At 37.8% G+C, this 57,671-nt stretch carries 52 protein-coding genes, 8 tRNA genes and 2 rRNA genes (2 of these 62 only partly in view); 13 read left to right on the top strand and 49 right to left on the bottom strand.

The window, feature by feature from the left end; genetic code table 11:
• Positions 1-1,105: the 5' portion of a GTP-binding protein gene (locus AUF14_RS13660; RefSeq protein WP_102866089.1), read on the bottom strand. The gene continues 497 nt to the left of window position 1, outside the view; only the first 1,105 of its 1,602 coding nucleotides appear in the window; it begins with the start codon at positions 1,103-1,105; its stop codon lies off the left edge, out of view.
• A gap of 117 nt (positions 1,106-1,222) precedes the next feature.
• Here AUF14_RS13660 and AUF14_RS13655 point away from each other — a divergent pair, with 117 nt between their 5' ends.
• Entirely contained in the window at positions 1,223-1,441 is a 219-nt protein-coding gene (locus tag AUF14_RS13655) for a helix-turn-helix domain-containing protein (protein ID WP_002317220.1), read from the top strand.
• A 92-nt stretch (positions 1,442-1,533) separates the two neighbouring features.
• Positions 1,534-2,097, top strand: coding sequence for an IS30 family transposase (locus AUF14_RS13650; RefSeq protein ID WP_002346920.1), 564 nt, complete (start codon positions 1,534-1,536; stop codon positions 2,095-2,097).
• A 193-nt stretch (positions 2,098-2,290) separates the two neighbouring features.
• Here AUF14_RS13650 and AUF14_RS13645 read toward each other — a convergent pair whose 3' ends face one another.
• From AUF14_RS13645 to AUF14_RS13565, 17 genes are all read right to left on the bottom strand, one after another.
• A complete protein-coding gene (locus AUF14_RS13645) occupies positions 2,291-2,530 on the bottom strand; it encodes a helix-turn-helix domain-containing protein (protein WP_002304820.1) in 240 nt (79 codons plus the stop codon).
• A gap of 23 nt (positions 2,531-2,553) precedes the next feature.
• Positions 2,554-4,077, bottom strand: a complete 1,524-nt coding sequence (locus tag AUF14_RS13640) for a zinc ABC transporter substrate-binding protein AdcA (protein WP_002303662.1) — start codon at positions 4,075-4,077, stop codon at positions 2,554-2,556.
• Positions 4,078-4,094: 17 nt separating this feature from the next.
• The gene (locus AUF14_RS13635; RefSeq protein ID WP_002322279.1) at positions 4,095-4,217 is read right to left on the bottom strand and encodes a putative metal homeostasis protein; all 123 of its coding nucleotides are present in this window, start codon (positions 4,215-4,217) and stop codon (positions 4,095-4,097) included.
• Positions 4,218-4,246: 29 nt separating this feature from the next.
• Positions 4,247-5,230 carry a CobW family GTP-binding protein gene (locus AUF14_RS13630; RefSeq protein WP_002360310.1) on the bottom strand — a complete coding sequence of 328 codons (984 nt, stop codon included), beginning with the start codon at positions 5,228-5,230 and terminating at the stop codon, positions 4,247-4,249.
• A 23-nt stretch (positions 5,231-5,253) separates the two neighbouring features.
• Positions 5,254-5,403: a 50S ribosomal protein L33 gene (gene rpmG, locus AUF14_RS13625; RefSeq protein WP_002297320.1), complete on the bottom strand. Its 150-nt coding sequence runs from the start codon at positions 5,401-5,403 to the stop codon at positions 5,254-5,256.
• Positions 5,404-5,423: 20 nt separating this feature from the next.
• Entirely contained in the window at positions 5,424-5,801 is a 378-nt protein-coding gene (locus tag AUF14_RS13620) for a hypothetical protein (protein WP_002297319.1), read from the bottom strand.
• Positions 5,802-5,832: 31 nt separating this feature from the next.
• Entirely contained in the window at positions 5,833-6,012 is a 180-nt protein-coding gene (gene rpmF, locus AUF14_RS13615; RefSeq protein WP_002297318.1) for a 50S ribosomal protein L32, read from the bottom strand.
• Between the two features lie 14 nt (positions 6,013-6,026).
• The gene (gene rpsN / locus AUF14_RS13610) at positions 6,027-6,296 is read right to left on the bottom strand and encodes a 30S ribosomal protein S14 (RefSeq protein ID WP_002297316.1); all 270 of its coding nucleotides are present in this window, start codon (positions 6,294-6,296) and stop codon (positions 6,027-6,029) included.
• 522 nt (positions 6,297-6,818) lie between these two features.
• Entirely contained in the window at positions 6,819-8,561 is a 1,743-nt protein-coding gene (locus tag AUF14_RS13605) for an ABC transporter ATP-binding protein (RefSeq protein WP_102866088.1), read from the bottom strand.
• Positions 8,545-10,299 carry an ABC transporter ATP-binding protein gene (locus AUF14_RS13600; protein WP_002297309.1) on the bottom strand — a complete coding sequence of 585 codons (1,755 nt, stop codon included), beginning with the start codon at positions 10,297-10,299 and terminating at the stop codon, positions 8,545-8,547. Before AUF14_RS13600 ends, AUF14_RS13605 begins: the two co-directional genes overlap by 17 nt.
• Before the next feature lie 109 nt (positions 10,300-10,408).
• Positions 10,409-10,978 (bottom strand): MptD family putative ECF transporter S component, encoded by a 570-nt coding sequence (locus AUF14_RS13595; protein ID WP_002302405.1) that lies wholly within the window; start codon positions 10,976-10,978, stop codon positions 10,409-10,411.
• Between the two features lie 17 nt (positions 10,979-10,995).
• Entirely contained in the window at positions 10,996-12,411 is a 1,416-nt protein-coding gene (locus AUF14_RS13590; RefSeq protein WP_010715021.1) for an ABC transporter ATP-binding protein, read from the bottom strand.
• Between the two features lie 10 nt (positions 12,412-12,421).
• Positions 12,422-13,090, bottom strand: coding sequence for an energy-coupling factor transporter transmembrane component T (locus AUF14_RS13585; protein ID WP_016180773.1), 669 nt, complete (start codon positions 13,088-13,090; stop codon positions 12,422-12,424).
• Positions 13,091-13,219: 129 nt separating this feature from the next.
• Entirely contained in the window at positions 13,220-13,804 is a 585-nt protein-coding gene (locus AUF14_RS13580; RefSeq protein ID WP_071621209.1) for a TetR/AcrR family transcriptional regulator, read from the bottom strand.
• A 330-nt stretch (positions 13,805-14,134) separates the two neighbouring features.
• Positions 14,135-14,368, bottom strand: a complete 234-nt coding sequence (locus AUF14_RS13575) for a metal-dependent transcriptional regulator (RefSeq protein ID WP_002297302.1) — start codon at positions 14,366-14,368, stop codon at positions 14,135-14,137.
• A 14-nt stretch (positions 14,369-14,382) separates the two neighbouring features.
• On the bottom strand, positions 14,383-15,333 hold the full coding sequence (locus AUF14_RS13570; protein WP_002297295.1) for a metal ABC transporter substrate-binding protein: 951 nt from the start codon (positions 15,331-15,333) through the stop codon (positions 14,383-14,385).
• Positions 15,330-16,172 carry a metal ABC transporter permease gene (locus AUF14_RS13565; protein WP_002297294.1) on the bottom strand — a complete coding sequence of 281 codons (843 nt, stop codon included), beginning with the start codon at positions 16,170-16,172 and terminating at the stop codon, positions 15,330-15,332. Before AUF14_RS13565 ends, AUF14_RS13570 begins: the two co-directional genes overlap by 4 nt.
• A 321-nt stretch (positions 16,173-16,493) precedes the next feature.
• Between AUF14_RS13565 and AUF14_RS13560 the strand changes: the two genes are divergently transcribed.
• A complete protein-coding gene (locus tag AUF14_RS13560; RefSeq protein ID WP_002297293.1) occupies positions 16,494-17,681 on the top strand; it encodes an IS110 family RNA-guided transposase in 1,188 nt (395 codons plus the stop codon).
• A 91-nt stretch (positions 17,682-17,772) separates the two neighbouring features.
• On the opposite strand, the gene AUF14_RS13555 is transcribed toward AUF14_RS13560, so the two are convergent.
• Positions 17,773-18,513, bottom strand: a complete 741-nt coding sequence (locus AUF14_RS13555) for a metal ABC transporter ATP-binding protein (protein ID WP_002297292.1) — start codon at positions 18,511-18,513, stop codon at positions 17,773-17,775.
• A 917-nt stretch (positions 18,514-19,430) separates the two neighbouring features.
• Between AUF14_RS13555 and AUF14_RS13545 the strand changes: the two genes are divergently transcribed.
• Positions 19,431-20,651 (top strand): tyrosine-type recombinase/integrase, encoded by a 1,221-nt coding sequence (locus AUF14_RS13545; protein ID WP_102866087.1) that lies wholly within the window; start codon positions 19,431-19,433, stop codon positions 20,649-20,651.
• Positions 20,652-20,738: 87 nt separating this feature from the next.
• Here AUF14_RS13545 and AUF14_RS13540 read toward each other — a convergent pair whose 3' ends face one another.
• The 6 genes from AUF14_RS13540 to rplM form a co-directional block, all read right to left on the bottom strand.
• Positions 20,739-20,939 carry a hypothetical protein gene (locus tag AUF14_RS13540; RefSeq protein WP_040005624.1) on the bottom strand — a complete coding sequence of 67 codons (201 nt, stop codon included), beginning with the start codon at positions 20,937-20,939 and terminating at the stop codon, positions 20,739-20,741.
• The gene (locus AUF14_RS13535; protein WP_071879978.1) at positions 20,917-22,221 is read right to left on the bottom strand and encodes an IS91 family transposase; all 1,305 of its coding nucleotides are present in this window, start codon (positions 22,219-22,221) and stop codon (positions 20,917-20,919) included. Before AUF14_RS13535 ends, AUF14_RS13540 begins: the two co-directional genes overlap by 23 nt.
• A gap of 153 nt (positions 22,222-22,374) precedes the next feature.
• The gene (locus tag AUF14_RS13530) at positions 22,375-22,527 is read right to left on the bottom strand and encodes a hypothetical protein (protein WP_225844263.1); all 153 of its coding nucleotides are present in this window, start codon (positions 22,525-22,527) and stop codon (positions 22,375-22,377) included.
• A 16-nt stretch (positions 22,528-22,543) separates the two neighbouring features.
• The gene (locus tag AUF14_RS13525) at positions 22,544-23,863 is read right to left on the bottom strand and encodes an IS91 family transposase (protein ID WP_102866031.1); all 1,320 of its coding nucleotides are present in this window, start codon (positions 23,861-23,863) and stop codon (positions 22,544-22,546) included.
• Between the two features lie 157 nt (positions 23,864-24,020).
• A complete protein-coding gene (gene rpsI / locus AUF14_RS13520; protein ID WP_010744355.1) occupies positions 24,021-24,413 on the bottom strand; it encodes a 30S ribosomal protein S9 in 393 nt (130 codons plus the stop codon).
• Positions 24,414-24,428: 15 nt separating this feature from the next.
• Positions 24,429-24,857, bottom strand: coding sequence for a 50S ribosomal protein L13 (gene rplM, locus AUF14_RS13515; protein WP_192935230.1), 429 nt, complete (start codon positions 24,855-24,857; stop codon positions 24,429-24,431).
• A gap of 351 nt (positions 24,858-25,208) precedes the next feature.
• Between rplM and AUF14_RS13510 the strand changes: the two genes are divergently transcribed.
• Together AUF14_RS13510 and argH are read left to right on the top strand one after the other, a co-directional pair.
• Entirely contained in the window at positions 25,209-26,420 is a 1,212-nt protein-coding gene (locus AUF14_RS13510; RefSeq protein ID WP_049222105.1) for an argininosuccinate synthase, read from the top strand.
• Between the two features lie 273 nt (positions 26,421-26,693).
• Complete coding sequence (gene argH, locus AUF14_RS13505) at positions 26,694-28,064, top strand: argininosuccinate lyase (protein ID WP_049222106.1); 1,371 nt, start codon at positions 26,694-26,696, stop codon at positions 28,062-28,064.
• 39 nt (positions 28,065-28,103) lie between these two features.
• Here argH and lacD read toward each other — a convergent pair whose 3' ends face one another.
• From lacD to pfkB, 4 genes are read right to left on the bottom strand one after another with little or no spacing between them, the layout of a single operon-like run.
• Positions 28,104-29,078 carry a tagatose-bisphosphate aldolase gene (lacD, locus tag AUF14_RS13500; RefSeq protein WP_049222108.1) on the bottom strand — a complete coding sequence of 325 codons (975 nt, stop codon included), beginning with the start codon at positions 29,076-29,078 and terminating at the stop codon, positions 28,104-28,106.
• Positions 29,075-29,533 (bottom strand): fructose PTS transporter subunit IIA, encoded by a 459-nt coding sequence (locus AUF14_RS13495; protein ID WP_049222110.1) that lies wholly within the window; start codon positions 29,531-29,533, stop codon positions 29,075-29,077. Before AUF14_RS13495 ends, lacD begins: the two co-directional genes overlap by 4 nt.
• An 11-nt stretch (positions 29,534-29,544) precedes the next feature.
• Entirely contained in the window at positions 29,545-30,984 is a 1,440-nt protein-coding gene (locus AUF14_RS13490; RefSeq protein ID WP_048717773.1) for a PTS fructose transporter subunit IIC, read from the bottom strand.
• Complete coding sequence (gene pfkB / locus AUF14_RS13485; protein WP_102866086.1) at positions 30,966-31,916, bottom strand: 1-phosphofructokinase; 951 nt, start codon at positions 31,914-31,916, stop codon at positions 30,966-30,968. Before pfkB ends, AUF14_RS13490 begins: the two co-directional genes overlap by 19 nt.
• 145 nt (positions 31,917-32,061) lie before the next feature.
• Between pfkB and AUF14_RS13480 the strand changes: the two genes are divergently transcribed.
• A complete protein-coding gene (locus AUF14_RS13480; protein ID WP_049222113.1) occupies positions 32,062-32,811 on the top strand; it encodes a MurR/RpiR family transcriptional regulator in 750 nt (249 codons plus the stop codon).
• 104 nt (positions 32,812-32,915) lie between these two features.
• Here the strand turns inward: AUF14_RS13480 and AUF14_RS13475 are convergent, their stop codons facing one another.
• Complete coding sequence (locus AUF14_RS13475; RefSeq protein WP_016181814.1) at positions 32,916-33,383, bottom strand: Dps family protein; 468 nt, start codon at positions 33,381-33,383, stop codon at positions 32,916-32,918.
• A gap of 198 nt (positions 33,384-33,581) precedes the next feature.
• Between AUF14_RS13475 and AUF14_RS23230 the strand changes: the two genes are divergently transcribed.
• Entirely contained in the window at positions 33,582-34,184 is a 603-nt protein-coding gene (locus AUF14_RS23230) for a prepilin peptidase (protein WP_071879955.1), read from the top strand.
• Here the strand turns inward: AUF14_RS23230 and msrA are convergent.
• Complete coding sequence (gene msrA, locus AUF14_RS13465; RefSeq protein WP_016181815.1) at positions 34,181-34,705, bottom strand: peptide-methionine (S)-S-oxide reductase MsrA; 525 nt, start codon at positions 34,703-34,705, stop codon at positions 34,181-34,183. The two genes, AUF14_RS23230 and msrA, sit on opposite strands and share 4 nt — an antisense overlap.
• 162 nt (positions 34,706-34,867) lie before the next feature.
• On the opposite strand from msrA, the gene AUF14_RS13460 reads away from it, so the two are divergent.
• Positions 34,868-36,288, top strand: a protein-coding gene (locus AUF14_RS13460) for an IS3 family transposase (RefSeq protein WP_225844249.1) whose coding sequence is annotated in 2 segments (ribosomal slippage) — positions 34,868-35,345 and positions 35,345-36,288 — 1,422 coding nt in all. Because the reading frame shifts where the segments join, the coding sequence is not laid out codon by codon here.
• 104 nt (positions 36,289-36,392) lie between these two features.
• On the opposite strand, the gene AUF14_RS13455 is transcribed toward AUF14_RS13460, so the two are convergent.
• From AUF14_RS13455 to rpoB, 3 genes are all read right to left on the bottom strand, one after another.
• Positions 36,393-37,493 carry an LCP family glycopolymer transferase gene (locus AUF14_RS13455; RefSeq protein WP_049219178.1) on the bottom strand — a complete coding sequence of 367 codons (1,101 nt, stop codon included), beginning with the start codon at positions 37,491-37,493 and terminating at the stop codon, positions 36,393-36,395.
• 214 nt (positions 37,494-37,707) lie between these two features.
• Positions 37,708-41,361, bottom strand: coding sequence for a DNA-directed RNA polymerase subunit beta' (gene rpoC / locus AUF14_RS13450; protein ID WP_016181817.1), 3,654 nt, complete (start codon positions 41,359-41,361; stop codon positions 37,708-37,710).
• A 159-nt stretch (positions 41,362-41,520) separates the two neighbouring features.
• Complete coding sequence (rpoB, locus tag AUF14_RS13445; RefSeq protein WP_016181818.1) at positions 41,521-45,135, bottom strand: DNA-directed RNA polymerase subunit beta; 3,615 nt, start codon at positions 45,133-45,135, stop codon at positions 41,521-41,523.
• A gap of 741 nt (positions 45,136-45,876) precedes the next feature.
• On the opposite strand from rpoB, the gene AUF14_RS13440 reads away from it, so the two are divergent.
• From AUF14_RS13440 to AUF14_RS13425, 4 genes are all read left to right on the top strand, one after another.
• On the top strand, positions 45,877-46,845 hold the full coding sequence (locus AUF14_RS13440; protein ID WP_049219589.1) for an ABC transporter substrate-binding protein: 969 nt from the start codon (positions 45,877-45,879) through the stop codon (positions 46,843-46,845).
• A gap of 44 nt (positions 46,846-46,889) precedes the next feature.
• Complete coding sequence (locus AUF14_RS13435; RefSeq protein WP_049219590.1) at positions 46,890-47,810, top strand: ABC transporter permease; 921 nt, start codon at positions 46,890-46,892, stop codon at positions 47,808-47,810.
• Positions 47,788-48,591, top strand: coding sequence for an ABC transporter ATP-binding protein (locus AUF14_RS13430; protein ID WP_049219602.1), 804 nt, complete (start codon positions 47,788-47,790; stop codon positions 48,589-48,591). Before AUF14_RS13435 ends, AUF14_RS13430 begins: the two co-directional genes overlap by 23 nt.
• 89 nt (positions 48,592-48,680) lie before the next feature.
• On the top strand, positions 48,681-49,634 hold the full coding sequence (locus AUF14_RS13425; RefSeq protein WP_049219592.1) for a biotin--[acetyl-CoA-carboxylase] ligase: 954 nt from the start codon (positions 48,681-48,683) through the stop codon (positions 49,632-49,634).
• Between the two features lie 50 nt (positions 49,635-49,684).
• Here AUF14_RS13425 and gor read toward each other — a convergent pair whose 3' ends face one another.
• The 15 genes from gor to AUF14_RS13350 form a co-directional block, all read right to left on the bottom strand.
• Positions 49,685-51,034 (bottom strand): glutathione-disulfide reductase, encoded by a 1,350-nt coding sequence (gor, locus tag AUF14_RS13420; RefSeq protein WP_049219594.1) that lies wholly within the window; start codon positions 51,032-51,034, stop codon positions 49,685-49,687.
• A gap of 139 nt (positions 51,035-51,173) precedes the next feature.
• Positions 51,174-52,415 carry a peptidase U32 family protein gene (locus tag AUF14_RS13415; protein WP_049219596.1) on the bottom strand — a complete coding sequence of 414 codons (1,242 nt, stop codon included), beginning with the start codon at positions 52,413-52,415 and terminating at the stop codon, positions 51,174-51,176.
• Positions 52,416-52,428: 13 nt separating this feature from the next.
• On the bottom strand, positions 52,429-53,343 hold the full coding sequence (locus AUF14_RS13410; protein ID WP_049219598.1) for a peptidase U32 family protein: 915 nt from the start codon (positions 53,341-53,343) through the stop codon (positions 52,429-52,431).
• A 103-nt stretch (positions 53,344-53,446) separates the two neighbouring features.
• Positions 53,447-55,945, bottom strand: coding sequence for an ATP-dependent Clp protease ATP-binding subunit (locus AUF14_RS13405; RefSeq protein WP_049219600.1), 2,499 nt, complete (start codon positions 55,943-55,945; stop codon positions 53,447-53,449).
• Positions 55,946-55,950: 5 nt separating this feature from the next.
• Entirely contained in the window at positions 55,951-56,418 is a 468-nt protein-coding gene (locus tag AUF14_RS13400; RefSeq protein ID WP_270268334.1) for a CtsR family transcriptional regulator, read from the bottom strand.
• A 118-nt stretch (positions 56,419-56,536) separates the two neighbouring features.
• Positions 56,537-56,610, bottom strand: a tRNA-Pro gene (locus tag AUF14_RS13395).
• A gap of 16 nt (positions 56,611-56,626) precedes the next feature.
• Positions 56,627-56,700 (bottom strand) — tRNA-Arg (locus AUF14_RS13390).
• 12 nt (positions 56,701-56,712) lie between these two features.
• Positions 56,713-56,798, bottom strand: a tRNA-Leu gene (locus tag AUF14_RS13385).
• 22 nt (positions 56,799-56,820) lie between these two features.
• Positions 56,821-56,892: transfer RNA gene (locus AUF14_RS13380), tRNA-Gly, on the bottom strand.
• Positions 56,893-56,896: 4 nt separating this feature from the next.
• Positions 56,897-56,969 (bottom strand) — tRNA-Thr (locus AUF14_RS13375).
• Positions 56,970-56,987: 18 nt separating this feature from the next.
• Positions 56,988-57,069 (bottom strand) — tRNA-Leu (locus AUF14_RS13370).
• 9 nt (positions 57,070-57,078) lie between these two features.
• Positions 57,079-57,151, bottom strand: a tRNA-Lys gene (locus AUF14_RS13365).
• Positions 57,152-57,154: 3 nt separating this feature from the next.
• Positions 57,155-57,227: transfer RNA gene (locus tag AUF14_RS13360), tRNA-Val, on the bottom strand.
• 8 nt (positions 57,228-57,235) lie between these two features.
• Positions 57,236-57,351 (bottom strand): 5S ribosomal RNA (rrf, locus tag AUF14_RS13355).
• A 73-nt stretch (positions 57,352-57,424) separates the two neighbouring features.
• Positions 57,425-57,671, bottom strand: a 23S ribosomal RNA gene (locus AUF14_RS13350); it runs 2,665 nt beyond the window's last position.

Below are 57,671 nucleotides of genomic sequence, written 5' to 3'. Positions count from 1 at the left end.
AACCCTCAAGTTGTTCCTTAATACATTGTTGATCCATCTTCATACCAATAAAAACTAGTTTATTAATGCGTTCACCAAACAACGGATGCCAGGCTTCCTTCAATTCGGGATTTTTTTGTATAATCATTTGACACTCAATTTTAGGTAAACTAGCTACCCAATAATTTAATGATTCAATACTTTTATGGCTACCCGATGTTTCAAAGATCGTCGAAAAATCACTATGTTGGTCAAACCAAAGAAACCCTTTTGCTCTTGTAATATTGCCAGGAAAATTTTTATCCGTAAGATGGGCAAATTTTTGTGCGTCAAGGAGTAACCGATTTCGATAGATAAAACTTGAGATACCATATTCTTCTGTTTCAGGAATATGATTTTGATAGCCAAGCTCTAACTCTTTGAACCAGCCCACTGAATAGGAAGTCTCATCTATATTAAAAAGATTTGTATTTAGAATTTTCGATAAGTCTACTTCACCTTTAATTGTCCTAATTATTTTGGCATTGGACTGTAACTTAGCAATTAGACCGTTAATTTTGTAAATCGTCTTGGTTGACACTAAGTCACTATTATTTAAAAGTAATATGTTACAACACTCGAATTGATCAATTAACAAACCACGAATATCCTGTTCTTCTTCAGCTTTTCTTTCCTGAATCTTTTCACCCGTTTCGAAATTATCCCAAAAACGTTTTACATCCACTACTATAATAATGGCACCAATCTCTAATCGTTGGGTCAAATCAATGTCTAAAGGGTTTTTAGCTAATATAATTGCTTGAATAATTGGAATTGGTTTGCTGATTCCTGAAGCTTCAATAACAATTTGATTCAAGTCAGAAAATTGCACTAATTGATCTAGTTCAACAATCAAATCTTCGCGTAATGTACAACAAATGCATCCATTCGGCATCGAAACAAGTTTTTCTCCAGTTCTTTTAAAACCTTTCTTGTCGACTAATACCCCATCAACATTTACTTCCCCTATGTCATTTACAATGACAGCAATTTCCTTTCCGTGATCACCGTACAGAATATGATTTAGAAGTATCGTTTTTCCTGAACCAAGATAGCCAGTTAAGATTGTAATAGGTATTTTTTTCATAGGGAACCTCTTTCTATACCTTGAATTTACACTTTAAGTGCAACACATAAAAATGAGTCATAATCGATATCCAACTAGTATAAGTTTGTCGAGAACACTCCTAGAAGGAAAATAATTATGAGCCAGTATCGTCATCTTACTATACTCGAACGAGAAAGAATCTTTCTGCTTCACGAAGAAGGATTTTCTATTAGTATAATTGGCAACGACATTCAGCATAGCCCGTTTACTATTTTACATGAACTGAGAAGAAACAAGAAAAAAACTATTCACCTTCCAAAGCGGAAAAAAATTATGCTTATCGAAGAAAAAAATGCGGACGTTATCACATTCTAAATGATCCGTGAGTTTGGTCAATTGTTCGTCATTTATTTGTCGATTTTCAGTGGTCGCCAGAGGAAATCTCGAATCGTTTGAAGCATGAACATATGGACTTTTCAATTAGTTTTATCACGATCTACCGTGCAATTTGCAATGATCTTTTCGATACAGAACCCCTCTCACACGGCAATAAAGGCCTGATCCGTTCATTGCACCATCGAGGAAAAACAAGACATACAAAAAATCATGTCGAGTCTCGTGGAAAGATTTGCCTTACTCATTCGATCCATGGCCGTCCAAAATCCGCAGATGATAGAAGTGATTTTGGTCATTGGAAAGCCGATATTGTAGCTGGCAAAACTGGTGGTACTTGTTTAGTGACTTTGACAGACAGAAAATCATGCTTCCTTTTAGCAGGAAAGAAGGTCCCCAGAAAGAAAGCCGCTTATGTGAGCGAGAAAATGATTGAACTTTTAAGCAGTATTCCAAATGAGGCGGTCAAAACGATCACTCCAGATAGAGGAAAAGAATTCTCCAATCATTTCGCAGTTACAGAAGCATTGAATAATATGCCCTTTTATTTTCCAGATCCTCATGCCCTTGGCAACAATGAACAAATTAAAATACGAATAGACTCATTCGAGAATACTTGCCAGAATCGAAAGAGATAGCTACGGTAGATAACTCAACGATAAATCAGATGATTGAAAAACTGAATAACAGACCTAGAAAGTGTTTAGATTGGAGAACACCTTATGAAGTCTTCTTTGATAAAGTGTTGCGCTTGATTTGACAATTCAAGACATAATAAAAAGCAGATCAAATCCAAATAAGGGAAAAAATGATCTACTCTGGTATTATCAATTAATTGGCCAAGCTATTATGCCGTTTTGCTAAACGTCTACTTCTTCCAGTATTGACCTTGATAAAACAACAATCAGGATCCCGTTTTAATACTCTATGAACTGTGTCAATACTAACATGTAAAGTTGCAGCAATATCAGCTAATGTACTCCCATTTAATCTCATTTGCTTTGCAAATCGATAACGCCGATAAGCATCAATATTCTTGGAATCCATAGACAATAATACTTTTCTTACCATGTATTTCCTCCAAAGATTGGATTTTAATGGGCCATCATTTCTTGAGCAATCTCATGCTCAGATAATGAAGCTGGATAGAAAGTAGGCCAATTATGCATTTCATTATAAAGTTTTTCTTGACTTTCTCCACCAAAGAAAATATGAAAATGCTCTGCCTTACTTGGTGCAATTCCATGATCGCTAAATTGAATATATTTAAAACGACCAGCACCTGCATCATCAGTTTCAAAATTAAAACGAACACCACGGTTTCCTTTTTCATAATTCAAAATTTTGTATCCAACATATTTGTATGTGTATTGATGATGTTCACCGTTGACTACAAAATCAATGGTGTTGTCTTTAATGTTGATAGTATCAATATCTGTCTTATAGCCAGTAGTATAATAATCTTTGTACTCGGCAGCTGTCATGTCTTTATTGAGTTTTGCTTTGTAATCGAAAACTTCATCCAAAATTCCATCTTTTAACAACGGATAAACAGATTGCCATTCACCTGTATAATCACTCAATTCGCGATCCTTCACATCGGCATCTTTAAAGTACCCATTAGCAACTGTCTTTTCATCCTTCGCTTCTTTTTCTGGAACTACCTCTTCACCAGCAACCATAGTTGTTTTCTCTAACGCTTTTAGATTGTCTTCCATTACTGAAACATAATCTTCACCATTATCCATTTGTTCTTTTGTAAGACTTTCAAGAGGATTCAATACTTCCAATTTTATCCCAGCTTCATTAGCCAAAGTTTTTGCGATTTTATCATTAGCATTCTTTTCAAAGTAAATATAATTGATCTTATTTTTTTTAACATACTCTTTTAATTCAGCTAATCGACCAGAAGATGGCTCTTCTTCAGGACTTAATCCAGCAATAGGAACTTGTATCAATCCATAATCCAAAGCTAAATATCCAAAGGCTGCATGTTGTGTCACAAAACTTTTTTGTTTCGCTTCTTTAAGACTAGTGGTATAGTCAGCATCCAACCGTTTCAGTTTAGTCAAATACTTTTCAGCATTTGTCTCAAATACTTTTGCTTTTTTCGGATACAATTTAACTAACTGATCCTTGATATTTGAAACTTCCTTAATTGCCATTTTGGGTGAAACCCACGTATGAGGATCTAGTTCATGATGGTGATCTTCTTCTCCGTGATCATGATCTTCTTCTTCACTACCTGGCAATAAAATCATGTCTTTTGTTCCTTCTACTACATTAGGCCCAGCTTTCTTCCAACTTTCTTTAGCTTTTGGTACCCATGATTCCATGTTTTCGTTATGATATACAAAAACATCAGCATCATGAGCTTTTGCCATATCCTTAGCTGAGGGCTCATAGTCATGAGGTTCTGATCCCGCTGGAACCATTAAATCCACGTTCGCTTCATCGCCGACGATGTTTTTGGTGAAATCATACATTGGATAGAATGTTGTTACAATTTCTAATTTTCCATCTTTATCATTCGATACTTTTGCATCATTAGTGCTGGAGCAAGCTCCCAATAATCCTAGAGCTGCTATCCCAATAAGTCCTACACTGATTTTCTTCATTCTTTTTCCTTCCTTAATTATGCTAATTTCTTCATTTTATTTCGTTTATGTTCTTTGATAATTTTTAATGCCCTTTTTCTAGTTTTAATATTCGGGCTTTTAAGTCGTCGATATGCACTAGATATATCCGTTTTCTCCATTAGAAATTACCCCCAATCACTACTTATCATTATTTGCTTTCCGCCAGTAATTTATCAAAACTCTGTTTGATCCTTTCTTCATCCAACATTTTTCCGATTAGAATAATAGTGGTTTGGTCTTTTTGTCGAGTGGTGTATTGAAAATTAACCTGTTCGTTTACCCCTTGCATGGCAACTATAAAATCCTGCTCTTGTAAAGCAATCAATCCTTTAAAACGATACAGGCTCCCTTGGTTGGTTAAAATCAGCCAGTCAATCCATTGGAGTAAAAAATCTTTTTTTATGTCTTGATCTGAAGTTAAGAGAATTGATTTAAACTCATGTACTTGATGGTGTTGATGATAGTATTTGCCATTATAGTGATTTTCTGATGAATCACTTTCAAAAACTAAGGGATGATTAAATTTTTTCAAATTATAAAAATCCTTTTTTTGAATCGTTTCACTATGTGTGAACATTCGAATATCGGATAAAGGGTTAATACTTTTGATTTCTCTCTGTAATTTTTTTAGTGCAGATAAATTCAAGTTTTGTTTTCTAGACACAAAAATGCGATCTGCCATGACAAGTTGCTTAAGGGCTTGTGGTTCTCTTTCAATAAGTTCAAAACTGTCACTATCAATAACAGTCAATAAACTATCGATATATACTCTTCCTCTTAGTTGAGGCGCTGTTAAAAGTGTTTGAATGATTGGTTGGGGATCTGCTATACCTGTAGTTTCAATGATGATTTGTGAAATTGGTTGTTGATGTTCTTCTATTGTTTCCAGTAAAGAAATCAATATTGCTAATAAATCACTGCGAAGACTGCAACACATACATCCATTATTTAGTTGTAACACCCGTTCCTCGCTATGAACTAATAATTTGTGATCAATCCCAACTTCACCAAACTCATTTTCAATTATAATAATTTCTTCCCTGGGGTAGGGTGAGACTTGCAAGGCTTGATTGATTAGCGTTGTTTTTCCAGCCCCTAAAAACCCAGAAACGATTGTAACTGGTATGCCCATTTTGTCACCTTTTTACCACTTAGCTATTTCACTTCTTTGAAAATTGCCCGTCTGCGCAATTTTGGCGAATACTTTTTTAATTCTAACCGTTCAGGGTTATTCCGTTTATTTTTGCTGGTGAGATACAGACGTTCTCCAGTTTCGACACATTCCAAAATAATATTTTGACGCATAAATCTTCCTCCTTCAATACTTATCGATCTTCAAGATATGCTTGAATTTGTTGTGCATCTTCAAAAGTTAACTCGCCAGATTCCAATTGTGAAACTAAATTTTCTTTCATATCAACAGGTATCTCCCAATAACCATCGATACATTGAAATAACTCCTCGTCATACTCTTCAAAAATTGGATAGATTCTTAAAAAATCATCAAATGATAAGCCTTGGTCCTCATAGTAATCTTTGACTAATCCATTTTCAATTGCCTGTTGGGTCGGTAAACCCGTTTCAGTAATAATTCCTCTCTCTACCATCGAACGATAAAAAGTGCATTTATCTAGCGATTGCTGGGTCGTTTCAAGATAATACTTTAATCCTTCTTCAACTAAAGGTGGGTAAATAATTTCCATTTTGATTCCCTCCTAAAAGTTATATATTAAACTATTTTGAAGCTCCTTTAATTACTTTCTTTCCATTATAGTACCCTTTTAAAGATACATGATGGCTACGTCTATAATCACCATTCGCTTCGTCAAATGAAATTTCTGGTTTTACTACAGTTTGATGAGTTCTTCTTAACCGTTTCTTCGCCTTAGATGTTTTTCTTGCTGGTACTGCCATGATATTTCCTCCTTTTACCAACTTGCTTTTTTTACTCCAGGAATCAACCCTTGATGGGCAAGTTCTCTAAACTTAATACGGGACATACCGAACTTTCGCATATACCCTCTTGGACGACCATCCGTCTGATCACGAAGCCTCAGACGATTCGGATTTGAATCTCTTGGCAATTTAGCGAGAGCGGTGCGATCTCCTGCGGCTTTTAATTCCTGACGTTTATCTGCATACTTTTCAATCATCGCCATTTGTTTCTTTGCTTTAGCAATTTTCGACTTTTTTGCCATATACCTTTATACTCCTTTTATTTTGATTTAGACATCTCAAATCGTAATCGTTACGTTTTGACACTGATACTTTACCAACAAGAGTTGCTCTTGTCAACAATAAATAACATGAAATAAAACTCATATGAATAGATAACTATTTGAAAACGAATTTATCGGTACATAGAGATAATCAAATCATTTAAAAGAATATGCAGTTTAAGCTCTGAAAAATAAGAATTCACTTTTATTAGTCCAATCAAACACAAATACCGTTTTAAGTAGCTTTTCCTCTACTTAAAACGGCAATATGAAAGAAACTATAACTTTTTATTCAATCTTTTATGTTTAACTGGTTTATCGCCAATTTTTTAAAACTTTGATTATTCCTTATATTATAAGAATATACATTAAGTGAACTAATTCAATCATACTGATTCTTTCGTGTATTCAAAATTAGATGCTGTTTAATAAAATTATTCTTTTTGAAAAAGAATTATAACTATATCCCAAAAATTGTAGGTTAATTTAAAGCCTATTTCATCATCGTGATTGAGCTTCTTTTTCATAGACGAATTTCTCAGATAGTTTAGTTTTCTTTATGAGATTTTTGTATATTTCTGACCTTCGATACAACTCACTATGAGTACCTTGATCAACTACTTTTCCTTGATCCATCACTACAATTTTATTTACCTTTTCAATAGACTTCAAGCGATGCGATATAATTAGTACTGTCTTATCATGTATTAAACGATTTAAACTTTCCTGAATACGTTTTTCATTTTCCGCATCTAAACTGGCAGTAATTTCATCTAAAATTAAAATTGGCGCATTTTTCAAAAAAGCCCGTGCTATGGATAGGCGTTGTCGCTCTCCTCCAGAAAGTGAACTTCCGTTTTCTCCGACCAATGTATGATAACCGTCAGGTAGTTTTTCAATAAAGTCTTCGCAGTTAGCTAAACGAGCTGCTTTTTTCACTTCCTCATCTGACGCTTGACTATTTCCAATACGTATATTTTCCAAAATACTTGTATTAAACAAAGTTACCTCTTGAAAAACAATAGCGATTTTGCTAAACAAAGAAGCTGGAGATACACGTTTAATATCATACCCATCAATTAAAATACAGCCTTCATCATAATCATACAGTCTAGACACTAATTTCAAGATACTAGTTTTCCCGGAACCACTAGCACCTACTAACGCAGTCACTTCTCCTTGTTTAGCCGTAAAAGAGATATGATCTAAAATTGGGGTATTGTTATCATATGAGAAAGAGACATCTCGCAACTCAATGTCAAAAGATTTCAGAGGACTATCTGATCCCTCTTGGATACTGGTTTCCTTCATAGCTCTAATTCGCTGTATTTTAGGAGCTAAATAAAATATTTCAAGCACTGCTTCTTTCATAGAATCGAAGGAATCCTTTATTTTTATTGCGGCTAGTAAGTAACCAACGACGTAGAGTATAGTCACTTCACCCGTTAACAGTAAGTGAACACCTACTAGAATGACTATTGCTAAACTAACATATGAGAAAATAGAGGATAAGGCCATGACTGAAAAAGTACTTAATTCTACCTTTAAATGAATCCTTTCACTCTCTTCCATTTTTTTGAAAAGTCTGTCTTGAACTTTTTTAGATAGATTAAAGCTATTAATCTCTTGCTGCAATTCAATAGTTTCTTGAAATTCTTCCGAGTTTTCTCTCAAAGTATCGTAATATTTAGTATTGGCTTTCGTTTGGGATTTCTTTGATAACAAGATTAAGACAAAACTAAATAACGTTGGCAAAATAACAGCTAATCCCATTTTGACATTACCAACCAAAAGCATCACTGAAATAAAAGGGAAAAACAGAGCCATACCGCCGGCTTTAGGTATTGCATGACTCATCGCATGCTCAATACCTTCAACGTCAGACATGATAGTTTGAGATAAATCTGATAAATTATGTTTTGAAAAATAGGATAATGGTAAATTTGACAAATCGTCTGCAATTTGCACTCTTAAATGCGCACTTTCTTTATAAGTACTATTATATAAGTTTTCATACTCCCTATCTAACAACCAATACATGAAAAGCAAAGTAACAAACGATACTGCAAAATAAAGCCAACGGGGCTTTGCATTTTCTAAAACTAATTCGTCTATCAGCATCATTATAATGAATGCTGGTACCATATTAATGCAGTATACAAAAAAACTAGAAATAGAAGCTTTAGTTAAAGCTTCTGCGCCCTGATCAGTTAAAGCAAATTTTTTTTTATAAAAATTTTTCATTGTCAAGCCTCCAATCATTTGCATTCTCATAATTAGTGACCAATTGTTTATACACTCGATGTTTAGCCATTAATTCATTATGATTTCCACGTTCTACTATTTTTCCTTCTGACAAGACAAGAATTTCATCTACAGATTTAATGCTGGATAATCGATGAGCTATCATAATAACTGTTTTTTCTTTCATCAAATATTGAAAAGCCTTTTGTAGTTCGTACTCATTATCTGGATCAATAGATGCACTGGCTTCATCCATAATAACAATCTTTGCATCTTTTAAAATTGCTCTGGCAATAGCTATACGTTGTTTTTCTCCTCCTGACAGATAAACTCCTTTACTACCAATTAAGGTATGCTCTCTTTCGGGAAATTTTTCTAAAATCGATTCGCAACCGGCTAATCTTAGCGCGTCAAATACTTTACTTGCTGGCGCTTGAGGATTTGCTATAGAAACGTTATCGTAAATACTCTGATTGAATAGTTTCGTATCTTGAAAGACAAAAGCAATTGTGTTAATAATTGTGTCTTTTGAATAGTGATTTAAAGGCTTACCACCAATTTTAATCTGTCCCTTATCCACATTGTAGAAACCTGAAATTAGTTTAGCTATCGTACTCTTTCCGCTTCCTGATTTTCCTACTAATGCATAAATTCTTTTTTGTTCTAAAACTAAGTTGAAATTTTCTAAAACACACTCTTCTTTGTATGAAAAGCTGACATTTTCAAATGCAATGTCACAATTTTTAATCTGTGTCTCGTTCCCATATTTTAGTTGGTCTTGCTTCATTTCTAAATAAAGGGAGTCTAGTGTTTCGACTGCATATCTTGCTTCAAACAAGTGCATACTTACATACATTATTCTCATGAAAGAAACAAAAATAATTCCACTTAAAAAAAACAACATCAACAAGTCAACAGCTAAGATCTTGGGAGTGGTAAGAGAAGTTATAAAAAAGGTTATAGGAACTATCAAAATGCAAACTATGCCAAAAAATAGCCATTGAAAAAGAACAAAAGGTGTTTTCCCACTCAAAGAATACTTATATGCAAACTTAGCATAATCGTTAATTGCTTTATTCAAGGCTTTAAATGATGTTACTTTAGCACCAAATATCTTTATAACTTGAATTCCGCGGATATATTCTACCGTTTCAGAGCTTAACACATCTAACGATTCTTGATATTTTTGAATAAAATTTGTATTCTCTGTCATTTTCTTTAACAAGAATACACCAATTACTAACATGGCGATTAGAACCAATCCAATTTTAAAGTTAATGAAAAAGCCTAAGGCAACTGATAAAACAGGTGTTACTATGGCTTGAGCACTATCTGGAATCAAGTGAGCAATTGCCATATGTGTTTTAGCCGCGTTGTCATCAATTGTCTTTCGAATATATCCCGAAGAATTTAAATCAAAAAAACGAAAACTTGCTTCTGTTAAACCGCTAATTCCCTTTTTTCTCAAATTAGTCTCTAAGCGAAACCCAAGGATATGAGAAAATAAGCCAGAAAAAATATAAAATAAAGCTCCTAAAGTTAACCAAGCAACAGTTTGAACCGCATAACTCTTAGCTAAATATTCATCTCCTACAATAATTAGAGACTGAAGAAATTTGTAAATACTGTAATATCCATAGACTGTTAATACGACAGAAAAATCAGAAAATAAAGTGGCTAACCATCCGTAGTATTTCATTTTAGGGACATAACTAAATAATTTTTTGTATACTTTCATTTTTTCCTCCCCCGCATTCAATTTCTTCTCTTATTCGTTTACAACTGTTAATGCTTTCCGTAATAGCGTAAATTAGAGATGTACAAACAGATAGAAGGTAAACTACGTTCTATTTTTTGTATTTTTTTAAGACTTTTCTTCCAATCAATACACCAATCATAGATAAACTTGCTACAACTAACACTGAAATAATTCCCCATATACCCACCGCGTAGTGGATCATTGCATCCATTGTTGCAGCAGATTGTCCTTTATCTATCCAATCTTGACGAAAACGATCTGTAAAGAACCATATAGGAATCCACTGTCCGGCAGCACTGCCTAATTGCATTAGAGCCCAAGACGCAACTTGAGGAATTGCTCGATCATATCCAAATACAGATAGAATAATATCAGCTAAGATCGCCATACTAATCGAACTGATAAACCAAGGTAAGTACGCCCCGCCCATTAACGTAAAAAATAACAATAAAACAATTGTGTAAATAGTAAAAATTCCTTTTCTAGGGTAGTTATAGCTAATATAAACAAATATGATTCCAGATAATAATCCAAAAATCCCTGGGGATATGCTGTGACCAAACGCCCCACCAATACTACTAACCATTATTGAAAAAAAGTAAATTACTAGGGAAATAACTGTAGCTAAACCAATAAAAATATAATCTTTTGTTTTCATATATATTCTCCTCAATTCTATTTCGTTATGTCATTAAAAATCTGTTCTATCAAAGTTGAATCTTCTACTCTAAGTTTTATATCTTTTTTTATTCCACCATTTTTTAAATAAATAATTCTATTGCATGTTTTATAAAGAAATTCCGGATCATGAGTGGCTATAACTACTGCACCCTTTTCTTTTAAGTCTTTAATAAGGTCAGCAATCCTTTCCATATTGATATAATCCAACCCACTTGTAGGTTCATCAAATAGAAATAAATTAGTTTTTGACAATGAAGCTATAGAAACCAATAATCTTTGTTTTTCTCCACCGGATAAATCAAACGGTAATTGATCTTTCATTTTATAAAGTTCCATTTTTTTTAAAATTTTTTCTTGCTGATCTTTACTAACTATTTCATTCCCCAGGGCTAGCTCGCTCCTCACTGATTCTGTGAAAAATTGGTAATCCATTTCTTGCATTACTAAAAACGGCGATGACAAATTTTTTTTATTTTCGATTATCTTTCCTTTGGTAGGGCGAATAATCTTCATGAGTATTCTTAGTAAGGTTGTTTTCCCCACACCGTTTTTCCCTACCAAACCAATAACATCTCCAACTTTGACATCAAAATTTATGTCTTTTAGAATATTTTCATAAGTAATTTCTTCAACTTTTAATACATCTGCACTTGCCTTTTCGATATAGGGAACTTCAATCGAACTATTAAAAATGTCAAATTTCCTTAATGCGTTATTGTTTTCAGTTTTTAACAACTGAATAGTTGTAGTTTTTACAGTTCTATTTTTAACAAATAGAACTTGATCAATTAATTCTTTCAAATAATAAAAACGATGTTCAGCTATAACAATAGTAAATCCTTTATTTTTTAAATCACAAAGTAAGTCAGCAAGTTTCTTAGTCGCTTTGAAGTCCAAATTTGAAGACGGTTCATCCAATATAATTAATTTAGAGTTTAGCGATAAACTACATCCAATAGAAATTTTCTGCCGTTCACCACTTGATAGCGAAAAAATGTTTTTATCTAATATATTTGAAAGATCTAATAATTCAGCTAATTCATTGATTCTTTTATCCATATGCTCTTTTGTAAATCCAAAGTTTTCCATCGAAAATACTAACTCACTCGTTGTATTTGTTGTAAAGAATTGTCCTCTAGGATCTTGACTTACGTAGCCAATATTTTTTGATATACTTTCTTGTGTTAAGGATTGTAGCGAGTTATTTTCAAATAAAATTTCCCCAACCAATTTTCCGTCATAAAGTCTTGGAATAAGTCCATTCATTAACTTTAATAGTGTGGATTTCCCACTCCCAGAAGAACCAGTAATCAATGTAAGACTACCTTTTTTTATTGAAAAATTAAGGTCAACAAGCGCTTGTTCCTTAACATCCTTATATGAAAAAGAAACATTGTTAAATTCAAACAATTCTTTCACCTCAAATCAAAATACTTAAGAAAAAAATAGTAACGGAAAACAGGATGATATAGTCTAATAAGCTCATGTTTGTTTTATAGTAAGAACTTCTTTTCACAGGAGATCCTATCCCCTTTGTTATTGCATTAGCGGTCATTTCTTCAGCAATCATAGTTGCACGTATAAGAACGGGAACTAACAGAAATTCCAAATATTGCAGAGGCTGAAAAAAAGACAAGCGAATGTTTCTCATTTTTAAAGATTCTTTAATCATTCTTATTTCAGAACGATAAGTCGGAAAGAATCTGATCACTACTGTAATACTTAACATTATTTTTTTCGGTAAATGTATTTTTTCTAAAGAGGATAATAATTCATTGCTAGTATAGACACTAACCAACAACCATGAAATCATTACGACCGGCAACATTCGAAATACAATATATAAGGATGTCCCAAAAAAAATAGTAAAAAACTCTATCTTGATAGCATCAATAATTTTCATTGCTAAAAACAGAACTGAATAAATCAAGATGAAATAAATACATGTCTTTATTTTACGAAACATCAATACTAAAACTGTAGCAATAATGAAACACCCCACTTGAAATATATTTCCCTTTCCTAAAAAAATAATGACTGGGAAAAAAATATTTAAAGTAATCAAGGTTAACGGATTGATTTTTGACACTCTTTCACCTCCAAAAAATAAGATCGCACTGTTATCTTAAGCTGATAAAAATGCACCGTTATTCAGATAACAGTGCGATCTTATCAAAAAGCATAACTGAGAACAATTCTCAATGCAAGCTTTTTTTAATTAACTCAGTAATTCAATCCACCCAGGAACAGAAAATTGATACAATCTTCTGGTTAATAGCATAGTCTTTTCTTTTGAATAGCTATGCTTCAATATATCATAGAATGTAGCGTAGAATGAGTAAATGTAGAAGTGGATTTCTTCTTCATTAAAGACTAAATTTTGATTGATCATTCCGATAGTCTTTAACTTATCTAGACAACAGACTGTCTTTTTTGTCACAAATGATGTAATTTTTTCAACAATATCTTGATATTTGGTTCCAGCTGATTGGAATAAAACCAAATCGAATATACGTTTATTCTCAAAAATATAATTAATAAATGGATCTAATTCATTGAAGTTCTCTCTCCAACTTTTCTCTATATCTATATTTTCTAAGTTTAAGAGGTATTTGGCAAACTCTTCATTATACATGTTAATAAGCGCATTAATATGCGGCTGAATAATTTCTTCAAATAGCGCTTCCTTAGAAGTAAAATGTTTATAAAAAGCACCCGTAGTTACGCCTGCGGTCAAGCACAGTTGCCTTATCTTAGTTTGCTGAAATCCTTCTTTTTCAAAATGGCTTAGTCCACTTTCTATTAACTTTTGGTGAGTTATAATATAATCTCTGGTTTCTATGGGTACTTCCTCCTAATAAGATGAATTAACTTTATTATCTTACACAGGACTTGAAGTTTCAATCGTTAACGTTTATTACTGAACTCATTCCTTAGAGCTAAACTAATGAGAAAGAGCAGAATAACTGATACAAAAAGCAATCCTACAAGAATTAATAGACTCATCTAAATCATTCACCTTTTCTAAAATAATCCGAGAAAGATTTAAAAAAATTATATCCAGCTATTAGGATAAGTCCTATCATAATCACTCCAATAGCCATTTTCTTATCCTCCCTAAAAATAAAGTCTTTTACTTAAAACCTTTTTTGTAATCGTCAATAAATTTTTTCCCTTTATCAGTTAATTGAAATCCTATATCTAAATAGTCCTCATATCTAAGTTTAGCCAGCATCTCACTTACAGATGCTGGACTAACACTTAGAACTTTTGCTAAATCATTATTTTTTAATTTCTTTTTTCTTTTTGATAATTCCTGAATTGCTAGTAAATAAATTAGTATAGTAGTCGTTTTAATTTGTACCATACCTACCCTCCAAATTATTTCGAAAGGCCTTCAGCAATTTTATCCAGGTTCCATTTCATCATCGCATAGTAACTATCACCATCTTGTCCTTTTTCTGCAATTGAATCAGTAAAAATCGTTGAATAGATAGGAATATTGGTATCTTTTGATACTGTTTTCATTGGTCTATCATCCACACTGCTTTCTACGAATAAGGAGGGAACTTTTGTTGTGCGTAATTTTTCAACTAAGTGTTTTATTTGATCTGGTGTTCCTTCTTCTTCAGTGTTGATTTCCCAAATGTAAGCAGAAGGCACATTATACGCTTTCGAGAAATATTTAAAGCATCCTTCACTTGTAACAATCATTTTTTTATCATTCGGAATTGAAGCAAATTTAGATTTAGCTTCTTTGTCTAGAGAATCCAATTTTTCAATATACTTATCTAGATTTTCTTTATAGAATTTTTTATTATCAGGATCTTTTTCCGCTAACTGTTTTTCAATATTTTTAGCGTAAATAATACCGTTTTCTAAATTTAACCAAGCATGAGGATCTTCCTTCCCTTTCTCACTCTGACCCTCTAAGTAAATAACATCTATGCCATCACTTGCTGCAAAATAGTCTTTGTTTTCCTCTTTGTTCGCATTTTTTACTAATTTTGTAAACCAAGCATTTCCTCCAGTTTCCAAGTTAACACCGTTATAAAAAATCAAATCTGCTTTTGAAGTTTTTTGAACATCTTCAGGCAAAGGTTCATATTCGTGGGGATCTTTCCCAATAGGTACGATACTGTGTAAATCAATTTTATCTTTTGCTATATTTTCAGTAATATCTGCTAAAATCGAATTAGTAACTACTACCTTTAATTTTTCGTTCGAAGCCACTGTATCTTTGTCTTTACTATTTGTTGAACATGCCCCGAATATAAAAAGAGCAATCAAAATCCCCAGACTTCCCAGTACTGCTTTCCATTTTCTCATCATAACTTTCTCTCCTTCTTTCTTAAAAATTTTTGTTTTGGTGAGATTAGAAAACTAATTACAAATAAGAATGCCGCTGTTAAAACAATACTTGATCCTGCTGCTATGTTAAAACTATAACCAATGAACAAACCTAGCAATGATGAGCACGCTCCGACTGTCGCCGAAATAAATATCATAGTTTTTAAGCTGTTTGCATATAAATATGCTGTAGCAGCTGGTGTAATTAACATTGCAACAATTAATATAGTTCCCACACTTTGCATAGCTGTTACTGCTACTAAAGTTAATAGAATCATTAATAGATAATGATAAAAACTGACATTCATCCCCATTGCTTTTGCCATTAATGGATCAAAAGAAGTGATTAATAATTCTTTAAAAAATAGAACAACTGTAACCAACACTAAAACAGAAACGCCAATTGTAATCCACTTATCAATATCTTGTACAGCTAAAATATTTCCAAATAAGATATGAAATAAATCCGTTGAGCTATTTGCAACTCCTATAAGGATAACTCCTAATGCTAAAAAAGAACTGAAAGTAATACCAATTGCTGTATCTCCTTTTATTACACTATTGCTTTTTATAAAAGTAATAATGATAGAAGCTAATAGACCAAATACAATCGCACCAATAAAAAAATTAATACCTAAAATATAAGAAATTGCTACTCCTGGCAAAACAGCATGAGAAATAGCATCACCCATAAGAGACATTCCTCTTAAAATAATAAAACAACCTACTGTTCCAGAAACAATCCCTATAACTACAGATGTAATTAGAGCATTCTGTAAAAAGTGAAAGTCATACAGACCATTAATAAAATTTTGAAGCATATTATTCCCCCTTGTATATTAGAGTTAGGGTTTTAACCTTCCGGTTTTGATTGGATAACCCTATGAACCATCGTTATTTTAATTTGGTATTAACTCATTTCTTTTGAGATAATATATTTATTGGATTGAGAGGCTAAGCCGTTCCCCCCTTGGGTCATTGAACCCGCACTCGAGAGACTGGCTCCTCTCTCTGATAAGTGGATTGCGTATGAGTTAGATGTTGAAAGTCCTTACTTTACTCCGTATCTCGTACAAGGTAGTGACGCTTTTCAGTTGAGTGGATTTCAATCCAAAATTCTTTTTTTGAAAGGTCAGATATACATGTACTTTTTAGGCATTGATATCGGTAAACGCACTCACGTTGCTTCTATCATGAACGAGGAAGGAAAGGTATTACTAAAAGGTTTTTCATTTCCTAACACCACTGAAGGAGCAGAGTCATTAATTGAGCGAATGGTCGACTATTCCGGAGCACCCAGTGACTTTGTTATAGGGATGGAAGCCACGGGGCACTATTGGCTGTCCATCTTTTCATACCTTCACGAATCAGATTATTTGATTCACGTTGTGAATCCCCTTCAAACAGACGGATGGCGTAAAGGTACAGAAATACGGAAACGAAAAAACGATATTATTGATTCTGTTTTGATTGCTGACTTAATGCGCTATGGCTCATTTGTCGAAACGGTCTTATCCGATGAAAATGTTTTTTCTTTGAAACAACTTTCTCGTTACCGAACTTATTTAGTAGGTACAGCGAGCGACTTCAAAAGAAAAATTATAGCCGTATTGGATCAAGTCTTTCCAGAATACGCGACGATTTTTACCAAGCAGGGCGTTTTCGGAAAAGCTTCTAAAGAGTTATTGCTGGCGTTTAGTGCCCCGATCGACTTAGAAAACATTTCCTCAGAAACTTTGGCCCAATACTTAGCTGAGTTAAGCAGGAACCGAATCAAGGCAGAAAAAGCGGACCAATTGAAGCAAGCAGCTTCTAACTCCTTTGGAGTAAAATTTGCTCAAGAAGCGTTCACCTTCCAACTACGTTCAATGATTGAACAATTAAAATTCATTGAAAGCCAAATAAAGGAAACGGAAAGAGAAATCAAGCACATAATGGACACTTTAAATTCTGTTATTCTCACAATTCCTGGAATTGGTCCTATAAACGGTGCGACTATTCTTGGTGAGATCGGAGATATTCAAAAATTTTCTAACCCGAAAAAACTCGTTGCTTACGCTGGGATAGACGCTTCCGTGACACAATCAGGGCAATATGAGGCAACGCATAATGTTATGAGTAAACGAGGGTCTCCATATTTGCGAAAAGCCTTGTTTTCGGCGGCTTTAGTAGCTTCTCAATGTGATCCTGTTTTTAGTGCGTTTTACCAGAAAAAAGTTTCCGAAGGAAAACATCATCTAACTGCCTTAGGTGCGGTTTCTCGTAAGCTTTGTTACGTGATTCATGCTATTTTGACTAAAAACGAGCCTTATATAATTGTTTCTGATTAGCTATTGAACATTCAAAAAAACTAATGGTAAGAAGCTTATTTGTTGTACCCTTTTTTCGGAATTATCTGTTATAAAATATTTTTTGATTTGGCTAATTTTTACTTGACTCTATATAGTTAGTCTCTCCAATAAATATAGTATCTCCATAGGCTTTTTTTAAATTCTCTTCATTAAATACAGATTCTACACTTCCGTGAGCAATTAGATTTCGATTCAAAAGAATAATATTATCAAAATACTTCTTTACCTTGCTTAAATCATGATGCACAATTAGCACTGTTTTTCCCTGATGTTTCAATTCTTTTAACGTATCCATAATTATTCGTTCACTAACTAAGTCTATCCCTACAAATGGTTCATCTAAAAATATGAAATCCGCATTTTGAGCAAGACATCTTGCTAAAAGTACACGTTGAAATTGTCCTCCAGATAATTCTCCTATTTGATGATTAGAATATTTTCCCATATCGACCTTTTCCAAAGCCTTTGAAACTCTTTGCCATTCTGCATTTTTAATTCTTTGAAAAACTTTCATTCCGGCATATGTTCCCATAGATACACATTCTTTTACTTTTATTGGAAAAGTAAAATCAATATCAGCTTTTTGCTCTACATATGCAATCTTCACCAGTTTTTTATTGATATCTTCATTATTAATGGAGACCTCTCCCTGATGAGGGATAATATTTAACATTGCTTTAAGCAATGTAGATTTTCCAGCACCATTTGGACCAATAATACCTGTTAAAGCACCTTCTTGTATTTTTAAAGAAATCTCGTTCAATGCTAAAAAATCGTTATAACAAACATTAAGCTTTTTCACTTCTAACATAACTTTCTCCTTCTAAATGATAATGATTATCACGATCATATGGTATACAAAAATTATATTTTAGTCAACCCTAAATTTTATAATTTAGATTTTTTTCTGTTGCTGAAGATTAGAATGACAAAACTATTTGAAACTACGCGTATAGTAAGTAGCTTTCAAAATATATAAAAAAGGAGCGTTCTCAAATGAGAACATGCTCCTAAAACTACTTTATTGGCGTATGGAAAAATTATACTTAAAGTGGATAGCGGGTTGAATAAGTTGATAAGCATCAAAACATTTATAAAAATTATTCAAGACTATGTCTGTTCCATATACAAATATGAAAATCAGTAAACTCCATTTAACTTTTTTCGTAGTGTGTCTTTTTATACATGTTTATCGTTATTAATAGTGAATAGGAAAAAACCTATTTTTGATCATTGACAATTAAATACAATTTTTGAATAACGATCCCTGCTATTCGAGCTAGAAACTCAAGTACGCCATGACCTGATTAGCGACAAATACTTAGAGATTTCTTTTTGTTCTGGGAAAACAAAATGCCATGACAATAGCAGCAAATAATGATACTTCCGTAAGGCTCGCCGTAAACTGGGGAGAGGTGAAATTCCTATGTGCTTACCCAAAGCAATTCAAAAATTCTAATCTTTTTTAGGAGATGATTTTATAAAATTGAGAGTCTACTTGAATAAAAAACAAACCTGTGAGTTTCTAGGAATTGATAATAATACTTTAGATAAGTGGATTCGTATATATAATTTTCCAGTAATCAGAATTGACGGTATAGTTCGCTTTGACATAGAGGATATCAAAGATTTTATGAATACATTTAAAACAATTTGAAAATTTCTTCTCGCCGCATATACTAAGAATAGCGAAATATACTGCCTTACTTTTTAAGGGAGTGAGGAATTTTGCCTACAAAACTTTCAAATGGGAAATATAAAACTAATCTGAGGTATCCAAAAAAATTCAGAGAAATCACTGGAATTACATCAGAAAAGTATCAAAAAGTATTTCCAACTAGGCAATTGGCTATTAAAGCCGAAAATGCAATGAAAAGGAAAATTGAAACAGTTTTAAGAGAGGAGAATGCAAATTCACTAGAATTAAAAGGAAAAATAAAATTTAAGGAATTCTATGAATCAAAATGGCTTCCTAGATATGAACTAGGTCAGACTACTAGATCAAAAAGAGCTCCAAGTTACGTAACAATTAGTAATACTAAAGATATATTCCGATTGCACATCCTTCCAATGTTTGGTGAGTATGCAATGAACTATCTAAATTCAAATACTGAGATAATATCAGATGAATTAACAAAAAAATCGAAAGAATACGCAAATATAAAAATTATCAAAGGATATGTCCGTTCTATGTTTGATATTGCAGAAATACTAAATTATATTGAATTTAACCGAACTACCAAAATTATTCAATGTATCACTGCACCTAAAAAAATTGCTTTAGAAGAAAGAAGGATACGGGAAGGTAATCAAGCATTATCGTCAGAAGAGCTTATTGCTTGGATAGAAGCAGTAAACACTGACTTGAATAATCACTTGCTTACTCTTCATGACTATACTCTTTTCATGCTTACCCTATATCTTGGTGATAGAAAAAGTGAGACGTATGCTTTGCAATGGAAATATATCGACTTTGAGAAACAAACGGTTCGCCTTAAACATGCTTTGGATAAATATCAAAAAAAGAAATTTACAAAAGGTCGAAAGGATACCGTAATTCAAGTACCCGAAATTGTAATGGCATTACTAAGCAAATGGAAATCAGTGCAAACTGAGCAATTGTTGAGATTAAAAATTAATCAAACACCAGATCAGTATCTCTTTACCTATACTAAACCATCCGGAGAAGTAAATTGCCCTGTTCACGCTGATTACCTAAACTATCGAATCAATTCAATTAAAAGACGACATCCTGAATTGGCTCATTTATCTCCACATAAGCTTCGTCATACCTATGCAACTATAGCTAGACAAGGCGGAGCAAATATGAATCAAATATCTAATGCTTTAACACACTCAGATATTTCTACTACAAAGATATACGTAAACACACCAGATGTAGTTGATAAGACTGTTTTCGAAGCATTTCAAAAAGGATTAAAGAACTAGGATGAATGTGTTCTCGAATGTGTTCTTAAACTAAGAAAACCTCAGGAGAAAACCGCTCCTGAGGACTTTTTGTTTAGATAAATCATTTTATTGTCGATCACTGATTCTAAATTCGTATCCAAGTACGTTCTTATAGTATTCTGGATACATCTCTCCACCACATTTTTCGCAATCAAATTGCGGAGCGTTCTCAGGATCAAATGCAACATCTCCTGCATCCAAAAATTGAACTACTTCCTTTGGAATTTTTTCCTTTATCCCACATTCAAGACAAATGTAATGAACCACTCCATTGGAATCGAAGTTTTTTAAAAGCTGCTTCTTTTTCTTTTTCATACTTACGTTTCGATGCTTCTTCCCCAATTTTTTTATTCTCCTCTCGCATGAATCGTTCCGATTCTTTATTCTTCGCATATTTCACTACAAGTCGTCCATTTTTAGACACACTAACTCCACTAAATTCATAATATTCGCCACATCTAGTACATTCCAATGGATTTACTCCGAATTCTTCGGCTATTCGTTCACACCATGATTTTGGTTTAAGTGCTTTCTTCACATTCACAAGCATTCGTTGAATCTCTTTCTGGTAATTACTTAATACTTTTTTCATGATTGTCTTGATCCGCCGACTATAAATGCCGTATCTACGAATTGTTTTGAACTGGTTCTCTGGAATATGACGAATCAGTGCACCAATAAATTCCTCTGCCGACATCGTCTTTATCTTATCCGTGTTAGTTCGTTTATCATGATACTGAAACATCACTATTTTCCCATCGTACAAAAGGATACGATTTAAAGCAATGGGACCACGTTTCATATAACGACTGATATATTCTAATATCTTTTTGAGAGAAGTTCGGCTCCTTTTGGGTGCATGCACGTAAAAACCCTCTGCATTTTTCGTGTACGCCGCTTGTAAAAGCGGCTGGACTCGTGCCTTATCCCATTGGGATAAGGTTCTTCGAATGAGCTTTAGGACCGCATTCTGCCAATATTTCCTCAACATTGCGAACGGAAAATAGTCATAGTCCTTCCATTTTCCATCCTTCGTCAGTCCACCCATGGTGACGACTAAATGAACATGCGGATTGTATTCTAGCTGAGAACCGAAGGTGTGGAGTGTTGCCACAACCCCAGCTTGTATATGGTGCTTTCTAAAAAAATCTAATAGTATCCGTGCAGCTTCATCCATTAATCCTTTTAAAAGCTCCTTACGATACTTCTCCTTCAGAAAAATCTCACGTAAACCTTCATCGATCGTGAAGATGACGTGTCGATGCGTCACTGTAAACAGATCATTCGCCGCAACCTCTGCCCACCGTTGACTTTCCCCAGTTGCACAAGTTGGACAAAATTTCCCTTTACAACGAAAAGCCACTTTCTTTACATCATGGCATCCTTCACAGACAAATAGACGATAACCTTTTTTAAGGTCACCACAATCGCGAAACTTCTTCACTTCTCTTTTCACAACGGATCGAATCCTTCTTGTGTACCTTTGATTGAATTTCTCCCAGTTTTGATATTCATCAAAGAAAATGGCGTGTAAAATATTGGGTTTCATATCTCCAGTTTAATAGGAAAAAGACCAGATGAAAAGCGGTCAAAAGATTGATGTATCAATCCTTTGACCGCTTAAAATGTTATACTTCCTTTAATGTTAAGAAAACCACCGGAGAATGAATTCTCCGGTGGACTTTTTGTATGATTAACCTTCTTATTGAAGATCACTGATCTTAAACTCTATTCCAAGGGCGTTTCTATAATATTCTGGATACATCTCCTTCCCACATTTTTCACAGGTAAATTGGGGAGGATTGTTCGGATCATTTGCAATATCTGCATCATCTAAAAATTTTACTACATCCATTGGGATTGATTCTTTTTCACCACAACTTAGACATATAAATTTCACGTTGGCGTTCCCAATCCCAGCGAATTGCTTTAAAAGTTTTTTCTTTTTCTTCTTCATACTGTTGCCTGAATTCTTTTTGGTCAATTTTTCGATTCTCCTCTCGCATAAACCGCTTTGCATGGTTATCTTTCGCATATTTAATAACTAACCTTCCATTTTTGCGCACACTCATCCCAACGAATTCATAGTACTCACCGCAACAAGAACATTCTAAGGGATTTTCACCAAATTCTTCGGTTATTCTTTCTTCCCAGGATTTTGGTCTTAAGGCCTCATTCAGATTGATAAACCGCTTTTTTACTCGTTTCTGATACTCCTTCATGACCTTTTTCATTAATGTTTTGATTCTACGACTATAGATTCCATAGCGACGAATCGTTTTGAAATTCTTATTTTGAATATGGCGAATCAGTGCAGCTATGAATTCGTCTATACTCATGGTCATCGTCTCTTTAGTATTCGTTCGTTTGTCCATATAGTTGAACATGACAGTGTCGCCATCATACATTAAGATTCGGCTTAATGCGATCGGGCCACGCTTCATATAACGACTGATGTATTGGAGTAGTGACTTTAGATTTGTCCTGCTCCTTTTAGGAGCATTTACGTAAAACCCTTCTCCATTGTTCTTGTACGCAGCTTGTAATCTTGATTGAACTCTTTGCTTGTCCCACTCACCTAACGTTCGTCTAATTAGTTTCAATACAGCATTTTTCCAGTATTTTCTTAACATAGAAAAAGGTAAATAATCGTATTCTTCCCAACTTCCATCTCTTGTTAAGCCACCCATAGTAACAACCATATGAACATGCGGATTAAATTCTAGTTTTGATCCAAAGGTGTGGATTGTAGCTACTATACCTGCCTTCACCTTTCTTTTCTCAAAATAGGCAAGAATAATTTTTGCGGCTTCATCCATTAGTCCTTTCAGTAAGGAATCTCGATAGTTTTCCATCATAAAGATTTCCCGTAACCCCTCATTGATCGTAAAGATTACGTGCCGATGTGTCACTTTAAACATATCATTCGCCACAACCGCTGACCAACTTTGGCTTTCACCTGTTGCACACGTTGGACAGAACTTTCCACGACATTTCAAGGGAACAAACTTTGTTTGATGACATCCTTCGCAGACAAACAGTCGGTATCCTTTTTGAATATCTCCACAATATCTAAACTTGTTTACTTCCCGTTTGACGACTAGCCGAATCTTTCGCCCGTATTTCTCAACAAAGTTATCCCAATTATGGTGTTCGTCAAAAAAGATTGCTTCGAGAATATTCGCTTTCATAGTAATATTTTACTTGTTCAAAAACAAAATGAAAAGGGCTAAAAGACTGGTAGTGCAGCCTTTTTAGCCCTTAACTTTTTATACTTTCTTTACTGTTAAAAAAAGACACTTTCCAAATAATTGAAAAGTGTCTTGAAACATTGATATACAAAGAATATTAACGTTTTGAAAACTGTGAAGCTTTACGAGCTTTTTTAAGACCTGGTTTTTTACGTTCAACCATTCGTGAATCACGAGTAAGTAATCCAGCGCGTTTTAATGGTGCACGGAAATCAGGATCTACTTCTAATAAAGCGCGTGAGATACCGTGACGGATAGCGCCGGCTTGACCTGCGTAGCCCCCACCGTTTACGTTTACGAATACATCATATGAACCAGCTGTTTCAGTAACACCAAATGGTTGGTTGATTACTAAACGTAGGTCAGCATGTGGGATATATTCTTCAACGTCTTTTTTATTTACAGTAATTTTACCAGTTCCTGGTACTAAACGTACGCGAGCAACTGCATTTTTACGACGGCCTGTGCCGCTATATTGAACTTGTGCCAATGAATTTCCCTCCTATTAAATTAAGTTTGTGATGTCTAAGACTTCTGGTTGTTGTGCTGCATGTGGATGTTCTGCTCCACCGTAAACGTGAAGTTTCATGCCTTGAGCGCGACCTAAAGTGTTTTTAGGAAGCATACCTTTAACAGAAGTTTCGACCAAACGGCGAGAATTTTTAGCACGCATTTCGCCTGCTGAGATTGATTTCAATCCACCAGGGAAGTTTGAGTGACGGTAGTAAATCTTGTCAGTTGCTTTCTTACCTGTCAATTTAACTTTATCTGCATTAATTACAATTACAAAATCACCAGTGTCAATGTGTGGTGTGAATGTTGGTTTATTTTTTCCGCGTAGCATTGATGCAACAACTGTTGAAAGACGTCCTAAAGGAACATCAGTTGCGTCTACTACGTACCATTTGCGATCTACTTCGCCTGGCTTAGCCATATATGTTGTACGCACGTTTTTTTCCTCCAATTTCGATTTCGAATGTTTGACAAACACTTGAGTTTCCGGGGCTCTCGTGGGGCAAACAATACCATTTACCATAATACTTGCAAAGCCTTGCCATGTCAATGTTTTTCTCTTTGAAAACGCAAAATATTTTCATTTTCTCTAACTTCTTCTACTATTCACTATCCTTTCTTTTATACAGGTCAAAATGAATAAAGAAACGTATTTTCAAAAATATTTTGCATAAATATTTAAAAAGTGCTTGCTTTTTGTATTTTACGATGCTAATATGACTTCAACACATTAATTAGAATTTAATGAAAAAGCGATAAGGGAGCAATCAGGATGAAAGAAAAAGTGATTTTAGCATACTCAGGTGGTTTAGATACTTCGGTTTCAATCAAATGGCTCGTCGACGAAGGCTACGACGTGATTGCCTGCTGTTTGGACATTGGCGAAGGTCGCGACACCGAATTTATTAAAAATAAAGCATTGCAGGTTGGGGCAACAGAATCCTATGCAATTGATGCCCGCGAGGAGTTCTCGCAAGATTTTGTTTTAGTCGCATTGCAAGGCAATACATACTACGAAAATTCTTACCCGCTAGTTTCTGCTTTGTCTCGTCCGTTGATTTCAAAGAAATTAGTTGAATTGGCTCACCAAACAGGCGCAACGACAATTGCTCACGGATGTACTGGTAAAGGAAATGACCAAGTCCGTTTTGAAGTTTCCATCGCCGCTCTTGATCCGAACTTGAAGATCATTGCACCGGTCCGTGAATGGAAATGGTCCCGGGAAGAAGAAATCAACTATGCAGCTGAAAAAGGAGTACCGATTCCAGCGGATTTGGATAATCCTTATTCAATTGACCAAAATTTATGGGGACGTGCCTGCGAATGCGGCATCCTAGAAGATCCGTGGGCAACTCCGCCAGCGGGTGCCTATGCGATTACTGCTGAACTAGAAGATACACCAGATAAGCCAACGATCCTTGAGATCACGTTTGAAAAAGGGGTACCAACTGCATTAGATGGAGAAGAATTATCATTAGCTAAATTGATCATGAAGCTAAATACCATCGCAGGTGTACATGGCATTGGTAGAATCGACCATATTGAAAATCGTCTGGTTGGGATCAAATCAAGGGAAGTATACGAATGCCCAGGTGCAGAAGTATTGATGAAGGCCCATAAAGAATTAGAAGATTTAGTATTTGTTCGTGAGATGGCGCACTTCAAACCAGTTATCGAGCAGCAATTATGCCAAATGATCTACGATGGTCTGTGGTTCAATCCAACGATGGATGCCTTGATCGCATTCTTGAAGCAATCACAAGAAGACGTGAACGGCGTACTCCGTGTGAAATTATTCAAAGGCAATGTGATCGTTGAAGGACGTAAATCTGACAACAGCTTATACAACGAAAATTTGGCGACTTATACATCTGCCGATACGTTCGACCAAGAAGCAGCAATCGGCTTCATAAAACTATGGGGCTTGCCAACCAAAGTAAATGCTGAAGTGCAAGCTGAAAACAAACAGACCACTGTACAATAAGAAAAATTTGAAATCATGAAAGTGCAAGAGAAACCAGATGTGAGGCGGCTTTTACTTGCCGGTAAATAAGGCCGTCCGGTTTCACATCTTGCCATTGCTCATAGGAGAGTTTCTTTTCCGGTCAGGAAATAAGGAAACCAGCAATGTTTTCATCCTGAGGTATCTGAAAAGATGCCTCCTCCCTAAAAGAAAAGCGCGAGATATGCGCTGAAAAAAGACCGTTGCGACGGTCTTTTTTGTTAAAAATCCATAGACAAAAGTGAGGATAAAACAATGGCAAAATTATGGGGCGGACGTTTTGATGGAAAAAACGAAGCGTGGATCGACGCTTTTGGTGCTTCGATTCCCTTTGACCAGCAATTAGCAACACAAGATATTACCGGCAGCTTAGCACATGTCAAAATGCTCGGCGAAACGGGCATCATCACAAAAGAAGAAGCGCAACAAATCACTACGGGTCTCAATATATTAGCAGAAAAAGCTGCGAAGGATGAACTGACCTTTACGATTGAAAATGAAGACATTCATTTGAACTTGGAAAAAATGCTTCATGACGAGATTGGACCTGTCGCTGGAAAACTCCACACTGCTCGCAGCCGAAACGATCAGGTTGCGACAGATATGCATTTATATTTGAAGGAACATCTAACTGAGATTATTGAGAAAGTCCACCATTTCAGAGCGGTCTTAGTTAATAAAGCTGAAGAGCATGTCGAAACAATCATGCCCGGCTACACTCACCTGCAACATGCTCAGCCGATTTCTTTTGGGCATCACTTAATGGCCTATTATGGCATGCTGACACGTGATCAGGCACGTTTGGAGGAAAGTATGAAGCGTGTGGATATCTCACCGTTAGGCTGTGCAGCTTTAGCTGGTACGACATTCCCAATTGATCGTCAGATGACCGCAGATGAGCTAGGCTTCAGCGACCTATACATGAATAGCCTTGATGGCGTCAGTGATCGTGACTTCATTTTAGAATTTTTAAGCAATAGTTCGATTTTAATGATGCACCTTTCACGTTTTTGTGAGGAAATCATATTATGGTGCAGCCATGAATTTAAATTTGTCGAACTGACCGATACCTTTTCAACGGGCAGCTCGATCATGCCTCAAAAGAAAAATCCCGATATGGCGGAATTAATCCGCGGCAAATCAGGACGAGTATTTGGTGATTTAATTGGCTTGCTCACCGTAATTAAGGGCTTACCGCTGGCTTATAACAAAGATCTGCAAGAAGATAAAGAAGGCATGTTTGACACGGTCCACACCGTAGCGACAAGCTTAGATATCATGACTGGGATGATCGATACGGTGACCGTCAACACTCAAATCATGCACGACGCAACAGAAAAAGATTTTTCAAATGCGACAGAACTAGCTGATTATTTAGCGACAAAAGGCATTCCTTTCCGCCAAGCACACGAGATTGTTGGAAAGTTGGTATTGGAGTGTACGCAAAAAGGAATCTACCTGCAAGACGTCTCATTAGAAGAATATCAAGCCATCAATCCGGTGATCGAAGAAGACATCTATGATACGCTAGCTTCAAAAACAGCAGTTACTCGCCGCCATTCATTAGGCGGAACTGGTTTCGACCAAGTCAAAAAGCAAATCGAACTAGCTAAAACAGCCTTATAAAGTGTTAAAAGGACTATCCGCAATGGACAGTCCTTTTGCTTATGCCTTTGTATAAACCGAGGTTGCGGTTTCTTTTAAAACTTCATTTAATTCTATGATATTTTGTTTCCCTTGTTCAGATAGCCAAGAAATTGCCTTTTCTTCGCTCTCTTTCACAAATGGTTCGACGCCATTCGCCCAGGTTGCTCTGCCGCATAATACGCCATTAAAGGTTGAACCTGACTGCTTCGCAAAACGTAACGTTTCCTGAAACAACTCGGCACTAACACCAGCGCTCAAGAAAATGAATGGCAACTCGGTTGCATCAGATTGTTCTTTAAAATACGCCGCTGCTTCTGCTTGTGTATAGCAAACTGTTTCGCCAAACCCTTCAACAAAATTCATATTTACCGGCACTTCAACTTTCAACACATCAACCTGATAACGTTCCTGTGAAAATTCCTGCATCGCGCCAATCACCTTACGTGGTTTTACTTGAGCATACTCCTGGGAAGTCGCATCTGCGATCTCTGCATCATAAGAAACAATCTCCAAGAAAAATGGAATACCTTCTGCTGTACATTCTGAGCCGATTCGTTCCATGTACGCACGTTTTTGTTCATTGATCTCTTCTGGTTCATCCACGTCATAATAGAGTAAGAACTTACAAGCATCTGCCCCAGCCTCTTTCAAACGTCTCACTGACCAAACATTCAATACATCAGGCAAGCGCCCCGGTGTTGTCGCATCGTAGCCAGTTTTTTCATAAGCCAGAAGCAAACCGCATTCGGCGTCGCGCACCTCTGCTGCTGGCAAACCGTATTCCGGATCCAATAAGATCGCTGAAGCATAAGGCGTGAGCTGTTGAGAAACCAACTCTTTGAATTTGATTACATCATCCGTTGTCGCTTCCTTATAGTTACCGATCATTTTCTTCAAAGCGCCCCGTTGATCAATCGCCAAAGCCCCGATAACACCATTCTCATTCGTTAGCTGATCGAGATATTTTTTCTTTCCTGCACTGATTGTCTTCATTCATTTTCACCTATTTTTTCATTTAGTAGTGTCGCAATTTCCGCTTTTGATTGCGCAGCTTTTAGTTTTTCAGTCACTTCATTGCGCATCAATAATCGTGCGACCGCGGATAATAATTTCAAGTGTGTGGTCCCTGCTTCTGTGTCTGGAATAAATAGCGCAATAATAAAGTCGATCAATTGTCCATCTAAACTATTCCATTCAATTCCTTGATTTAATGTAACAATGAGAATGCTTGGCTCGCTGATCGATTGATCTTTCGCATGGGGAATGGCAAAGCCATCCATCATTCCGGTAGTGCCTTCATTTTCTCTTTCTATTATTCTTTGATAGACTTGCTTCTCATCTGCTGAGATCCCCGTCTCTACCGCTTGATTGGCTAAAAATTCAAAGACTTCTTTTTGTGTCGTCAAAGACTGATTTAAAAATATTTTTTCTTCTTGAATGATCCCCATCATGTACTCCTTTACTTAGCCACTGCTGATTTTTCTACCTGTTCTGTCGTCTGCTTTTCTTTTTTAGCTACACTGTTCTTTTGGATGAGTCCTAAGATCACACCGCCGACAAGCGCACCAATCAAAATCGAAGCGACCCACTGAATTTTCCCTGTAACAACTGGCAACACTAAGAATCCACCATGAGGTGCAGGCACTTGAACACCAAACATATAGGTAAGAACAGCAGCAATCGAAGAACCTAGCATCATCGTAGGTAATACACGAATCGGGTCTTTTGCGGCAAAAGGAATTGCCCCTTCGGTAATATGTGTAGAACCTAAGATAAAGTTAACTAATCCGGCATTACGATCATTTGTATCAAAATATTTTCCAAAGAATAATGTCGCGAAGCCTGTAATCAACGGTGGCGCGATACAAGCTGCTGACACACCGGCCATGAAAGTCGTATTGCCTTGCGCTAATAACGCCGTTCCCGTAACATACGCTGCTTTATTGACTGGTCCCCCCATATCAAAGGCACACATACAGCCGACGATTACACCAAGAATTAACGGATTAGAATTTTCAAAGCCGGCTAAGAAGCTCATCATACCTTCATTGACAGCCTTCATCGGATCAGCTAATAGCGACATGATAATACCAATTACTGCAACTCCGATCACTGGATATAAGAAGATTGCTTTTAAGCCATCCAGTTGTTTTGGTAAGCCTGCCATCACTTTTTGCAGAAGTAAGATCAAGTAACCCGCAAGAAAACCTGCCAGAATTCCGCCTAGGAACCCGGTCCCTCCATTAGTTGCGACAATTCCACCGACAAAACCGACTACTAACCCCGGTCGTTTAGCGATTCCTTCCGCGATATAAGCTGCCAAGACGGGAACCATCATTCCCATTGCTGCATCACCGACACTTTTCAGCATCGCGGCCGTCGCATTATATTGTGCATTCTCTGGATCGAAGGAATAAATTCCCCAAACAGCAAATGAGATTGCGATCAAAACACCGCCTGCCACTACGAAAGGAAGCATGTGGGAAACACCATTCATCAAATTTTTATAAATGCTGCGACCGAAACTTGTGTTAGTTCCCGTCTCTTCTTCTAAAGTGTCCACTGCTTGATTCTCTGCTGCTACTGAGCCTTTTCCAGCCAAAGCGTCATCAATTAAACGTTCCGCATCTTTGATTCCGGTACTAACCGACACATCAATAATTCGTTTCCCGGCAAATCGTTCTGGATGAACATCTTTGTCTGCCGCGATAATAACGGCTTCTGCATGCTTGATTTCTTCAGCAGTCAGTTCATTTTCAATCCCAATCTGACCATGGGTTTCGACTTTGATGGTCACGCCTTTTTTCTTAGCCGCTTGTTCCAATGCTTCTTGCGCCATATACGTGTGAGCAATACCTGTCGGACAACCTGTTGCTGCGATTAATTGATAATTTCCCATGTTTTTAACCCCTCTTCTTTGATTTCAATTTGTTTACTTAGTTCTTTTACATCCGAAAAATCAGTCAGCCCCTTGCGAAATGCAGTAGAACTTCCTGCGGCTAAACTTTTGCGTAACGTCTCTTCCAGCGGCTGCTCTGTTAAATAACCAGCCAAAAAGGTTCCTAATAATGTATCTCCGGCACAGGCTGTGTTGACTACTTTTCCTATTGGCGAATTCCCACAAATAATCTTAGTCTGACTGAAAAAAATTGCTCCTCCACTGCCAAGTGATAGCAGCACATTTTGCGCTCCTGCTTTTATCAATTGCTGTCCATAAAATAAATAGGCTTCTTCTGAATCAATAATTTCGCCAAACCATGAAGCTAGCTCCTCTTCGTTTGGCTTCAGTAGAAAGGGGTGGTAGGGCAAACAGTCCATGATCTCCTTGTAGCTGCTATCAATGATCAGATGAACATCACGTTCTTGACAAATCCGACTAATATCGACTAATATTGTCGATTCAATCCCCCTCGGCAAACTTCCCGAGATACAGAGATAATCTTCAGCCTGCAAGTTTCTAATTTGATCCAAAAAAACTTCAACCTTTTCCTGCGGTATTTCTGGACCTTGATTGACTAATTTGTATTCCTCCTTTGTTTGATTGACTTGAGTAAACACATTGATCCGTGTCATCCCAGGAACTTCAATAAAATCAGTGCTGATCTCCTTTTCCTGTAAATAATCTTCTATATAATTCCCAGTAAACCCGGCACGAAAACCTAGTGCAGTTGTATCAACTCCCAGCATTTTTAGGATCAGTGAAACGTTGACTCCTTTTCCATTTGCTTGGATATCATCATCCTTTGTTCGGTTTACAGTAAAAGGCTCCATAGTATCTGTTTCAATAAATAGATCGATTGCTAAATTCAAGGTACAAGTGTAAATGGACATAAGTGACGACCTCCTTGACCTTATTATGAGGCAGTCATAGACGAAAAGGTTTTCATATTTTAAGCTAATGACTGAAAAGCTTTACATCTTTTAATTACTCGTGATACCTTTAACTCGTGATAATTGAAAGAAGGTTAATGAAGCAATGGATCATAAATTGAGCGACACAGAACAATACCTTTGGGATTACATTGAAAGTCACATTCTCGATATTCCCAACTACTCGATCGTCAAACTTAGCGAACAGGCCAATGTTTCTACGGCTACGATTGTTCGCACAATGAAAAAGAAAGGCTATGAAGGATTCACTGCCTTTAAACATCATCTAAAGGAACAAGAGAATAAAAATATCAATTTCTCTTCATTAGATAAAGTCGATAAAGGGATTCGACGGGCTATTCTAAAGAATGAACAGGAAGTCGTCCGAACCATCAATATGATAGAAATTGGCAATATTGAAGATGCCATCCAAAAAATCAAATTCGCGGAACGAGTAATCATCTTTGCTCGAGGATTCTCAGAGATGATCGGCCAGGAAATGATGGTGAAATTTCAATTGACGGGGAAGAACTGTCAAATGCATAACGACCCAGAGATTATCAAAAATATCAGTCGAAAACTAACCAAGCGAGATATTGTCATTTTCATTTCATTAAATGGAGAGACTAAAGAACTCGTTGTCGCCGCCAAAAATTGTTATGAGTCCGAAATCGGTTCAATTTTATTAACCGCCAACAATGCCTCCAGTCTAATGAACTATTGCGAGATTGCTTTGGTCGGCTTCAAGTCTGAAGGATCTTATTTTCCTGATTATGAAGTTCGATCGAGGCTCCCCTTACAAATCATCGCGAGAATTTTATTGGATTCCTATGCTTTACGAGTTGCGGATAGTTAATATGTAACAACATATGTTCAAATAAAATGGATTAATTTAGTAAAAAGAATTTAAGCAACAGAAAAGGCACACATCATTAATGATGTGTGCCTTTTCTGAACGAATTAAGCATCGATTTCTGGTGCTTTTCCTAAATGAGCTTGGATCATCCAAATGCGTTTTTCAGTGGCTGTTTTGAATTCGATGAAGATATCTTGTGTTGGATCATCGCCTTCTTCGCCAGTAACGTCAATCCCTTTTTGATAAAGATCAGCCAAGTAACGATAGTTCTTAACAAGAATTGCTAACCGTTCTTCCATCGTACGATCCCAGCGTCCTACTTCATCAGAAATTTTTGTATTATCTGCCATTTCGCGTAATGTTGAATAAGGTGAGCCGTCTAATGTAATCAAGCGTTCTGAAATCTCATCCAATTGATCATTTACATCATCCATAAAATCATCCATCATTGGGTGCAATGTCAAGAAGCCAGGGCCGCGCATATACCAATGAGTTTGGTGAATGACCATAGACATTTGACTTAAATCGGCAACTAATTGGTTCAATACTTCTTTGGTTTTCTCAAATTTCATTCCTTTGTACCTCCTAATTTTTACTCTAATAAAAGCATAATACAATTATGATAAAAGTACAAAGAAAATGCTGGTAAAGTGCTTTTTTTTCGTATCTTATTGAAAAAGGAGGTGAGAACAATCGTAAATTTCATTTTTGGTACAATTATTGGCTCATTTTTAGCTGTCGTTTGTGTTCGCATTCCTTGAAATGAGTCTTTGATTTATCCGCCTTCACATTGTGATCATTGCGGTCACCCGCTTCGAGCGATTGAACTGATTCCGCTACTCTCAGCTTTGAAGCAAAGATTCCATTGTACTCACTGTCAGCAAAGATTCTCTGCGCGAAGTTTTTGGTTAGAATTATTTTGCGGGATTCTCTTTGTAATTTTTTTACAGGATTTAGATTGGAAAAGCCTATGGCAAGTATTCTGGTTATTGAGCTCCCTTGTTTTAGCCGTAATCGACTGGGATCATATGATTGTCGAGATGAGAATTTTTGGGGGAACGGGAGTGATTTTATTAATTAGCGGAGCGGTTCTATTTCATCCGCATTGGTTCCAACCATTAATTGTTTGCGGAGTATTTTTCTTCAGTCAAAAAATACTCCCAGACAGTTTAGGTCTGGGAGATCTTTGGGTAATTGGATTATGGAGTTTCTTTTTATCTTGGTATGAATTGTTACAGGTTCTATTTATCGCTTCACTCAGTGGTTTGATTTTTTTCGGTTATCAGACCTTGCGTAAAAAGATTCCTGAACAGCTGCCGTTTTTACCCTTCTTATTTATCGGCCTTCTATTATTCCTGCTAAAAAACCGTTAAGCGTTCCAATGATTACGGATAAAGCCCTTACGTCCCGAACCTTCACTGTAAGCATCGTAGTGTTCGGGATTTTTTCGATAAAAATCCTGATGATACGCTTCAGCAGGATAAAAGGCTTGAGCCGGTTCAATCGATGTTACGATTGGTTCTTTGAAACGACCGCTGGCTTGTAGTCGTTCCTTCGAAGCTTCCGCCACTTCTTTTTGTTCTGGAGTAGCATAATAAATTACCGGCCGATAGGAATCTCCCCGATCCGCAAATTGACCAAAGGCATCTGTAGGATCGGTTTGCTGCCAATAGATTTCTACCAGCTGCTGATAAGAAATCACCGCTGGATCAAATGTAATTTCTACGGCTTCCGTATGGCCTGTCGTACCACTGCAAACTTCTTCATAGGTTGGATTTGGTACATGTCCGCCTGTGTAACCGGAAATAACTTGCTTGATACCAGGCATCTGGTCAAATGGTTTCACCATACACCAAAAACAGCCTCCAGCAAAAATTGCTTTTTCTTCTGCCATAAAATATGCCTCCTTTTGATCTCATCATAACCCTTTTTAGAAAAATTGAAATGAATCTGCTCAGACACTCGTAAAAAAAAGAGAACGTCCCAGATTATTGAGTCATGAACCGACCCCCAAAAGTTAGACCAAAAATCTAACTTTTTGGAGGTCGGTATTTTTATGACTGAATATGGCTTTGAAATCAAGCTGAAAGTTGTTCAAGATTATTTAGATGGAAAAGGTGGCTATCGCTATCTAGCGAAAAAGTATGGAGTTAAGAACGCGGATCAAGTAAGAAGCTGGATTAATTCCTATCAACAATTTGGTGAGGAAGGACTCTTTCGAAAACATTATGATAATACTTACTCTGTTCAATTCAAGATGGATGCGATAGAGTTATATCAAACGAGTGAGTTGTCCTATCGTGAAGTTGCCAATAGACTCGGTATGAGGAATCATGCTCTGATTGCCAGTTGGATGCGGAGTTTTCGAGATGATGGTATCAAGGGACTCTCAAAACCGAAAGGACGTCCACCTACCGTGCCTAAGAAAAAAGAAAAGCCAAAGAAAGATTTTGTTAAAGTAACATCGGAAGAACGCGACCGTATTAAAGAATTAGAAAAACAAGTCCGTTCACTTCAGATAGAAAATGCCTTTTTAAAAGAACTGAGGAAGCTGCGAAATCAGGAAGCCCAACAAAGACGAACGAATCAATCGCACGAATCATCCACAGCCTCCGAGGATCCTTCAAATTAGTTGAGCTTCTTGAGACCTTGGACTTTCCTAAAGCAACGTTTATGTACTGGCAAAAACGATTTGACAGAGAAAACCCTGATCAAGAAATTGAAGCCGAAATGCTTCGTATTCGTAAAGAACATAAAAATTATGGCTGTTTACGAATGACGAACGAACTAAAGAATCGTGGATTCCATGTTAATAAAAAGAAAGTCCAACGTTTGATTCGAAAACTAGGAATCGAAGTGCGTTCATACACGCGGAAATCACGGCGCTACAGTTCTTACCGAGGAAAAGTCGGGAAAGTGGCGAAACACCGGATTCGTCGTCACTTTTATACGACTATTTGTCACCAAAAAATTACGACAGATACAACAGAGTTCAAATATCTTGAAGTGGATACCAAAGGCGTGATCCGTCAGAGAAAGTTATATCTGGACCCGTTTATGGATATGTATAATAGCGAGATTCTTTCGTACCGCATCTCGGAAAAGCCAAATGCCTTGGCAATCATGGAAGGCTTAGAAGAAGCCATCGCGATCACGAATGATTGCCCGTATCGTCGCACTTTCCACTCGGATCAAGGCTGGGCCTATCAGATGAAAGCCTACCGTCGAAAACTAAAGAAACAGAAAATTTTTCAAAGTATGTCTCGAAAAGGAAATTGTTTAGATAATTCCATCATGGAGAATTTCTTCAGTCTTCTAAAACAAGAAATTTTTCATGGAGAAACCTATCACAGTTTTGATGAACTAAAAACGGCGATTGATGATTTTATCTATTACTACAACAATCACCGGATGAAACAGAAATTGAACTGGAAAAGCCCTGTTCAGTTTCGAGAAACAGCACAGAAAGCGGCATAATCGCTTAGCTTAAGAAACAAAAAACGGAGTAGATTTCTCTACTCCGAAAAAAGTCTAACATTTGGGGGTCACTTCATCATTCCCATAAATAGTATTTCGCTTTTTTAATAATTATCCGTATCAATCGGATAAATTATTTTTCCGTAACCAGTATAATCATAATGCGTTCCAGCACTAATTTTATCCACACTGCTGTCATCAAAGAATAATTGATTGTCGTCATCTTTATCAAGGTTCGGTAATTTTTTCTTTGTAGGCAATCCGAGCTGCTTCTTCACGATATTTTGTTCCTCTAACAGATTATTCAATCCCAAAATTTGGAAATAAATATCACTGATCATCTCGCCCTGGCCTTCTAGCTGTGTCTGTTGGATGTTCTTTGCAGCAGGCGTGTAATCTGTTGCGATCGTCAGCATCTCACTCCAGCTCAAATCGGTCTTTACATAATCTTCCACTGCACGCAAATATTTTTTATACTTTGTGACAGAGTCAACAGAAAGAATCTTATGAATGATCTTAGATAAAATTTCTCGTTGCCTTGCCTGTCTGCCCACGTCACCTTTTGGGTCCTCGTGGCGCATCCGCACATATTCTAATGCGTGTCTGCCATCTAGAACCTGCTTTCCCTTTTTGACATGCACACCGTCCAAAGTAAAATCAATCTTGTTGTCGACCTCAATTCCGTCAACCGCATCAACTAATGTTTTTAGCCCCTTCATATTGATCTCAACATAATAATCAACAGGAACATCTAGCATTTCTTGAACACTTTCGATCGCCATCTTAGTACCACCTAGTGAATAGGCCGCATTCAATTTATCATAATAGGTATCGCCCTTCGCGACATAATTATTCTTGTCCCCTTTATACCCAACAATCTGAGTATAAATATCGCGATCCAAACTTGTCATTAGCGTTTGTTTTTTCTTAGGATTAATAGTAACTAACATCATGGAATCCGAGCGTCCTTGATAGTTCCGCCCTTTATCACCTGTGTCTGTTCCCATTAGTAAAATAGAGAATGGTTCCCCACTTTTTAAATCGACCTTAGCCGAACGTGTACTTTTATAATTGACTTTTTTAGTCATTTTATTGATTGCTTGATCAACATCATTATTCACTTTTAATAAATAGACAGTCGCCGTTCCAACAAGTAGCACGATGATTCCCACGACAATCAAGATGATTTTCTTTGCTCTGCTCATATGGCACCTCAGAAATTTTATATCCCTATATTTTTTGTCATTCTCTCATAAAATGACTTTTGGCAATAGTCTTTATACAGCGCTCTAAACGAAATTTAACATCTGTTCAACGTGAGCTTGCTTATTTGCCAGATACCTTCTTATAATAGCCTGAAAATAAAAAGACCACAAGATTCTTTTTCAGAATCTTGTGGTCTTTTAAAGCCAGAATTTTCTAGCCTAATGGATTATTCAAAGCGTCTTCAGCTGCCATTTGCGCTTCAATATCAGAGATACTGTAGACATTTTCGCTAGCTACAACAACTTCCTTTGGTTCCATGTTACGGTAAGTTGACATACCTGTACCAGCAGGAATGATTTTACCGATGATAACATTTTCCTTCAATCCAAGTAATGGATCTTTCTTACCGCGGATCGCAGCATCCGTCAAGACACGAGTTGTTTCTTGGAATGATGCGGCAGATAAGAAGCTGTTTGTTTCCAATGAAGCTTTTGTAATACCAAGCAAGACTGGACGAGATGTCGCAGGTGTGCCACCAGCAACCAATGTATTGTAGTTTTGATCTTTAAAGTCAGCAATATCAAGCAATGTACCTGGCAAAATATCTGTGTCACCTGGGTCCATAACACGGACTTTACGCAACATTTGTCGAACCATTACTTCAATATGTTTATCGCCGATCTCTACCCCTTGCATCCGGTAAACACGTTGAACTTCACGCAACAGGTATGTTTCAACGGAGATTACATCGCGTACTTGCAATAAGTGTTTAGGATCAATTGATCCTTCTGTTAATTGCGCACCACGATGAACCATATCACCTTCGACAACTTTCATGCGAGCAGTGTAAGGAACCGTATACGTACGAGTATCCGTTTCACCTTTGACGGTAACTTCTTTCGTACGAGTCGCAGCATCTTCAGCAATCTCAACGACTTCACCAGTAACTTCAGTAATAACCGCCAAACCTTTAGGATTACGTGCTTCGAAGATTTCTTGGACACGAGGAAGACCTTGTGTAATATCATCTCCGGCAACCCCACCGGTATGGAATGTACGCATAGTTAACTGAGTACCAGGTTCACCGATTGATTGAGCAGCAATAGTACCAACCGCTTCGCCGACTTCAACGTCATCACCAGTTGCCAAGTTGCGTCCATAACAATGTTTACATACACCATGTTTTGTATTACATGTGAAGACTGAACGAATCGTTAATTTCTCAACGCCAGCATCAATAATACGTTTCGCATCTGCTTCGCTGATCAGTGCATCAGCAGGCAATAGAACTTCACCAGTTTCAGGATGCATCACGGATTTTTGCGTATAACGTCCGACTAGACGTTCTTCTAATGATTCGATGATTTCATTACCTTCACGAATCGCAGAGATTTCTAGACCGCGATCAGTACCACAATCTTCTTCACGTACGATAACATCTTGGGCAACGTCTACCAAACGACGAGTCAAGTAACCTGAATCGGCTGTCTTCAAGGCCGTATCAGTCATCCCTTTACGAGCACCGTGAGTCGAGATAAACATTTCCAAGACAGATAGACCCTCACGGAAGTTCGAGATGATCGGCAATTCCATGATTTGTCCATTCGGAGCGGCCATCAAACCACGCATACCAGCAAGCTGAGTAAAGTTGGAGATGTTACCACGGGCTCCAGAATCAGACATCATGAAGATTGGGTTCTTCGCATCTAAAGATTCCATTAGTCGTTGTTGAATTTCATCTTTGGCTGCATTCCATACAGCAATAACTCGTTCATAACGTTCATCATCAGTAATCAAACCACGTCGGAATTGTTTTGTGATCGTGCCGACTTGTTTGTGAGCATTGTCGATGATTTCTTGTTTTTCTGCTAACGCCATGATATCGGCGATACCAACGGTCATACCAGCATGGGTTGAATGTTTATATCCTAAGTCTTTCATGCGGTCAAGCATCATTGACGTATCAGTGACTTTGAAACGCTTGAAGACTTCAGCGATAATGTTTCCAAGATTTTTCTTCTTAAATGGCAAGATGATTTCTTGTTCTTTAATCGCTGCAGGAATATCGGCACCTTTTTCGACAAAATATTTGTCAGGTGTATGTTGTGTTAAGTTGAAATCAGTTGGTTCGTTCAAATAAGGGAATTCTTGCGGCATGATCTCGTTGAAAATAATTTTCCCAACAGTTGTGATCAGCATGCGTTCTTTTTGTTCTTCAGTAAATGGCTTGTCGCCCAATGTATTAGGGTCAACAGCCACACGTGAATGTAAGTGAACATAGCCATTGCGCCATGCTAAAACAGCTTCATTCATGTCACGGAAGATCATTCCTTCACCTTCGCGGCCTTCTTCTTCCATTGTTAGGTAGTAGTTACCTAAGACCATATCTTGAGATGGTGTAACAACGGGTTTTCCATCTTTAGGGTTCAAGATATGGGTTGCAGCAAGCATCAGCATACGAGCTTCGGCTTGTGCTTCTTCACCTAAAGGTAAATGGACAGCCATTTGGTCCCCATCGAAATCGGCATTGTAAGCTTCACACACTAATGGGTGAAGACGGATTGCACGACCTTCAACTAGGATTGGTTCGAATGCTTGGATACCTAATCTGTGAAGCGTAGGTGCCCGGTTAAGTAAAACTGGATGTTCTTTGATAACTTCTTCTAAGACATCCCATACAACGTCTTCTTGACGTTCGATTTTACGTTTCGCATTTTTGATATTTGAAGCAATTTCACGTTGAACGAGTTCTTTCATTACAAATGGTTTGAACAATTCGATCGCCATTTCTTTTGGCAGACCACATTGATACATCTTCAAGAAAGGTCCAACAACGATAACTGAACGGGCAGAGTAGTCCACACGTTTACCCAGCAAGTTTTGACGGAAACGACCTTGTTTCCCCTTCAACATGTGAGACAAAGATTTCAATGGACGATTACCTGGTCCAGTAACTGGACGGCCACGACGACCATTATCAATCAGTGCATCTACCGCTTCTTGCAGCATACGTTTTTCATTTTGAACGATGATGTTTGGTGCATTCAAATCTAATAAACGTTTCAAACGATTATTACGGTTGATTACACGACGATACAAATCATTTAAGTCAGAAGTCGCAAAACGACCACCTTCTAATTGAACCATCGGACGTAGATCTGGCGGAATGACAGGAATAACATCCATAACCATCCAACCTGGTTGGTTACCAGAAGAACGGAACGCTTCTAAGACATCCAGACGACGAATAGCACGTGTCCGTTTTTGTCCTTGCGCTGTTTTCAACTCTTCTTTTAATTCTGCTGATTCACCATCTAGATCTACATGATCTAATAATTGTTTGATGGCTTCCGCACCCATTGCTGCGTGAAATTCTTGACCATATTGATCCCGTTTTTCACGGTATTCACGTTCAGTCAGTAATTGTTTCTTCTCTAGGCTTGTATTACCTGGATCGATTACGACATACGATGCAAAGTAGATGATTTCTTCTAACGCACGCGGACTCATGTCTAACACAAGACCCATTCGAGAAGGAATTCCTTTGAAATACCAGATATGTGTTACAGGCGCTGCTAATTCGATATGTCCCATCCGTTCACGACGAACCTTCGAACGTGTAACTTCAACACCACAACGGTCACAGACGATCCCTTTATAACGGATTCGTTTGTATTTCCCGCAGGCACATTCCCAGTCTTTGGTTGGCCCAAAAATTCTTTCATCGAATAACCCTTCGCGTTCAGGTTTCAATGTACGATAGTTAATGGTTTCCGGTTTTTTTACTTCACCGTATGACCAGCTTCTGATTTTTTCAGGAGAAGCCAAACCTATTTGCATACTTTCGAATTTATTTACATCGATCAAAAGGGTTTCCCTCCATTTCATTTTATCGTAAGTCAGCTAGGGAGTAGCTGACTTACGTATGCATAAACGGCGTTCCAGAAGTAGCTGCTTCGGAAATAAGTCTAAATTCCATAAAGCTAAACACTTCTGATACAACCTCTTCAGACAAGTGCGACTCTCTTATAAGTCTTCTGCAGTTTCGATTTCTTGGATCAAATCAGATTTTTGTTCCGCTTTTTCAGCAGCTGCTTGCTCTTCGACTTCTTTTGCAGACTGTTGTTGTTCTGCATATTTCGTCAACGCGTCAACTGTGATCAAGTCATCATCATCATCGTCCATATCTCGCAACTCAATTTCTTTATCATTAATATCTAAGACTTGCATATCTAAACCAAGAGCTTGTAATTCTTTCACCAATACGCGGAAAGATTCAGGCACACCTGGTTTTGGAATAGGTTCACCTTTGACGATGGCTTCGTAAGTTTTCACACGACCAACGACATCATCTGATTTGTAAGTCAAGATTTCTTGTAAGGTATAAGCAGCACCATAAGCTTCCAGTGCCCAAACTTCCATTTCCCCGAAACGTTGTCCACCAAATTGTGCTTTACCACCCAATGGTTGTTGCGTAACAAGAGAGTAAGGTCCAATTGAACGAGCATGCAATTTATCATCGACCATGTGGGCCAATTTAATCATGTACATAACGCCGACAGAGATACGGTTATCGAATGGTTCGCCCGTACGTCCATCATAAAGAACGGTCTTAGCATCTGCTGCCATGCGAGCTTCACGAACTGTTTCCCAAACATCGCTATCTTGCGCACCATCGAAGACTGGTGTCGCAACATGGATGCCTAGTTGGCGAGCTGCCATACCTAAGTGTAATTCCAATACTTGTCCGATGTTCATCCGAGATGGCACACCTAATGGGTTCAACATGATATCAACTGGCGTACCGTCTGGTAAGAAAGGCATGTCTTCTTCTGGCATAATGCGAGAAACGACCCCTTTATTTCCGTGACGACCGGCCATTTTATCCCCTTCATGAATCTTACGTTTTTGCACGATGTACACGCGCACTAACATATTCACACCTGGAGATAATTCATCGCCTGCTTCACGAGTAAAGATCTTCACATCGTGAACGATCCCGCCTCCACCATGCGGTACACGAAGAGATGTATCACGAACTTCACGAGCTTTTTCACCAAAGATCGCATGCAACAAACGTTCTTCAGCTGATAATTCCGTTACCCCTTTAGGAGTGACTTTACCGACTAATAAATCACCGTCATGAACTTCAGCACCAATACGGATGATACCCATTTCGTCTAAGTTCTTTAATGCGTCTTCCCCAACGTTCGGGATTTCGCGAGTGATTTCTTCAGGCCCTAATTTTGTATCACGTGCTTCTGATTCGTATTCTTCAATATGGATTGAAGTATAAACATCATCTTTCACCAAACGACGGCTCATGATGATCGCATCTTCATAGTTGTACCCTTCCCAAGTCATGAAGGCTACGACGACGTTTTGGCCTAATGCCAATTCGCCATTTTCCATTGAAGGTCCGTCAGCTAAGATGTCGCCGACTTCAACTTGTTCACCTAAACCAACTAAAGGACGTTGATTGTAGCTAGTTCCTGAGTTTGAACGACGGAATTTCGTGATGTCGTATTTATCTAATGCGCCATTGTCGCGACGTACACGTACTTCGTGCGCATCTACGAATTCAACGACACCATCGTTTTTACATAATAAAGCGGCACCTGAGTCATGAGCTGCTTTGTATTCCATACCGGTACCAACCCATGGAGAACGTGGTTGGATCAATGGTACTGCTTGACGCTGCATGTTGGCACCCATCAAGGCACGGTTGGAGTCATCGTTTTCCAAGAATGGAATACAAGCTGTTGCGACTGCGACAACCTGTTTCGGTGACACGTCCATGTAGTCAACTTTATCAATCGTAACTTCCAAGTTTTCTGATGTAGCACGAGCCATAACGACTTCTTCAGCAAATGTACCGTCATCGTTCAACTTGCTATTGGCTTGGGCTACTACGTAATGGTCCTCGATATCGGCTGTTAAGTAATCGATTTTATCCGTTACTTTACCAGTTGAACGATCCACACGACGGTAAGGTGTTTCGATGAAACCAAACTTATTGACCTTCGCATAAGATGCCAAGCTGTTGATCAACCCGATGTTTGGACCTTCGGGAGTTTCAATCGGACACATACGACCATAGTGAGAATAGTGAACGTCTCGGACTTCATAACCAGCGCGGTCACGAGTCAAACCACCAGGTCCTAAGGCTGATAGACGGCGTTTGTGGGTCAATTCGCCTAGAGGATTCGTTTGATCCATGAACTGTGACAACTGAGAAGAACCAAAGAATTCTTTGATACTTGCAACAACTGGACGAATATTGATCAATTGCTGCGGTGTCAATGTTTCTTGGTCTTGAATTGACATACGCTCACGAACAACACGTTCCATACGAGCTAAACCAATACGGAATTGATTTTGCAATAATTCACCAACTGAACGGATACGACGATTTCCTAAATGGTCGATATCGTCGACATTGCCAATACCTTCCATTAAGTTCAAGAAATAGCTCATTGAAGCGATGATGTCAGCAGGACGAACTGTACGTACTGAAGAGTCAGGATACGCATTACCAATCACTGTTACTTCACGTTCTGGATCTTTTGGTGAAAAGACTTTGATTACTTGAACGGTCATAGGATCAGTTACAACTGCATCCTCAGATGGATAGTAAGTAACGGAATTTAAGCCGCCTTCAAGTTTTGGTCCCAATTCTTCCATCACTTGGTGAGTAAGAACAGTTCCTTTTTCAACAATAATTTCACCTGTTTCAGCATCAACCAATGTCTCAGCTAAAGTTAAGTTCAATAGACGTGTTTTAAGGTCTAATTTTTTATTTACTTTGTAACGACCAACATTTGCTAGATCGTAACGTTTTGGATCAAAGAAACGCGCAGTTAGCAAGCTACGAGAGCTATCAGCTGTTTTTGGTTCACCAGGACGTAAACGTTCGTAAACATCTTTCAAACCTTCTTCGGTACGAGAATCGCTTGGGTTTTTGTGCAAATCCTTTTCGATCGTATTGCGCAAAGATTCGCTTTCGCCAAAGATTTCAAAAATCGTATCATCAGAACCAAATCCTAAAGCACGAACTAATGTCGTTAAAGGAATTTTACGTGTACGGTCAATACGAACATATGAGATATCCTTTGCGTCTGTTTCCATTTCTAACCATGCGCCACGGTTAGGAATTACAGTTGAACCAAATCCTTCTTTTCCGTTTTTATCCACTTTTCCGTGGAAATAAACGCCAGGAGAACGAACTAATTGAGATACGATGACCCGTTCCGCTCCATTGATGATAAAGGTTCCTTGTTCCGTCATTAATGGGAAATCGCCAAAGAATACTTCTTGAGATTTGATTTCACCAGTTTCGCGGTTTACTAAACGTAAGACAACATGTAATGGCGCAGAATAGTTTGCATCGTGTGAACGAGCCTCTGCAACCGTGTATTTAGGTTCTTTCAATTCATAGTCAACAAATTCAAGTGACAAGTTTCCATTAAAGTCTTCAATTGGCAAAATGTCTTCAAACATCTCTCGCAAGCCCTCATCTAGGAACCATTGATAAGAATCTGTTTGAATTTCGATCAAATTCGGTAATTCCAACACTTCACTGATTCGTGCGAAGCTTCTACGTTCTCGGTGTTTCCCGTATTTTACTACGTGTCCAGCCAAGTTCTTCACCCCTCTTAAAAGTTTGAAAACCGATCCGAAGATAAATTACAATAATGTTACAAAAATTAAATTAGTGTAACAAGCGACATTTTTTGCGGCTTTTAGGCAAAAAAAACCAAAAATAGAACGTTCTCTTGAAAAATTATTCGCGAGCTTCTACTTTTGTTTCCCTATTAAAAACCGGAACGGACAATATTTCGTTCCTGCCTTTTATCATTTCAGATAGTTTTAGCAAACTCATATGATACATTAGGCGAACATAAAAGTCAATAGTCTCAAGGCTTTGATCAGAGCTTCGCAAGTTTTTCTTAAAACTTTCAGCAATTAATAATTGATTCAATTCGGCTTACATTTTTGAATATTCAGAATATTCGACTATTTATTATTGACATCTCATTTTTCTTAACGTATACTAATCTACATCTTAAACATGTTGGAGGTTGTTCCCATGCTGAATATGAAAAACTCACAACCGAATAACCGCTATTACTTTAGCTATTTTAGATAGGTTTGTATTCATCACGATGGATACAAACAACTTGAGTGTTTTTTGTATCTATGATGGCTAGAGCATTTCGATGTACCAACGGCCGCATAGAGAAATCTAAGTGGCTGAAGAAGTATACTATTTTTGTACTCGTATCACCCACTTGGAGTTTCGATACTTCTAAGCGGGTGATTTTTTTATGAATGAAAAAGGATGGAAATCTAGCTTCACCAGTTAAAAAAGGAGAGAATATAATGAAAAAAACAGTATTGGCAGGAATTGGATTAGCAAGTTTACTAATATTAGGTGCTTGTGGCGGTGGAAATAAAACAGACGATAATAATAGTACGAAAACAGTAGGCGTCTTACAATTAGTGCAGCATCCATCGTTAGACAATGCCTATGAAGGATTCAAAGAAGGGTTAGAAGAAGGCGGCTACAAAGAAGACGATAATTTAAAAATCGAATACCAAAATGCGCAAAACAATCAGGACAACCTGAAAAGTATGAGTGAAAAATTAGTCAAAGAGGAACCAGATTTACTTTTAGGCATTGCTACTCCAGCAGCTCAATCTTTGCTAAACGCCACAACTGAAATTCCGATCACTGTAACTGCCGTGACCGATTTAGAAGAGGCAAAATTAGTTAAAAGTGATAAAAAACCTGGCGGAAACGTAACCGGTACAACAGATATGGTTCCCATCGACAAACAAATTGAACTACTATTATCGATAGTTCCAGATGCAAAATCGATCGGAATCATGTACAACGCTGGCGAAGCCAATTCAAAAATCCAAGCAGATCTTGCTGAAAAAGCTTTGAAAAAGGCGGGCGTTGATGTAAAAGTTAAAACTGCAAATACAACAAATGATGTACAACAAGTTACTGAATCTTTAGCTGGTGAAACAGATGGCATCTATGTACCTACAGACAATACCTTCGCAAGCGCCGCAGCGGTCATTGGAGATGTTGTTAAAGAAAAGAAAATTCCATTAGTTGCAGGGTCAACAGAACAAATTGACGGAGGCGGCCTAGCAACCGTAGGGATTGACTACAAATCACTAGGCAAACAAACTGGGAAAATGGCTGCAAAAATCTTAGACGGGGACGCAAAACCAGCAGATACTCCGGTAGAATCTGCTGATACCCTAAAATTAGTAGTCAATAAAGAGATGGCAGAAGCCTTGGGAATTGACCCAGACAGCATTAAGGAACCTAAATAAAGGAATGAGTTAAGTCTAGCTTCGCAAAGAAAGAAGGAAGAATCATGAATGTTATCACTTTGTTATTATCAGCGACGTCACAAGGTATGCTCTGGTCTTTATTAGCTATCGGAGTTTACATGACCTTTCGAATTTTAGATATTGCCGATTTGACGGCCGAAGGAAGTTTTCCTTTAGGCGGGGGGATCGCAGCGATCGGGATCGTTAACGGTATGCATCCAGCATTAGCTACTTTATTGGCATTTGGCGGTGGAATGGTAGCTGGTTTAGTTACAGGTATCTTAAATACAAAATTCAAAATTCCAGCTTTATTGGCCGGAATTATTACTATGACTGGTCTATATTCTGTTACTTCCCGTGTAATGGGAGCTCCAAATATTGCGTTATTGGGTGAAAAAACTGTTTTTACAGGAGCTCAAAATCTCGGATTGACAAAAAATAATGCGGTTATTCTAGTCGGACTCTTAATCGTGTTATTGGTCATTTTATTATTAGTTTTATTTTTCCGAACGGAAATTGGTTTAGCCGTTCGAGCAACAGGGGACAATCCCGATATGAGTGAAGCTAATGGGATTAAAACTGAAAACATGAAGCTGTTAGGCTACATGATCTCAAACGGAAGCATCGCTCTTTCAGGTGCTTTATTGACACAAAACAACGGCTTTGCCGACTTAAATTCAGGAGTTGGTACAATCGTTATCGGTCTCGCTTCAATCATCATTGCAGAAGTTCTGCTCCGTAATAAACCGATTTTAGTCCGGCTGATCACGATCGTCGCTGGAGCAATTATTTACCGTTTCATTTTAGCATTAGTATTCGAAATGAACGTCGAGCCAACAGACTCTAAATTGGCTTCAGCGATCGTCTTGGTGATTTGCTTATCATTACCGCAAATTCGATCAAAATTTACCTTAAAATCAAAAAAGAAAGGGGCCGATACCAATGCAACCAGTATTAAGAATTAAGAATTTGCATCAATATTTCGAACGTGGAACAGTTAATGAAAACCATGTGCTGCGTGGAATCAATTTGAGTCTAGCCCCTGGCGAATTTGTCACGATTATCGGTGGAAACGGTGCGGGCAAATCTACCTTGCTAAATAGTGTAGCCGGCACATTACCGATCGAAGAAGGTCAAATGTTTTTAAATGAAGAAGATATCACTAAACATTCTGTCACACGTCGCTCAAAAAAAATCAGTCGTGTCTTCCAAGATCCTAAAATGGGTACCGCAGTTCGTCTATCAGTAGAAGAAAATTTAGCATTAGCCATGAAACGCGGTCACAAACGCGGCTTCTCACTAGGTGTAAAAAGTAAAGATCGTAGTTATTTCCAAGAACAATTGGCCATGCTAAATCTGAACTTGGAAAATCGATTAGATGCTGAGATTGGTTTACTATCTGGAGGACAGCGCCAAGCTATCACATTATTAATGGCAACGCTGCAACGACCTGATCTGATTTTATTAGATGAGCATACAGCGGCACTCGATCCCAAAACTTCATTAACTGTAATGGGACTAACCGAGCGCTTGATTCGTGAACAAGAATTAACAGCTTTTATGGTAACCCATAATATGGAGGATGCCATCAAATATGGTAATCGTTTAATTATGCTTCATCAGGGACAGATTGCTTTGGACTTGAAACAAGAGGAAAAACAAAATCTGACTGTACCAAAATTGATGGAGCTATTCCATCAAAACTCCGGTGTCGAACTAAAAGACGATGCCTTGTTACTAAGTTAATACACCCCCTTCTTTCTTGGCAGGCTACTTTTATGTAGCCTGTTTTTTTGTTACACTGAGCCCAGAATGAAAATAAAGGAGCGAAAAAATTGTCGACGAAGGAAAAAATTTTAGCCCGTTTAAAAGCAGCAAAAAATGTTTTATCCGGCGAAACCTTAGCTCAAGAATTAGGGGTATCTCGTACCGCAATATGGAAAGCAATCAAAGAATTAGAAAAAAAGGGGTATCAGATTCAACATTCCGCGAACGGTTATCGTTACCAGGCTTCTGATATTTTAGATGCAAAAGAAATTCATGAAGGCATTCATCAAGACGTCGATATAACCGTTTTAGAAACCTCTACTTCAACAATGAAAGATGCTCAGCAGGCTGTGATGGATGGTAAAAGATCACCTTTACTAATCGTAGCAGATATGCAGGAAGCGCCTCGAGGGCGTTTCAATCGCCCTTTCTTTGCTGCAAAACAGCAGGGCATCTATATGAGTTTGCTCTTGGAGCCTAAGGAGCAATTAACAGAATTACCACAATATACAATCTTGATGGCAGTTGCTGTATCCGAAGCAATCGATGAATTATTAGGCGTGGATACACAAATTAAATGGGTCAACGATATTTATTTGAATCATAAAAAAATCGTCGGCATTTTATCAGAAGCGATGACCGATATTGAAACCAACTCACTAAAATACATTATTATTGGTATGGGAATCAACTTCTCCATTCCTCAGGAAAACTACCCTGATGAGTTGCAGGAAAAAGCGACTTCTTTGTTTCCGAATGGTCAAGCAACCATAACAAGAAATCAATTGATCATTAACATCTGGAATCGATTCTTTAATTTATTGGCAGATCAAACGACTTACCTGGATGTTTATCGAAAGAAATCATTCGTATTAGGTAAAAAAATCATTTTTAAACGGAAAGATCAATCCTACATGGGGACTGCCATCGCGATCACTGATACTGGTGAGCTAGTAGTCGATTTAGGGGAGGAAAAAGTTCATCTCTCCTCTGGCGAAATCAGCTTAAGCTCCATTCAATAAAAGACTGTAGACATTGTCCATAAAACGGATCTTGTCTACAGTCTTTTTATTTATCTCATTGTTACAAATTCTTCGCTGCCAGTTGGGTGGATCGCAACGGTGTCATCAAAGTCTTTCTTCGTTGCCCCCATTTTAATCGCTACAGCAAATCCCTGTAGCATTTCATCAACACCCACACCAATCGCGTGCAAGCCAATAATTTTTTCTTCTTTCCCAAGACATACCAATTTCATATCACATTTTTGACGATAGTCGCTTAATGCAAAATACATTGGTGTAAAACGCGAATGATAGATTTTTATTTGATCTTTCCCATGACGTTCAAGCGCATCTTCTTCCGTTAAACCGATTGTTGCAATCGTTGGATGTGTAAAAATTACCGTTGGAACATTTTCATAATCTAAAAATTCTTCTGACTTACCATTAAAGACCCGTTCTGATAAACGGCGCCCCGCGGCAATAGCTACTGGTGTTAAATCAATCTTACCAATCACATCCCCGACTGCATAAACACCTTCACTCGTTGTATTTTGGTATTTATCGACAATGACAAAGCCTTTCTCGTTTAACGTCACAGAAGTATTCTCTAAACCTAACTTGTCAGTATTTGGTATACGACCGCCAGCAAACAACACCTTATCTCCTGTCAGTGTATTCCCATTCTCAAAATAGACAGTATAGGTTTCATCCTCATTTTTTTTGATTTCTTTTGCCACATGATGATCATACAACTTCATCTTATTCTCACGATAAATGTCCACTAAATTATCGGCCAACATTTTATCAAATGTCCGTAATGGGCGACTATGGCGGAAAGCCCAATAAACTTGCGTACCCATCCCCTGTAGCACACCGCTCAATTCCGCTGCGATATAACCAGCCCCTAGAACAACAACTTCTTTCGGCTGTTCGGTCATTTCAAAGAATCCGTTAGAATCAATAGCGTATTCACCGCCAGGAATCTCCATCTGACTTGGTCTTCCGCCAGTCGCAATCAAGACATTGGGCGCAGTGTATTCTTCACCGTTTACACTGACAACATGATCTGATTTGAACGTCGCATACCCTTCAATTCGTTCTACATTATTACTATCAAGTCCACGGTAGTAGGCTCCATGTAAAAAGTCGATATATTTTTCACGACGTTCAACCAACTCATTAAAATCAAATTTTCCAACATCAGCCTGTACACCATAACTAGGCGCATCTCGCTCAATCATCTCTAACATACTGCTAGCCTGCCACATTACCTTTTTCGGAACACAACCAACATTGACACAGGTTCCGCCGATTTTATTCCCCTCGATTAACAAGACTTTTGCTCCATGCATACCAGCACGATTAGCCGAGGCGATCCCGCCACTTCCGCCACCGATAACTATGTAATCATAATCCTTCATTCATCTACCTCCTAATTCATGTTTACGTTCATTTTAATACATTCTGTAAAAAAAGAATTGATTTTTGCCCGATGCTATTTTCTAAAAAAACACCCACTAAAAATCAGCTTTCTTCCCAATTTAGCGAGTGATTTATTTATCAGTCTTTTTTCTTACGAATCATATCACCAGGTTTGACTGGTTGAGCAACAGGCATCGTTAAAACCATCATAGGGTTAGGTGCCCTGTCGATTGATTCGCCCTCATCATTTTTCATTTCTGTAACTGTCTGTTCAAAATGCTGAAAATGTGGTCCGTAAAATTCAATTTCATCACCTATTTTAAAATGATTTCGTTGGCGGACAGTCGCTATTCCGCTAGCTTCATCATAACTCAGAACTTCACCAATAAATTTGTAAACAGGAATCTTTCGGCGCGGACCAAATAATTGTTCATTTTCAGTCGGTACATGGTAATAAAATCCAGTCGATAATTCTCGTTGAGCTACTTTCCACAGTTCATCGATCCATTCTTGTTTACAGACATAATTATCTGGATCAGCCATATAGCTGTCAACGGCTGCTTTGTAAACATTAGATACAGTTGAAACGTAATGAATTGATTTCATCCGACCCTCGATTTTTAAGCTGTCAACGCCATTTTCAATCAAATCAGGAATATGTTCGATCATAGACATATCTACGGCACTCATAGAAAATTCTTCCGTAACATCACCATTTTCTGTTAATGAACGATGTTCTTGAGCGAAAGGCATATCGAATAATTCATACTTCCAGCGACAAGATTGAGAGCAACCACCACGATTAGCATCTCGCATTGACATATGATTGGATAGTGTACAACGGCCCGAATAAGAAATACACATTGCTCCATGGATAAATGCTTCAATTTGAATATCCGTATTGCGGCGTATCTCAGCTAATTCTTCCATTGAGACTTCCCGGGCCAACACAACTCGTTCCAGACCCTCATTTTGCCAAAATTTCAATGTCTCCGCATTAGTTGCAGACGCCTGTGTTGATAAATGAATCTCTAACCCAGGGGCTTCTGATGCACAAATTTCGATCAAAGCAGGATCAGAAATAATCACAGCCGAGATTCCAATGTCACGCAACTTCTTGAAGAACGCTCCGGCTCCTTCTTCATTACCTTCATGGGTCACCATGTTCGCAGCTACATAAACCTTAGCTCCATACTGATTCGCAAAAGCCACCCCCTCTTCCATCTCTTCAAATGAAAAATTTCCAGCCCGAGAACGCAACCCATATGCATCTCCACCGATATATACTGCATCTGCACCGTAGTGAATGGCGGTTTTCAATTTTTCCAATGTCCCGGCTGGTGCTAAAACTTCCGGCCGCTTCAATTTTCTTTCTGTCATATTGCTATTACTCCTATTTAATCGCTGTTGGGTCTAAATGATAAAAACCTGTATCCATTCCTCGACCAACAGGATGATATTTTTGAATTTCTTGTTGAGCGTTGTCAACCATCGCATCATCCCAAGAATTCGTTTCTATTGCTGCCTTAGCCTCTGCAAAAACTTTAGCAATCGCCACAAAATTCGCTCCAGGTGTAAACAAACCATCTAATTTCCATGTTTGATAACCTGCTTGATTAAGCTCTGACAATTCCTTAATCAAATTCAAATCATTATCAGCAAAAATATGTGTGCCATGCTGATCCTCGTAAATCGAATAATGTGTTTCTGCCTTTTTGGGTTCCGAAATAAACAATCCACGTTCCTTAGAAGTACTTTCCGATTGTTTCGTATAATTGAAATAATTATCTAGTAACGGGCGTTTTGATTGATGAATACAAGTAGCACCATAAACCAAAACTTCCACTGGAACTTCGACGTGTTGACTCAAACGCTGCATTTCTTCAAAAGGGACTTCGCGAGCCAACACCGCACCAACTGCTCCTTTTTTCTGCCAAAAATTGATTTGTCGTGCATTGGTAACTAAAGTCTCCGCATCATAAATGTATGGCAAATCGTATTCCTGCAATAAATAAATCACACCCGTATCACCAACAACTACGTGATCTGGCTTTACATCTGCCAAAAAGGCTAAATATTCTGGTATCTTCTTCATCTTATCAGGATGCATGATACCATTTATAGCAACGTTCACTTTTTTCCCATTGGCGTGCGCCAAATCAATCAAAGCCTTTTGTTCTTCACGAGAAAAAGAGTAGGGCAGTCGTAATCCAAAATCCTCTTCTCCTATGTATAGTGTATCCACTCCGACAGCTAATAATTCTTCAGCTTGCGCCATTGATTCTGCTGTCGCAATTAGTTCGATCATGGTATGTCCTCCTTTTAGACTTTCTCATACTATCATAGCTACAAAAAGTTTCCAACTGATGACAAAAAAAGAGAATGACGTTAAAACATCATTCCCAAGTTTTTTAAACTTTTTCTGGTATTTTTTCTTCTTTTGGATTTTTAACAGTTAATGTAATCTTGCCTTTGCTAGCCCCAATAGTCACTGTATCTCCCAACTGAATTTGACCAGATAAGAGTGCCTCAGCTAAGCGGTCTTCAATTTCTTTTTGCAATGCCCGACGAATTGGCCGTGCCCCATATTCAGGATCAAATCCAACTTTTCCAATAACATCATAAGCTGCCGATGTAATCTTCACTTTGATTTCATGCTCCTTCATACGATCTAAAACAGCACGACTCATGATTTTTACAATCTCATGAATTTGTTCTTGATCTAATGATTTGAACACTACAGTTTCATCAATCCGATTGAGAAATTCTGGACGGAAAGCCTTTTTCAATTCTTCTAGAATTCGTTTTTCCATCATTGCATGATCTTTACTGATATCCTTCACATTGAAACCAACATTTTTTTCTTCACGAATTTCCGTCGCTCCAATGTTAGAAGTCATAATTAAGATCGTATTACGGAAATCAACTTTCCGACCCTTCGAATCTGTTAAATGACCATCATCTAAGACTTGTAAAAGAATATTGAAAACATCTGGATGAGCTTTTTCCACTTCATCTAACAAAATAACTGAATAAGGTTTCTGACGAATTTTTTCGGTTAATTGTCCACCTTCTTCATATCCTACGTAACCAGGAGGCGATCCGATTAAACGACTCGTACTATATTTCTCCATATATTCAGACATATCGACTCGAATCAATGCTTCCTCACTGCCAAACATTGCTTCAGCCAGTGCCTTCGCCAATTCTGTCTTACCGACACCAGTTGGTCCTAAAAACATAAAAGAGCCAATCGGACGATTTGGATCTTTCAATCCACTGCGCGCTCGACGAATCGCCCGCGAGATAGCTTTAACAGCTTCCTCTTGACCAACAACTCGTTTATGCAGAACTTTTTCTAAATCTAACAGTCGTTGACTTTCTTTTTTCTCTAATTGCTGTAGCGGCACACCTGTCCATTGAGAAACGACTGCTGCAACATCTTCGTCAGTAACCTGATCAATATAGCCGTTTTCTTGCTTAGCAGCTTTAATTTTAGCTTGCTCCAATGTTTCAGATAATTGTTTTTCCCGTAAACGTAAACGAGCCGCCGATTCAAAGTCTTGATTTTGAATCGCCTTTTCTTTTTCTATTACTAAATCTTGAATTTCGTCTTCTAACTCAGTAAGCTCAGAAACTTCATCAGTCGAATCTAAACGAACTTTTGCAGAAGATTCATCCATCAAATCAATTGCTTTATCTGGTAATTGACGCGAGTTGATATATCGAACGGATAAAGATACTGCCGCATGCAGAGCCTCATCAGTAATTTCAACTCCATGATGATCCTCATAACGAGGACGTAAGCCTTTCAATATCTCTTCCGCTTCCTCCGGTGTTGGTTCTTCCACTTGCACTCTAGCAAAACGGCGCTCCAAAGCAGAATCTTTTTCAATATACTTTTGATATTCATCTAACGTTGTTGCACCAATTGTTTGCAATTCACCGCGAGCCAACGCAGGCTTTAAAATATTTGAAGCATCAATTGCCCCTTCAGCACCACCGGCACCAATCAAAGTATGCAGTTCATCAATAAATAGAATAATTTGGCCATCATGATAAATTTCATCAATTACTTTTTTCAAGCGATCTTCGAATTCTCCACGATATTTCGTTCCAGCCACCAAGGCACCCATATCAAGCATCATCAGACGTTTCCCACGCATATCTTCTGGTACATCTCCAGAAATAATTCGTTGAGCTAGCCCTTCAACAATTGCTGTTTTACCAACACCTGGCTCTCCAACTAACACCGGATTATTTTTAGTTCGACGACTTAAAATTTGAACTACGCGGCGAACCTCACTATCTCGACCTACCACTGGATCCAGTCGCTTTTCCCGTGCTAATTTTGTTAAATCCCGAGCCAATCCATCTAAAGTTGGTGTTCCTTGTGAATTGCTTTGTACAGGTTTCGCTGGTGCTTTTCGTCTACTGCCAGTTCCTTGATTTCCATTCGTTGTTTCATTTACACCCATCTTCTTTAATAGAAGTTGACGCATCTTAGGCAAACTAAGTCCTAAATTAACTAAAATATGAGAAGCTAAGATTTCATCATCTCGTAATAGCCCTAATAATACATGTTCGGTTCCAACCAATTTTGCATTGAAGCGTTTAGCTTCATCATCAGCAAAAATTAAAATTTGCTTTGCTCTAGGAGAATAGGGTAGATAACCGCCTTCAGGATAAGACTTAACTGATCCGTATCCAGTCATATGCTCGATTTCTTCACGGATATCATTTTCGTTTGAATTCATTTGGCGCAGTGTTTTGCCTGCTATCCCTTGTTGTTCAATCACTAAAGCCAGTAATAAATGCTCCGAACCAACCGAGCGGTGTTTAAAGTATTTAGCTTCTTGTTGTGCAATAGCCAGCACGGCTTTTGCGCGTTCTGTATACAGCTGATCCATATTCCTCACTCCTTTTTCTCATAACTTAAACGTTCTAAAAATCCGTGAAGAATTCTTGAACGTAGTCTATTTTCAATTTGACTGATACCAAGAACATTCTTCGATACCGCACTCAACATCAAATTACCTTCTTTTTCAGTAATAATTTCTTCTTCAAATAATTTTTGAATAATTCCAAAAGCATTTGTTTCAGATATTTCACTTCCAAAAGACTCCATTAATTGCTTCAAAAAATAATGTTGATCAGAAATCTTAACTTTACTTATTCGGATATAACCACCGCCACCTCGCTTACTTTCAACTAAATAACCCCGTTGAAAAGTAAAACGCGTGTTGATTACATAATTTATCTGAGAAGGCACGCAATTAAACAACTGCGCCATCTCTGCTCTGCGGATCTCGATGATTTCACTATTCTCCAAAATATCTTTCAAGTAAGACTCGATCAAATCAGAGGTATTTCTGCTCATAATATCGCCTCCTATTGACTATTCCTGACCATAATTATAGCGAATTTAGAGCATGAAATAAAGAAGAACGCCTTTCTTTAAATTAGGATAAAAAAAAAGAAGGCATTCACCTTCTTTTTGATCGGGAAGACAGGATTCGAACCTGCGACCCCTTGGTCCCAAACCAAGTGCTCTACCAAGCTGAGCTACTTCCCGATAAACAAAAAAACTACGCGCCCAAGAGGAGTCGAACCCCTAACCTTTTGATCCGTAGTCAAACACTCTATCCAGTTGAGCTATGGGCGCATGTTCATATTATGCCGAGGACCGGAATCGAACCGGTACGGTGATCACTCACCGCAGGATTTTAAGTCCTGTGCGTCTGCCAGTTCCGCCACCCCGGCGTTCTTCCCTGGTCTTCAGGAAAGCGGAAAACGGGGTTCGAACCCGCGACCCCCACCTTGGCAAGGTGGTGCTCTACCACTGAGCTATTTCCGCACGATGCCGGCTAAAGGACTTGAACCCTCGACCCTCTGATTACAAATCAGATGCTCTACCAACTGAGCTAAGCCGGCAACTACAAAAAAATAAAATGCGGGTGAAGGGACTTGAACCCCCACGCCGTAAGGCGCTAGATCCTAAATCTAGTGCGTCTGCCAATTCCGCCACACCCGCATATACTTATGAGCCGTACTGGGCTCGAACCAGTGACCCTCTGATTAAAAGTCAGATGCTCTACCAACTGAGCTAACGGCTCAAATGGAGGTTAACGGGATCGAACCGCTGACCCTCTGCTTGTAAGGCAGATGCTCTCCCAGCTGAGCTAAACCTCCATGAGTTCGCGTGGCGACGTCCTAATCTCACAAGGGGCAACCCCTCACTACAATCGGCGCTAAGAAGCTTAACTTCTGTGTTCGACATGGGAACAGGTGTATCCTTCTCGCTATCGCCACCACACTAGTATTTAATTGAGTAAACGTCGTTCACTCAAAACTGGATCAGAAACATTCTAACAACCGTGAATCAATTTTTGGTTAAGTCCTCGATCGATTAGTATCAGTCCGCTCCGTACATCACTGCACTTCCACTCCTGACCTATCTACCTGATCTTCTCTCAGGGATCTTACTTTCTTAAAGAAATGGGAAATCTCATCTTGAGGTGGGCTTCACACTTAGATGCTTTCAGCGTTTATCCCTTCCCTACATAGCTACCCAGCGATGCCTCTGGCGAGACAACTGGTACACCAGCGGTAAGTCCATCCCGGTCCTCTCGTACT

The organism is Enterococcus avium (genome assembly GCF_002891025.1).
GTDB classification, from domain to species: Bacteria; Bacillota; Bacilli; order Lactobacillales; family Enterococcaceae; genus Enterococcus_A; species Enterococcus_A avium.
This window is presented reverse-complemented; position numbering and strand designations above follow the sequence as displayed.

Excerpts from the sequence above, each read along its gene's own strand:
- AUF14_RS13655 (WP_002317220.1), top strand. The coding sequence starts at position 1,223 with ATGAGCCAGTATCGTCATCTTACTATACTCGAACGAGAAAGAATCTTT.
- AUF14_RS13650 (WP_002346920.1), top strand. The coding sequence starts at position 1,534 with ATGGACTTTTCAATTAGTTTTATCACGATCTACCGTGCAATTTGCAAT.
- AUF14_RS13645 (WP_002304820.1), bottom strand. The coding sequence starts at position 2,530 with ATGGTAAGAAAAGTATTATTGTCTATGGATTCCAAGAATATTGATGCT.
- AUF14_RS13640 (WP_002303662.1), bottom strand. The coding sequence starts at position 4,077 with ATGAAGAAAATCAGTGTAGGACTTATTGGGATAGCAGCTCTAGGATTA.
- AUF14_RS13635 (WP_002322279.1), bottom strand. The coding sequence starts at position 4,217 with ATGGAGAAAACGGATATATCTAGTGCATATCGACGACTTAAAAGCCCG.
- AUF14_RS13630 (WP_002360310.1), bottom strand. The coding sequence starts at position 5,230 with ATGGGCATACCAGTTACAATCGTTTCTGGGTTTTTAGGGGCTGGAAAA.
- rpmG (WP_002297320.1), bottom strand. The coding sequence starts at position 5,403 with ATGCGTCAAAATATTATTTTGGAATGTGTCGAAACTGGAGAACGTCTG.
- AUF14_RS13620 (WP_002297319.1), bottom strand. The coding sequence starts at position 5,801 with ATGGAAATTATTTACCCACCTTTAGTTGAAGAAGGATTAAAGTATTAT.
- rpmF (WP_002297318.1), bottom strand. The coding sequence starts at position 6,012 with ATGGCAGTACCAGCAAGAAAAACATCTAAGGCGAAGAAACGGTTAAGA.
- rpsN (WP_002297316.1), bottom strand. The coding sequence starts at position 6,296 with ATGGCAAAAAAGTCGAAAATTGCTAAAGCAAAGAAACAAATGGCGATG.
- AUF14_RS13605 (WP_102866088.1), bottom strand. The coding sequence starts at position 8,561 with ATGAAAAATTTTTATAAAAAAAAATTTGCTTTAACTGATCAGGGCGCA.
- AUF14_RS13600 (WP_002297309.1), bottom strand. The coding sequence starts at position 10,299 with ATGAAAGTATACAAAAAATTATTTAGTTATGTCCCTAAAATGAAATAC.
- AUF14_RS13595 (WP_002302405.1), bottom strand. The coding sequence starts at position 10,978 with ATGAAAACAAAAGATTATATTTTTATTGGTTTAGCTACAGTTATTTCC.
- AUF14_RS13575 (WP_002297302.1), bottom strand. The coding sequence starts at position 14,368 with ATGGTACAAATTAAAACGACTACTATACTAATTTATTTACTAGCAATT.
- AUF14_RS13570 (WP_002297295.1), bottom strand. The coding sequence starts at position 15,333 with ATGATGAGAAAATGGAAAGCAGTACTGGGAAGTCTGGGGATTTTGATT.
- AUF14_RS13565 (WP_002297294.1), bottom strand. The coding sequence starts at position 16,172 with ATGCTTCAAAATTTTATTAATGGTCTGTATGACTTTCACTTTTTACAG.
- AUF14_RS13560 (WP_002297293.1), top strand. The coding sequence starts at position 16,494 with ATGTACTTTTTAGGCATTGATATCGGTAAACGCACTCACGTTGCTTCT.
- AUF14_RS13555 (WP_002297292.1), bottom strand. The coding sequence starts at position 18,513 with ATGTTAGAAGTGAAAAAGCTTAATGTTTGTTATAACGATTTTTTAGCA.
- AUF14_RS13535 (WP_071879978.1), bottom strand. The coding sequence starts at position 22,221 with ATGAAACCCAATATTTTACACGCCATTTTCTTTGATGAATATCAAAAC.
- AUF14_RS13530 (WP_225844263.1), bottom strand. The coding sequence starts at position 22,527 with ATGGATGTAGTAAAATTTTTAGATGATGCAGATATTGCAAATGATCCG.
- AUF14_RS13525 (WP_102866031.1), bottom strand. The coding sequence starts at position 23,863 with ATGAAAGCGAATATTCTCGAAGCAATCTTTTTTGACGAACACCATAAT.
- rplM (WP_192935230.1), bottom strand. The coding sequence starts at position 24,857 with ATGGCTAAGCCAGGCGAAGTAGATCGCAAATGGTACGTAGTAGACGCA.
- AUF14_RS13510 (WP_049222105.1), top strand. The coding sequence starts at position 25,209 with ATGAAAGAAAAAGTGATTTTAGCATACTCAGGTGGTTTAGATACTTCG.
- argH (WP_049222106.1), top strand. The coding sequence starts at position 26,694 with ATGGCAAAATTATGGGGCGGACGTTTTGATGGAAAAAACGAAGCGTGG.
- lacD (WP_049222108.1), bottom strand. The coding sequence starts at position 29,078 with ATGAAGACAATCAGTGCAGGAAAGAAAAAATATCTCGATCAGCTAACG.
- AUF14_RS13495 (WP_049222110.1), bottom strand. The coding sequence starts at position 29,533 with ATGGGGATCATTCAAGAAGAAAAAATATTTTTAAATCAGTCTTTGACG.
- AUF14_RS13490 (WP_048717773.1), bottom strand. The coding sequence starts at position 30,984 with ATGGGAAATTATCAATTAATCGCAGCAACAGGTTGTCCGACAGGTATT.
- pfkB (WP_102866086.1), bottom strand. The coding sequence starts at position 31,916 with ATGTCCATTTACACTTGTACCTTGAATTTAGCAATCGATCTATTTATT.
- AUF14_RS13480 (WP_049222113.1), top strand. The coding sequence starts at position 32,062 with ATGGATCATAAATTGAGCGACACAGAACAATACCTTTGGGATTACATT.
- AUF14_RS13475 (WP_016181814.1), bottom strand. The coding sequence starts at position 33,383 with ATGAAATTTGAGAAAACCAAAGAAGTATTGAACCAATTAGTTGCCGAT.
- msrA (WP_016181815.1), bottom strand. The coding sequence starts at position 34,705 with ATGGCAGAAGAAAAAGCAATTTTTGCTGGAGGCTGTTTTTGGTGTATG.
- AUF14_RS13455 (WP_049219178.1), bottom strand. The coding sequence starts at position 37,493 with ATGAGCAGAGCAAAGAAAATCATCTTGATTGTCGTGGGAATCATCGTG.
- AUF14_RS13440 (WP_049219589.1), top strand. The coding sequence starts at position 45,877 with ATGAAAAAAACAGTATTGGCAGGAATTGGATTAGCAAGTTTACTAATA.
- AUF14_RS13435 (WP_049219590.1), top strand. The coding sequence starts at position 46,890 with ATGAATGTTATCACTTTGTTATTATCAGCGACGTCACAAGGTATGCTC.
- AUF14_RS13430 (WP_049219602.1), top strand. The coding sequence starts at position 47,788 with ATGCAACCAGTATTAAGAATTAAGAATTTGCATCAATATTTCGAACGT.
- gor (WP_049219594.1), bottom strand. The coding sequence starts at position 51,034 with ATGAAGGATTATGATTACATAGTTATCGGTGGCGGAAGTGGCGGGATC.
- AUF14_RS13415 (WP_049219596.1), bottom strand. The coding sequence starts at position 52,415 with ATGACAGAAAGAAAATTGAAGCGGCCGGAAGTTTTAGCACCAGCCGGG.
- AUF14_RS13410 (WP_049219598.1), bottom strand. The coding sequence starts at position 53,343 with ATGATCGAACTAATTGCGACAGCAGAATCAATGGCGCAAGCTGAAGAA.
- AUF14_RS13405 (WP_049219600.1), bottom strand. The coding sequence starts at position 55,945 with ATGGATCAGCTGTATACAGAACGCGCAAAAGCCGTGCTGGCTATTGCA.